Annotated in this window: 60 protein-coding genes and 1 pseudogene (2 of these 61 cut by a window edge); 36 read left to right on the forward strand and 25 right to left on the reverse strand. The window is 67.5% G+C overall.

From position 1 onward, the window contains the following. The 3 genes in view from KBY66_RS08555 to KBY66_RS08565 are tightly spaced (at most 20 nt apart) and all read right to left on the reverse strand, a layout consistent with a single transcriptional unit that may run on beyond the window. On the reverse strand, positions 1–744 hold the 5' portion of the coding sequence (locus KBY66_RS08555; protein ID WP_255088938.1) for an ABC transporter permease. Its footprint begins 45 nt before the window's first position; the window shows 744 of its 789 coding nt (coding positions 1–744); it begins with the start codon at positions 742–744; its stop codon lies off the left edge, out of view. A 20-nt stretch (positions 745–764) separates the two neighbouring features. Then, on the reverse strand, positions 765–1,583 hold the full coding sequence (locus KBY66_RS08560; RefSeq protein ID WP_255088881.1) for an ABC transporter permease: 819 nt from the start codon (positions 1,581–1,583) through the stop codon (positions 765–767). After that, complete coding sequence (locus tag KBY66_RS08565; protein ID WP_255088939.1) at positions 1,580–2,557, reverse strand: ATP-binding cassette domain-containing protein; 978 nt, start codon at positions 2,555–2,557, stop codon at positions 1,580–1,582. The genes KBY66_RS08560 and KBY66_RS08565 overlap by 4 nt, the downstream gene beginning before the upstream one ends. A gap of 98 nt (positions 2,558–2,655) precedes the next feature. Between KBY66_RS08565 and KBY66_RS08570 the strand changes: the two genes are divergently transcribed. Continuing rightward, positions 2,656–3,816 carry a glycoside hydrolase family 10 protein gene (locus KBY66_RS08570; RefSeq protein ID WP_255088882.1) on the forward strand — a complete coding sequence of 387 codons (1,161 nt, stop codon included), beginning with the start codon at positions 2,656–2,658 and terminating at the stop codon, positions 3,814–3,816. Positions 3,817–3,827: 11 nt separating this feature from the next. Here the strand turns inward: KBY66_RS08570 and KBY66_RS08575 are convergent, their stop codons facing one another. Both KBY66_RS08575 and KBY66_RS08580 read right to left on the reverse strand, forming a co-directional pair. Further along, positions 3,828–4,472, reverse strand: coding sequence for a PCC domain-containing protein (locus KBY66_RS08575; protein WP_255088883.1), 645 nt, complete (start codon positions 4,470–4,472; stop codon positions 3,828–3,830). A gap of 58 nt (positions 4,473–4,530) precedes the next feature. After that, positions 4,531–5,334 carry an ABC transporter ATP-binding protein gene (locus KBY66_RS08580; protein ID WP_255088884.1) on the reverse strand — a complete coding sequence of 268 codons (804 nt, stop codon included), beginning with the start codon at positions 5,332–5,334 and terminating at the stop codon, positions 4,531–4,533. A 75-nt stretch (positions 5,335–5,409) separates the two neighbouring features. Here KBY66_RS08580 and KBY66_RS08585 point away from each other — a divergent pair, with 75 nt between their 5' ends. From KBY66_RS08585 to KBY66_RS08605, 5 genes and pseudogenes are all read left to right on the forward strand, one after another. Then, positions 5,410–5,589 (forward strand): hypothetical protein, encoded by a 180-nt coding sequence (locus KBY66_RS08585; protein WP_255088885.1) that lies wholly within the window; start codon positions 5,410–5,412, stop codon positions 5,587–5,589. Between the two features lie 16 nt (positions 5,590–5,605). Next, positions 5,606–5,877 (forward strand): annotated as a pseudogene (locus tag KBY66_RS15875) (IS5/IS1182 family transposase); the annotation flags it as partial. A gap of 128 nt (positions 5,878–6,005) precedes the next feature. Beyond that, positions 6,006–6,377, forward strand: coding sequence for a VOC family protein (locus KBY66_RS08595; RefSeq protein WP_255088886.1), 372 nt, complete (start codon positions 6,006–6,008; stop codon positions 6,375–6,377). A gap of 8 nt (positions 6,378–6,385) precedes the next feature. After that, positions 6,386–6,901: a tryptophan-rich sensory protein gene (locus KBY66_RS08600; protein ID WP_255088887.1), complete on the forward strand. Its 516-nt coding sequence runs from the start codon at positions 6,386–6,388 to the stop codon at positions 6,899–6,901. 43 nt (positions 6,902–6,944) lie between these two features. Then, positions 6,945–7,661, forward strand: coding sequence for a class I SAM-dependent methyltransferase (locus KBY66_RS08605; RefSeq protein ID WP_255088888.1), 717 nt, complete (start codon positions 6,945–6,947; stop codon positions 7,659–7,661). A gap of 4 nt (positions 7,662–7,665) precedes the next feature. On the opposite strand, the gene KBY66_RS08610 is transcribed toward KBY66_RS08605, so the two are convergent. The 5 genes from KBY66_RS08610 to KBY66_RS08630 all read right to left on the reverse strand — a co-directional run bounded on the left by KBY66_RS08610 (position 7,666) and on the right by KBY66_RS08630 (position 12,925). Continuing rightward, positions 7,666–8,964 (reverse strand): SufS family cysteine desulfurase, encoded by a 1,299-nt coding sequence (locus KBY66_RS08610; protein WP_255088889.1) that lies wholly within the window; start codon positions 8,962–8,964, stop codon positions 7,666–7,668. 6 nt (positions 8,965–8,970) lie between these two features. Next, on the reverse strand, positions 8,971–10,245 hold the full coding sequence (gene sufD, locus KBY66_RS08615) for a Fe-S cluster assembly protein SufD (protein ID WP_255088890.1): 1,275 nt from the start codon (positions 10,243–10,245) through the stop codon (positions 8,971–8,973). Further along, complete coding sequence (gene sufC, locus KBY66_RS08620; RefSeq protein ID WP_255088891.1) at positions 10,245–11,033, reverse strand: Fe-S cluster assembly ATPase SufC; 789 nt, start codon at positions 11,031–11,033, stop codon at positions 10,245–10,247. The genes sufD and sufC overlap by 1 nt, the downstream gene beginning before the upstream one ends. Before the next feature lie 72 nt (positions 11,034–11,105). After that, the gene (gene sufB, locus KBY66_RS08625) at positions 11,106–12,548 is read right to left on the reverse strand and encodes a Fe-S cluster assembly protein SufB (RefSeq protein WP_255088892.1); all 1,443 of its coding nucleotides are present in this window, start codon (positions 12,546–12,548) and stop codon (positions 11,106–11,108) included. 5 nt (positions 12,549–12,553) lie between these two features. Beyond that, on the reverse strand, positions 12,554–12,925 hold the full coding sequence (locus KBY66_RS08630; RefSeq protein WP_255088893.1) for a ferredoxin-thioredoxin reductase catalytic domain-containing protein: 372 nt from the start codon (positions 12,923–12,925) through the stop codon (positions 12,554–12,556). A gap of 260 nt (positions 12,926–13,185) precedes the next feature. Between KBY66_RS08630 and sufR the strand changes: the two genes are divergently transcribed. Both sufR and KBY66_RS08640 read left to right on the forward strand, forming a co-directional pair. Beyond that, on the forward strand, positions 13,186–13,854 hold the full coding sequence (sufR, locus tag KBY66_RS08635) for an iron-sulfur cluster biosynthesis transcriptional regulator SufR (protein WP_255088894.1): 669 nt from the start codon (positions 13,186–13,188) through the stop codon (positions 13,852–13,854). Further along, positions 13,847–14,212 carry a hypothetical protein gene (locus KBY66_RS08640; protein WP_255088895.1) on the forward strand — a complete coding sequence of 122 codons (366 nt, stop codon included), beginning with the start codon at positions 13,847–13,849 and terminating at the stop codon, positions 14,210–14,212. Before sufR ends, KBY66_RS08640 begins: the two co-directional genes overlap by 8 nt. Here KBY66_RS08640 and KBY66_RS08645 read toward each other — a convergent pair. Continuing rightward, entirely contained in the window at positions 14,196–15,116 is a 921-nt protein-coding gene (locus KBY66_RS08645) for a DMT family transporter (protein ID WP_255088896.1), read from the reverse strand. The two genes, KBY66_RS08640 and KBY66_RS08645, sit on opposite strands and share 17 nt — an antisense overlap. A gap of 21 nt (positions 15,117–15,137) precedes the next feature. On the opposite strand from KBY66_RS08645, the gene KBY66_RS08650 reads away from it, so the two are divergent. The 7 genes from KBY66_RS08650 (at position 15,138) to KBY66_RS08680 (ending at position 21,366) form a co-directional block, all read left to right on the forward strand. Beyond that, complete coding sequence (locus tag KBY66_RS08650; protein WP_255088897.1) at positions 15,138–15,767, forward strand: phycobiliprotein lyase; 630 nt, start codon at positions 15,138–15,140, stop codon at positions 15,765–15,767. A gap of 112 nt (positions 15,768–15,879) precedes the next feature. Continuing rightward, positions 15,880–16,641: a phycobilisome rod-core linker polypeptide gene (locus tag KBY66_RS08655; protein WP_255088898.1), complete on the forward strand. Its 762-nt coding sequence runs from the start codon at positions 15,880–15,882 to the stop codon at positions 16,639–16,641. A 208-nt stretch (positions 16,642–16,849) separates the two neighbouring features. After that, a complete protein-coding gene (locus KBY66_RS08660) occupies positions 16,850–17,953 on the forward strand; it encodes a DUF4912 domain-containing protein (RefSeq protein WP_255088899.1) in 1,104 nt (367 codons plus the stop codon). 4 nt (positions 17,954–17,957) lie between these two features. Continuing rightward, complete coding sequence (locus tag KBY66_RS08665) at positions 17,958–18,131, forward strand: hypothetical protein (RefSeq protein WP_255088900.1); 174 nt, start codon at positions 17,958–17,960, stop codon at positions 18,129–18,131. Positions 18,132–18,246: 115 nt separating this feature from the next. Beyond that, complete coding sequence (locus tag KBY66_RS08670) at positions 18,247–19,668, forward strand: phospholipase D-like domain-containing protein (RefSeq protein ID WP_255088901.1); 1,422 nt, start codon at positions 18,247–18,249, stop codon at positions 19,666–19,668. 8 nt (positions 19,669–19,676) lie between these two features. Further along, entirely contained in the window at positions 19,677–20,879 is a 1,203-nt protein-coding gene (locus KBY66_RS08675) for an FAD-dependent monooxygenase (protein WP_255088902.1), read from the forward strand. Between the two features lie 37 nt (positions 20,880–20,916). Next, complete coding sequence (locus KBY66_RS08680) at positions 20,917–21,366, forward strand: hypothetical protein (RefSeq protein ID WP_255088903.1); 450 nt, start codon at positions 20,917–20,919, stop codon at positions 21,364–21,366. Between the two features lie 17 nt (positions 21,367–21,383). On the opposite strand, the gene KBY66_RS08685 is transcribed toward KBY66_RS08680, so the two are convergent. Then, the gene (locus KBY66_RS08685; RefSeq protein WP_255088904.1) at positions 21,384–21,740 is read right to left on the reverse strand and encodes a hypothetical protein; all 357 of its coding nucleotides are present in this window, start codon (positions 21,738–21,740) and stop codon (positions 21,384–21,386) included. A 138-nt stretch (positions 21,741–21,878) separates the two neighbouring features. Between KBY66_RS08685 and KBY66_RS08690 the strand changes: the two genes are divergently transcribed. Then, positions 21,879–23,546, forward strand: a complete 1,668-nt coding sequence (locus KBY66_RS08690; protein ID WP_255088905.1) for an alpha-D-glucose phosphate-specific phosphoglucomutase — start codon at positions 21,879–21,881, stop codon at positions 23,544–23,546. A gap of 17 nt (positions 23,547–23,563) precedes the next feature. Here the strand turns inward: KBY66_RS08690 and KBY66_RS08695 are convergent, their stop codons facing one another. The 6 genes from KBY66_RS08695 to KBY66_RS08720 form a co-directional block, all read right to left on the reverse strand. Beyond that, on the reverse strand, positions 23,564–23,854 hold the full coding sequence (locus KBY66_RS08695) for a hypothetical protein (RefSeq protein WP_255088906.1): 291 nt from the start codon (positions 23,852–23,854) through the stop codon (positions 23,564–23,566). Between the two features lies 1 nt (position 23,855). Continuing rightward, complete coding sequence (locus tag KBY66_RS08700; RefSeq protein WP_255088907.1) at positions 23,856–27,131, reverse strand: efflux RND transporter permease subunit; 3,276 nt, start codon at positions 27,129–27,131, stop codon at positions 23,856–23,858. After that, positions 27,128–28,234, reverse strand: a complete 1,107-nt coding sequence (locus tag KBY66_RS08705) for an efflux RND transporter periplasmic adaptor subunit (protein ID WP_255088908.1) — start codon at positions 28,232–28,234, stop codon at positions 27,128–27,130. The genes KBY66_RS08700 and KBY66_RS08705 overlap by 4 nt, the downstream gene beginning before the upstream one ends. A 92-nt stretch (positions 28,235–28,326) precedes the next feature. Further along, the gene (locus KBY66_RS08710) at positions 28,327–28,611 is read right to left on the reverse strand and encodes a hypothetical protein (RefSeq protein WP_255088909.1); all 285 of its coding nucleotides are present in this window, start codon (positions 28,609–28,611) and stop codon (positions 28,327–28,329) included. Further along, positions 28,611–31,919: an efflux RND transporter permease subunit gene (locus tag KBY66_RS08715; protein WP_255088910.1), complete on the reverse strand. Its 3,309-nt coding sequence runs from the start codon at positions 31,917–31,919 to the stop codon at positions 28,611–28,613. Before KBY66_RS08715 ends, KBY66_RS08710 begins: the two co-directional genes overlap by 1 nt. A 10-nt stretch (positions 31,920–31,929) precedes the next feature. Then, positions 31,930–33,036 carry an efflux RND transporter periplasmic adaptor subunit gene (locus KBY66_RS08720; RefSeq protein ID WP_315855494.1) on the reverse strand — a complete coding sequence of 369 codons (1,107 nt, stop codon included), beginning with the start codon at positions 33,034–33,036 and terminating at the stop codon, positions 31,930–31,932. Between the two features lie 310 nt (positions 33,037–33,346). Between KBY66_RS08720 and KBY66_RS08725 the strand changes: the two genes are divergently transcribed. Then, positions 33,347–33,940: an HdeD family acid-resistance protein gene (locus tag KBY66_RS08725; protein ID WP_255088911.1), complete on the forward strand. Its 594-nt coding sequence runs from the start codon at positions 33,347–33,349 to the stop codon at positions 33,938–33,940. Then, positions 33,933–36,212, forward strand: a complete 2,280-nt coding sequence (locus KBY66_RS08730; RefSeq protein WP_255088912.1) for an AAA family ATPase — start codon at positions 33,933–33,935, stop codon at positions 36,210–36,212. The genes KBY66_RS08725 and KBY66_RS08730 overlap by 8 nt, the downstream gene beginning before the upstream one ends. A gap of 38 nt (positions 36,213–36,250) precedes the next feature. Here the strand turns inward: KBY66_RS08730 and KBY66_RS08735 are convergent, their stop codons facing one another. Then, on the reverse strand, positions 36,251–36,928 hold the full coding sequence (locus KBY66_RS08735; RefSeq protein WP_255088913.1) for an alpha/beta hydrolase: 678 nt from the start codon (positions 36,926–36,928) through the stop codon (positions 36,251–36,253). Positions 36,929–37,056: 128 nt separating this feature from the next. After that, positions 37,057–37,578, reverse strand: coding sequence for a hypothetical protein (locus tag KBY66_RS08740; protein WP_255088914.1), 522 nt, complete (start codon positions 37,576–37,578; stop codon positions 37,057–37,059). Between the two features lie 63 nt (positions 37,579–37,641). Between KBY66_RS08740 and bcp the strand changes: the two genes are divergently transcribed. Next, on the forward strand, positions 37,642–38,109 hold the full coding sequence (gene bcp / locus KBY66_RS08745) for a thioredoxin-dependent thiol peroxidase (protein ID WP_255088915.1): 468 nt from the start codon (positions 37,642–37,644) through the stop codon (positions 38,107–38,109). Here bcp and KBY66_RS08750 read toward each other — a convergent pair. Both KBY66_RS08750 and KBY66_RS08755 read right to left on the reverse strand, forming a co-directional pair. Continuing rightward, the gene (locus KBY66_RS08750) at positions 38,096–38,821 is read right to left on the reverse strand and encodes a type III pantothenate kinase (RefSeq protein WP_255088916.1); all 726 of its coding nucleotides are present in this window, start codon (positions 38,819–38,821) and stop codon (positions 38,096–38,098) included. The genes bcp and KBY66_RS08750 overlap by 14 nt on opposite strands. Further along, entirely contained in the window at positions 38,822–39,577 is a 756-nt protein-coding gene (locus tag KBY66_RS08755; RefSeq protein ID WP_255120085.1) for a phosphoadenylyl-sulfate reductase, read from the reverse strand. Positions 39,578–39,710: 133 nt separating this feature from the next. Here KBY66_RS08755 and KBY66_RS08760 point away from each other — a divergent pair, with 133 nt between their 5' ends. The 6 genes from KBY66_RS08760 to KBY66_RS08785 all read left to right on the forward strand — a co-directional run bounded on the left by KBY66_RS08760 (position 39,711) and on the right by KBY66_RS08785 (position 45,868). Next, positions 39,711–40,928, forward strand: a complete 1,218-nt coding sequence (locus KBY66_RS08760; RefSeq protein WP_255088918.1) for an NAD(P)/FAD-dependent oxidoreductase — start codon at positions 39,711–39,713, stop codon at positions 40,926–40,928. Then, a complete protein-coding gene (locus tag KBY66_RS08765; protein ID WP_255088919.1) occupies positions 40,925–41,581 on the forward strand; it encodes an HAD-IA family hydrolase in 657 nt (218 codons plus the stop codon). Before KBY66_RS08760 ends, KBY66_RS08765 begins: the two co-directional genes overlap by 4 nt. Further along, positions 41,578–43,239 (forward strand): GTPase HflX, encoded by a 1,662-nt coding sequence (hflX, locus tag KBY66_RS08770; protein WP_255088920.1) that lies wholly within the window; start codon positions 41,578–41,580, stop codon positions 43,237–43,239. The genes KBY66_RS08765 and hflX overlap by 4 nt, the downstream gene beginning before the upstream one ends. Before the next feature lie 81 nt (positions 43,240–43,320). Next, entirely contained in the window at positions 43,321–43,956 is a 636-nt protein-coding gene (locus KBY66_RS08775) for a peroxiredoxin (protein ID WP_255088921.1), read from the forward strand. A 47-nt stretch (positions 43,957–44,003) separates the two neighbouring features. Then, a complete protein-coding gene (locus KBY66_RS08780; RefSeq protein WP_255088922.1) occupies positions 44,004–44,708 on the forward strand; it encodes a potassium channel family protein in 705 nt (234 codons plus the stop codon). Beyond that, positions 44,705–45,868, forward strand: coding sequence for an anhydro-N-acetylmuramic acid kinase (locus tag KBY66_RS08785; protein ID WP_255088923.1), 1,164 nt, complete (start codon positions 44,705–44,707; stop codon positions 45,866–45,868). The genes KBY66_RS08780 and KBY66_RS08785 overlap by 4 nt, the downstream gene beginning before the upstream one ends. Here the strand turns inward: KBY66_RS08785 and KBY66_RS08790 are convergent. Further along, positions 45,865–46,197 carry a ribbon-helix-helix domain-containing protein gene (locus KBY66_RS08790; protein ID WP_255088924.1) on the reverse strand — a complete coding sequence of 111 codons (333 nt, stop codon included), beginning with the start codon at positions 46,195–46,197 and terminating at the stop codon, positions 45,865–45,867. The two genes, KBY66_RS08785 and KBY66_RS08790, sit on opposite strands and share 4 nt — an antisense overlap. Before the next feature lie 91 nt (positions 46,198–46,288). Here KBY66_RS08790 and KBY66_RS08795 point away from each other — a divergent pair, with 91 nt between their 5' ends. Next, positions 46,289–46,675: a hypothetical protein gene (locus KBY66_RS08795; RefSeq protein WP_255088925.1), complete on the forward strand. Its 387-nt coding sequence runs from the start codon at positions 46,289–46,291 to the stop codon at positions 46,673–46,675. A 130-nt stretch (positions 46,676–46,805) separates the two neighbouring features. Beyond that, positions 46,806–47,036, forward strand: a complete 231-nt coding sequence (locus KBY66_RS08800; protein WP_255088926.1) for a hypothetical protein — start codon at positions 46,806–46,808, stop codon at positions 47,034–47,036. Here KBY66_RS08800 and KBY66_RS08805 read toward each other — a convergent pair. Then, positions 47,033–47,209, reverse strand: a complete 177-nt coding sequence (locus KBY66_RS08805; RefSeq protein WP_255088943.1) for a hypothetical protein — start codon at positions 47,207–47,209, stop codon at positions 47,033–47,035. The genes KBY66_RS08800 and KBY66_RS08805 overlap by 4 nt on opposite strands. 109 nt (positions 47,210–47,318) lie before the next feature. Between KBY66_RS08805 and KBY66_RS08810 the strand changes: the two genes are divergently transcribed. The 3 genes from KBY66_RS08810 (at position 47,319) to KBY66_RS08820 (ending at position 49,801) form a co-directional block, all read left to right on the forward strand. Continuing rightward, on the forward strand, positions 47,319–49,043 hold the full coding sequence (locus KBY66_RS08810) for an ABC-F family ATP-binding cassette domain-containing protein (protein ID WP_315855495.1): 1,725 nt from the start codon (positions 47,319–47,321) through the stop codon (positions 49,041–49,043). Between the two features lie 105 nt (positions 49,044–49,148). Then, the gene (locus KBY66_RS08815; protein WP_255088944.1) at positions 49,149–49,361 is read left to right on the forward strand and encodes a hypothetical protein; all 213 of its coding nucleotides are present in this window, start codon (positions 49,149–49,151) and stop codon (positions 49,359–49,361) included. A 158-nt stretch (positions 49,362–49,519) separates the two neighbouring features. After that, positions 49,520–49,801: a hypothetical protein gene (locus KBY66_RS08820; RefSeq protein ID WP_255088928.1), complete on the forward strand. Its 282-nt coding sequence runs from the start codon at positions 49,520–49,522 to the stop codon at positions 49,799–49,801. Between the two features lie 19 nt (positions 49,802–49,820). Here KBY66_RS08820 and KBY66_RS08825 read toward each other — a convergent pair whose 3' ends face one another. Continuing rightward, complete coding sequence (locus tag KBY66_RS08825) at positions 49,821–50,963, reverse strand: trypsin-like peptidase domain-containing protein (RefSeq protein WP_410001004.1); 1,143 nt, start codon at positions 50,961–50,963, stop codon at positions 49,821–49,823. Positions 50,964–51,297: 334 nt separating this feature from the next. On the opposite strand from KBY66_RS08825, the gene KBY66_RS08830 reads away from it, so the two are divergent. The 6 genes from KBY66_RS08830 to KBY66_RS08855 form a co-directional block, all read left to right on the forward strand. Further along, positions 51,298–51,603, forward strand: a complete 306-nt coding sequence (locus tag KBY66_RS08830; protein ID WP_255088929.1) for a DUF2973 domain-containing protein — start codon at positions 51,298–51,300, stop codon at positions 51,601–51,603. A gap of 110 nt (positions 51,604–51,713) precedes the next feature. Continuing rightward, on the forward strand, positions 51,714–52,097 hold the full coding sequence (locus KBY66_RS08835; RefSeq protein ID WP_255088930.1) for a hypothetical protein: 384 nt from the start codon (positions 51,714–51,716) through the stop codon (positions 52,095–52,097). A gap of 360 nt (positions 52,098–52,457) precedes the next feature. Further along, the gene (locus tag KBY66_RS08840) at positions 52,458–52,634 is read left to right on the forward strand and encodes a hypothetical protein (RefSeq protein WP_255088931.1); all 177 of its coding nucleotides are present in this window, start codon (positions 52,458–52,460) and stop codon (positions 52,632–52,634) included. Further along, complete coding sequence (gene xseA, locus KBY66_RS08845; protein ID WP_255088932.1) at positions 52,624–53,802, forward strand: exodeoxyribonuclease VII large subunit; 1,179 nt, start codon at positions 52,624–52,626, stop codon at positions 53,800–53,802. Before KBY66_RS08840 ends, xseA begins: the two co-directional genes overlap by 11 nt. A gap of 12 nt (positions 53,803–53,814) precedes the next feature. Beyond that, a complete protein-coding gene (gene xseB, locus KBY66_RS08850; RefSeq protein ID WP_255088933.1) occupies positions 53,815–54,105 on the forward strand; it encodes an exodeoxyribonuclease VII small subunit in 291 nt (96 codons plus the stop codon). Next, a protein-coding gene (locus tag KBY66_RS08855) for a DUF2834 domain-containing protein (RefSeq protein ID WP_255088934.1) crosses the window boundary here: on the forward strand, positions 54,102–54,433 show its 5' portion. 46 nt of this gene lie beyond the right edge of the window; the window shows 332 of its 378 coding nt (coding positions 1–332); its start codon is at positions 54,102–54,104; the stop codon falls past the right edge of the window. The genes xseB and KBY66_RS08855 overlap by 4 nt, the downstream gene beginning before the upstream one ends.

Below are 54,433 nucleotides of genomic sequence, written 5' to 3' on the forward strand. Positions count from 1 at the left end.
CCAGCGGCTGATCAGCAGCGCCACCGCCGCCACCAGCAGGCTGGAGACCACCCACAGCGGCGAGGCCCGCCCCAGGATCGCCTCGGCCGGCACGGTGGTGAGGAAGGCCACCGGCAACACCACGGTGAAGAACAGGCGCAGGCCGGCGGGGTAGGCGCTCACCGGGTACCGGCCGGCCACCAGGGCGGAGCGCAGCACTTCGGTGGCGTTCCAGACCTTCACGAACCAGATGCTGGTGGCCGCCAGCACGAACCAGAGGCTGTAGAGGATCAGGGCGCTGGCGACCAGGAGCAGGGCGGCGGCGACCAGGTGGAGGGCATCGGGGCGGGCGCCGGCTCGGACGGCGGCCACCACCACCAGGACCGCCCCGGCGGCGAGGCCCGGCAGACCCCAGGGGGAGAAGGTGCGAGCCGAGAGCCAGAACTGGCTGTCGATCGGCTTGAGCAGCACGAAATCCAGGGTGCCAGTGCGCACATGGGTGACGATCGTGCTCAGGTTGGGCTGCAGCAGGGTGGTGGTGAGGCCATCCAGCAGGGTGTAGAGGCCGAGCACCACCAGGGCCGCGTCCCAGCTCCAGCCGCCGAGATCGTGGCCGTGGCCGTAGAAGAGCGAGAGGGTGAAGAGGCTGCCGGCCAGGTTGGCGCTCACCGCCAGCAGTTCGAGCACAAAATTGGCCTGATACTCAAGCTCCGCCGCCAGGGAGGCAGCCCAGAAGCGCCGCAGGGTGCGCAGGTAGCGCAACAGCTCTGGGGCGGGGCGCGCCATCAGGCCCCCATCGCCGAGTATCGGCGCAGTCCGGCCCGCCAGAGCAGGACGGCGATCGGCAGGAACAGCAGCCCCCAGGCAGCCAGCACCCCAAAGCCCCGGGCGACGGGCACGGTGCCGCCGCTGAGCAGCTGGGCCGGGAACCAGACCATCCAGGGAAAGGGGGTGTTGAGGGCGAAGGAGCGCATCGGCTCGGGGAAGGCCTCCAGGGGGGCCACCAGGCCGGAGAGGAAGAGGTAGGGGATCAGCAGCAGGCGCTCAAGGGCGGCGGCCCGCTCGCTCCAGAAGCAGAGCATGGTGAGGGCGCTCTGGATCACGAAGCGCACCAGGAAGGCCAGGTGGGTGGCCAGCAGCGCCAGCAGGAGCCCGGCCGGCGTGGGCCACCAGAGGGCCGCCGGATGCACCAGGGCCACCAGCGCCACGATCGCCAGCACGAAGGGCAGCCGGGTGGCCTGCTCCGAGACGTGGGCCGCCAGGTAGCGCCAGAAGGGGTTGAGCGGCTGCAGCAGGGCCGGTGAGAGGCGGCCCTGGAGGGCGTCCTCCTCGAAGGCGTGGATCACCCAGACGATCGTGAACTGGCGCACCACGAAAGCGGCCAGGAAGTAATGCACCAGCCGCTGGGGCGTAAAGCCCGGAATCGAGGCCACCCCGGTGCCGCTCCAGAGGCCGAGCATGATCAGGGGCAGCACCCCGGAGAGAGCCCAGAGCACGATCTCGGCCCGGAACTCGAGCATCAGGGCGTACTGGGAGGAGAGCAACACCCGGGCCAGACGGACGGCGTGGCGGAGGGAGCGGTCAGGGCCATGGTGCCGGCTCATCCCACGACTCCCTGCTGGAACAGGCGCCCGATCAACTCCTCGATCGGCGGTTCGCTCACCTCCAGATCCAGTACCGCAAACATGGCCAGCAGCCGAGCGACGGCCCCGGTGAGCTGCTCCTGGGGAATCAGCAGCCGCACCCTTCGGCCCTCCAGGGATTCGAGCGCCCCGAAGGGGGCGAATGCGGCGGCCGGCTGGGGTTCGGCCAGCTCCAGCCGCACCTCGCGACAGGGGGTGAGCCTCTCGGTGAGGGCATCGAGGCGGCCGTCGAAGAACAGGTGCCCCTGGTGGATCAGCAGCACCCGGGGACAGAGGGCGGTGATGTCGCCCATGTAGTGGCTGGTGAGCAGCACGGTGGTGCCGGTGCGGCGGTTGATGTCGGCCAGGAACCGGCGGACCCTGGCCTGGGCGTTCACATCCAGCCCCAGGGTGGGTTCATCCAGGAACAGCACGGCGGGGCGATGGAGCAGGGCCGCCAGCAGCTCCGCCTTCATGCGCTCGCCGAGGGAGAGCTTCCGCACGGGCCGGGTGAGCTCATCGCCGAGCTCGAGCATGTCCGCCAGCTCCTGGATGCGCCGGTGGGCCTCGGCGTCCTCGATGCCGTAGACGGCGGCATTGACCCGCAGCGAATCGAGCGGCGGCAGATCCCAGATCAGCTGCTGCTTCTGGCCCATCACCAGGGAGATCTGGCGCAGGAAGCGGCCCTGGCGCCGGAAAGGAACGCAGCCCGCCACCTCCACCGTTCCGGCGCTGGGGTGGATCAGGCCGCTGAGCATCTTGAGGGTGGTGGTCTTGCCGGCGCCATTGGGCCCCAGGAAGCCGACGATCTCGCCGGGCTCGATCGCGAAGCTCACCTCGCTCACCGCCGGCACGTCGCGGCTGCGGCGGGCGACAAAATGACGCAGGGTGCCCAGCAGTCCGGGCTGCTTGTCGGCGACCCGGTAGGTCTTGGAGAGGCCCTCGGCGCGAATGATCGGCATGGTCGAAAAGCTAGGGCTGGGCGCGGCCGCCCTGGACCGATCAGCGCGGTTGGCGCCGCTAGCGTCCACCAGGGTGAGACAGAAACCGCCGGATGCCACGCAACCCCTGGCGGCTGCCGATCCTGGTGCTGCTGACAGCCATCCTGACCCTGCTGGTCGCCATGGCCCTGCCCGCCCCCAGCCGTACCCAGCCGCTGCGTCCTGAATTGCGCGGCGTCTGGATGACGGCCAATGACATGCCCACCCTGCGGGATCGCCAGCGCCTCGGGCTGGCCCTCGATCAGCTCAGCCGGTTGGGCTTCAACACCATCTATCCGGTGGTGTGGAACAGCGGCACCACCTACTACCCGAGTGCGGCGATGGGGCGGCGGGGCTTCCAGTCGTTCACCTTCAAGGGGCTGCAGGGGCAGGATCTGCTCGCCGAGGTGATCGCCCAGGGCCATGCCAGGGGCCTGCGGGTGATCCCCTGGTTCGAGTTCGGCTTCATGGTGCCGCCCAGTTCGGAGATCGCCGCCCTGCATCCGGATTGGTTGTCACAACGACGCGATGGGGGCACCACCTCGATCAGCGCGGCCGGGGAGGTGGCCTGGCTCAATCCCTTCCACCCGGAGGTGCAGGCGTTTTTGAGCGAGCTGGTGCTGGAGGTCGTTGCGGGGTACGACGCCGATGGCATTCAGTTCGACGATCACCTGAGCCTGCCCAACGCCTTCGGCTACGACCCGACCACGGTGGCTCAGTACCGCAGGGAAGCAAAGAGACCTCCGCCGACCAATGCCGCCGACCCGGCCTGGGTGCAGTGGCGTGCCGACAGAATCACCACCGTCGTGGCAGGGCTGCGCCAGACGATTCGCAGCCGGAAACCCATGGTCCTGGTGTCGATTTCACCCAATTACCACGACTTCGCCTTCAAGCTTCAACTGCAGAACTGGCTGGCCTGGGTACGGCGGGGCCTGGTGGATGAGGTGGTGGTGCAGCTCTACCGCCCGGACATCGAGAGCTTCTCCGCCCAGCTGAACCGCCCTGAGTTCGATGAGAGCCGCGCCAAGGTGACAACGGCGATCGGGATCATGGCTGGCCAGCGCCAGGATCCGGTACCGATGGAGCGGGTCATCGCCCAGGCACGGGCGGCCCGGCAACGGGGGCTCGGGGTGGTGTTCTTCTCCTTCGAAACCCTCTGGGAGCACACCGCCGAACCCGAGGAGACGCGGTTGCAGGGGTTACGGGACGTTCTGGCCGGCTCTGTTGGTCCCTGATCGGACCGGCTTCAGCGCAACCGCACCAGCTCTCCCCGCCCTTGGAGCTCGGCCAGATCGTCGTAGCCGCCGATGGCCTTCCCATCGATGAACACCTGGGGCAGGCTGCTGCGGCCGCTGCGCTGCTCCAGGTCCCGTCGTTCGCCGTCGCCAGTCACCCACTGCACCCGATGGGGAATGCCGAGGGTGCGCAGCAAGCGCAGGGCCCGGGCCGACCAGGGACATCCGCTCAACACGGCGATCTCGACGCGGGGGTGTGGCAACCGCTGCTGATCCAGCGGCGTCTGGTCAGCGCTGGTGGACGGCGACGCAGGAGCGGCAGGAAGCGGAGCCGCCAGAAAGCCCACCAGCAGGTCGGCCCCCTTGAGCACCAGCGTGCCGGGCTCGAGGTGGCCGCCCCACACCTGGCAGTCGCGATCAGAGAGGCTCAGGTGCAGGTGCACCCCCTGGGGCGAGACGGTGCCCTGCAGGGTGATGATCTCCAGATCCCCTGACAGCACTGTGGGCTCGGCACGCCCAGGGCACTGGAAGGTGGCGCGGGAGAGGTTGCCCACCACACCGAGCACGAACCCAGAGGCGTTCTGTTCGGTGGCCAGCTGCTCGAGGCTGAGGCGCAGGTCGCTGCCGGGACCGAGCTTGAGCGGCAGGGGGCGCATGGGTGGTCCTGCGGAGTTCGGCATGGAGGCTAAGTGGCGAACCGATCGGGCCAGGAACTCAACCCGCCGGCAGCACCTGCCGGTAGCCGTTCGCCACCAACACCTGCAGGGGTGTGCCGAACAGCGTGCTGAGAGGGGCGTCCCGCAACAGCGCGCTGACGGGCCCATCGCCCACCACCTCTCCTTGCCGCAACAGCACGGCGCGGCTGATCTCGGGGATGATCGCCTCGATCTGATGGGTCACCAGCAGCAGGGTGGTGCCGGAGCGGGCCAGATCCCCGAGGATTTGAAGCAACTGGTGTTTTGCCTGCAGGTCGAGGCCGTTGGTGGGTTCATCCAGCACCAGCACCTCAGGGTGGTGCACCAGGGCACGGGCCAGCAGCGCTCGGCGGCGCTGGCCATCGGAAAGCTGGCCGTAGGGACGCTCCTCCAACTCGGCGAGCCCCAACTGCTCGATCAGCTCTGCCACCCGGACGCGCATGGCTGCGGTGGGCTGTTGGCTGCGGCCGATGCCGACGGAGCCGAAGAAGCCGGAGAGCACCACGTCGGCGGCACTGACGCGACCCCCGTAGCCGGACTGCAGATCGGGGGACACCATCCCGATGCGGCGGCGCAACTCCCAGAGGTTCACCGTGGTGCTGCCGAAGATCCGCAGCCGCGAGCCGGGCTTGACCACGGGGTAGAGCTCGCGGCTGAGCAGCTTGATCAACGAACTCTTGCCGGAGCCGTTTGGACCCAGCACCACCGTGTGCTCGCCTCTGTGAAACTGCAGGGAGAGGTTCTCGAACACCTTGCGGGGGCCCAGCCAGGTCTCGACCGCCTGGAGTTCGAGGTAGGGGGTGGTTGGGGTGGGGGCAGCCATGGCGGAACCGTAGGCAGGTCTAGGAGCAGCGAAAGCGGAACACATCGGCCAGGATTCTGGCCAGACTGGGCCGTGATGGATCACTCCACCACCCACGGCCTCGCCCTGCTGCTCTGGTGCGGGGTCCTGGCTTTCAAACTGGTGGGCCTGGCTCAGTGGTGGCTGAGCCAGGGCGCCCTGGAACCGAGCCGGGCCTTCCGCCTGGAACTGCGGCGGCGGGGGCTGGTGAGATCTGAGGCCCCGCTGGAGCCATGAGGCGCCGATCTGGAACACAGGCATCGATGCCACCTTGATCGCGGCTCCCAGCTCCACCAAGAACGGGAAGGGGGAGAGGGATCCGGAGATGCACCAGACCAAGAAGGGCAACCAGTGGTACCGCCACTTCGCGGAAGGCTTCGCCTACGGAGTGAAGGTTCTCAACCGCCACGCGGAAGCCAAGGGCTACGGCGTGGAAAAGGACACAGGCCTGATCCACTCAGTGGAAACACGGCCGCCAATGGGCATGACCTCACTCCAGCAGCTGATCTCCTGCACGGTGAGGAGACAAGACCATGCCGCCCTTCCCCCAGCAAAGCATTGGAGCGCTCTGGAAGGTTAGGCCAAGTAACCAGAGCGAAAGATCATCATCAATCACACCTAATGTCGCATTGGTCTCGAGAATCCCCAAGCCCATGGCCAGCAATCCCGTCACCTGGTTCGAACTGAACGTGCTCGACATGGAGCGCGCCAAGGCCTTCTACGGCGCCGTGTTCCAGGTGGAATTCCAAGACATGTCCAGTCCGGAGATGGCCTACTGGTGCTTCCCGATGGACAACGACCGGGTGGGCGCCGGCGGGGCGCTGATGCAGATGGCGGGCTGCGAGCCGGGCAAGGGGGGCACGCTGGTGTACTTCAGTTGTGAGGATTGCGCGATAGAGGAAAGCCGTGTGGTGCCGGCCGGCGGCACGGTCTGCCGGCAGAAGATGGCGATCGGAGAGTTTGGCTTCATCTCGGTGGTGACCGACACGGAGGGGAATCCAATCGGCCTGCACTCGCTGAAGTGAGCGGCGACGTGAGCGTCACAGCGCCACAGCGCCGCTTCCGTTGGTGGCAGGCGTTGGCCATCCTGTTGGTGGCCAACGCCATCAGCGTCCTGCCGGCCGGCCTTCTGGGCGACGCCATCTTCTACAACGGCTTCCTCCTGCCCCCGTTCGCCCCACCCGACTGGGTGTTCGCGCCGGTGTGGTTTGTTCTGAACGTCACCTCGCTGGTGGCCCTGGCGCTCGTGGCCAACGCCCCTGTGCTCACCCGGCGACATCGGCTTGTCCTGATCTCCGAGGCCGCGGGTTGGCTGCTGTTCACCAGCTTCACCACCCTTTACTTCGGCCTGAACAGCCCGGTGCTCGGCGCGATCGATACGGTGGCGGGACTGGCGGTGGCCGTGGTCAGCTTCATCGGCGCGATCGGGCTGAACCGGATCGCTGCTGGTCTGATCCTCCCGCGCCTGCTCTGGCTGCTGCTCGCCAGCCTGGTTTCGGTGCAGGTGGCGCTCACGAACGTTGATCCTTTCCTGGCGGGGGTTCCCTGACAAGGAGCTGATGGAGAGAAGACCGCAGGATTAAATCCACCCCATGGACCTGTTCAACCGACAGGGGACCACCTACCGGCAGGTGGTGGATCAAGACCTGATGGAGCACCGGGCCCTCTCGACTGCGGTGGCCAAGGCGATCGACACCTGGATGGAATCGGTGGGGTCCGACCGGGGCAAGCGGGAGCCGCCCCGGCTGGTAGACCTGGGCTGCGGTGACCTGGGCCTGCTGGCCCCGCTGCTGCGCCGCCTGCCGCTGGGGTCCTACCTGGGGATCGATCTCTCGGCCCAGGTGCTGCCCCTGGCGGCAGCCGCCCTCGGGCCTGTTGCCTATCCCTGCCGCTGGCGGGAGCTGGATCTGCTCAGCTGGGCCGCAGCGGACAACCCGGCCCAGCCCGTCGACATCCTCCATTCCGCCTTCGCCATCCACCACCTCAGCGACGGCGAGAAAGCGCGCTTCCTGGACCTCTGCCGCCGCCGCATCGCCCCCGGCGGCCTGTTTCTTTGGGCCGATGTCTTCCGTCAGCCGGGCGAATCCCGCGACGCCTACGGGGCCCGTTACGTGGAGCGCATTCGCAACACCTGGACGGAACTGTCCCAGGAGGAACGGGAGCGGGTGGTCACCCACCTGCTCAGCTTCGATCACCCCGCCGATCCGGTGGTCATCCAGGCGGCAGCCGCGGCAGCCGGCTGGCGCTGGAAGTGGCTCTGGCGAGGGACCCACCAGGCCGAAGCCCTGGCGCTGCTGACACCGGCCTGACCGCTCAGCCGTGCTCCCGCAGGAAGGCCACGCTGCTCTGGAGCTCTTCGGCGAAGCGGTCGATCTCCTCGAAGGTGGTGGTGAAGCTGAGGCTGGCGCGGGCCGAGGCGGCAAGGCCGTAATGGCGGTGCAGGGGCTGGGTGCAGTGGTGGCCGCTGCGGATGCAGATGCCGCCGGCATCCAGCAGCGCCGCGAGGTCGTTGGCGTGGAGGCCGTCGACGGTGAAAGCGGCCAGGGCGCCACGGTCGGGCTGTTGCTCGGGGCTGGGGCCCAGCAGCCGCAGCCCCTCCATGACCCGCAGCCGCTCGAACAGGCGAGCGGTGAGCTGCTGCTCCCAGCTGTGGATGCGTTCCAGGCCGATTGCGCTGAGGTAATCGAGCGCCGCCCCCATGCCCACCGCTTCCCCGATCGCCGGGGTGCCCGCCTCGAACTTGTGGGGCAATTCGGCCCAGCTGCTGTGATCCAGGTAAACGTCCTGGATCATTTCGCCGCCGCCCAGGAAGGGAGGCATTGCCTCCAGCAGGGCCTCCCTGGCCCAGAGGAATCCCATGCCGGTGGGGCCGCAGAGCTTGTGGGATGAACCCACCAGAAAATCGGCGCCCAGCTCCGCCACGTTCACCGGCAGGTGGGCCAGGCTCTGGCAGGCGTCCACCAGCACCAGGGCGCCGGCCCCGTGGGCCAGCTTGGCCACCGCGGCGATCGGGTTGAGGCAACCCAGGGTGTTGCTGATCTGCACCAGGCTCACCAGCCGGGTGCGCGGAGTGAGCTTGGCCTTCAGGTCCACCAAGTCGAGCTCGCCGGATTCGGTGAGGCCGACATGGCGCAGCACCGCACCGGTGCGGGCGGCCAGCAACTGCCAGGGCACCAGATTGCTGTGGTGCTCCATCACCGAGAGCAGAATCTCATCGCCGGGGCCGATGGTGGTGTCCCCCCAGCTGCGGGCCACCAGATTGATCGCCTCGCTGGCGTTGCGGGTGAAGACGATCTCCCGCGGCGTGGCCGCACCGATGAACCCGGCGACCTTGGCGCGGGCCCCCTCGAAGGCGTCGGTGGCGCGGGCACTGAGCTGGTGGGCGCCACGGTGCACGTTGGCGTTGTCGCGGCTGTAGTAGGTGTGCAGGGCTTCGAGCACCTGGCGTGGCTTCTGGCTGGTGGCGGCATGATCCAGGTAGATCAGCGGCTGGCCGAGGCAGGCCTGCTGGGCCAGCAGGGGGAAGTCCGGGCGGGTCTGGGCTGCCAGCGTGATCGGCGATGGCGTGGTGATCCTCGCGGCATCAAGCTGAACGGGGAGTGAGGCGGTCATCGACGATCAGGCCTCCGCCAGCAGGCGTTGCAGGGGCTGCCAGACGGCAGCAGCGGCGGGAAGCTTCCCCAGCACCTCCTGGCAGAAGCCCCGCTTGAGCAGGCGGGCGGCGGTGGCGGCGTCGATGCCCCGACTCTGCAGGTAGAAGAGCTGATCAGCCTGCAGGCGGCTCACGGTGGCGCCATGGGTGCAGCGCACCTCATCGGCCACGATTTCCAGCTGCGGCTTGGTGTCGATGCGGGCCTGATCCGAGAGCAGCAGGTTGCGGCTGATCTGGTTGGCGTTGGTGCGCTGGGCCAGCCTCGGAACGCTCACCGCGCCATCGAACACACTGCGGCCACGGCCATCGGCGATGGCCTTGTGGACCTGCTCCAGGGCCCCGTCGGGCCCGAGGAAGCGGACCTGGCTGTGGGTGTCGGCCACCTGCGGCCCCTCCACCAGTTGCAACCCCAGAAGCTCCGTCTGGGCCGCCCCGTCCACCTGGCTGATCCGTGGCTCGAACCGGAAGAGGGCCCAGCCGCGGCTGGCCGCCACGGACCGGAATCGGCTGCCGCTGGCCTGCTCCACCGCCAGGTGCCCCAGGAAACAGGCACCGCCCTCGCCAAGGGCCAACAGGCCATGGAGCAGCTCGGCCCCTTGGCCAAGCTGCGCTTCCACCACCAGGCTGCTCAGACTCGAGCCCGAGCCAAGCTGCACCTGAAGCACCTTCAGGTTGGCGTTCTCCTCCAGCACCAGCAGCACCCGCACCGGCAGCAGCGTGTGCTGCTGGTCGGCCACGGCAACCAGCTCAAGGGTTTCGGCCACGCAGCCGCTCACCCTCAGGGCCAGGCAATGGCGGGCCGTGGCCTGGTTGAACTCCACGGGCCAGTGCTGCTCACTTCCGCAGCACGCCAGGGAGTGGCCCAGGTCCTGATCAAGTTGCTCGGGTGTGAGCCGGCTCAGGCCCGCTGGCAGAAACTGGCCAGCCAGGGGGTCGCTGAGGCCATCAAGCCAAAGGCGAACGGTACCGGCTGCCGGCGCGGGGCAGTCGGCGAGCTGGGCCAGGCCCTGACCGTCGGCGACCAGGGCGAGGGCGGCCGGATCGAGGGCCGTGAGGGGGGCCAGGTCGGTGAAGCGCCAGTCTTCCTGGCGGCGATTCGGCAGGGATTGGCGGGCCAGGGCCTCCCGGCCGCGCCCCTGAACCGCCGCAAGCGCACCGGCAGGGCTCGGCAGCCGCTCCAGCAGCCGGTCGGCCCAGGGGCTGGCTTCCGCCAGGGGGGATCGGGTCGAAGACACCACCATCAGACGGCCTCCAGCACGGCCAGCTCCTGGTCCACCCAGTCGTAGCCGCGTTCTTCAAGCTCCAGGGCCAGCTCCTTGCCGCCCGTGCGCAGGATCCGGCCCGCCGCCATCACGTGGACGAAATCCGGTGTGATCACATCCAGCAGCCGCTGGTAATGGGTGATCAACAGGGTGGCATTCTCGGCGGTGGCGAGCTGGTTGACGCCGCCAGCCACGATCCGCAGGGCGTCGATGTCAAGGCCGGAGTCGGTTTCATCCAGGATCGCCACCACCGGCTCCAGCAGGGCCATCTGCAGAATCTCGTTGCGCTTTTTCTCGCCACCCGAGAAGCCCTCGTTGACGCTGCGCTCCAGGAAGGCGGGATCCATCTGCACCACCGTCAGCCGTTCGCGCACCACGTCCTCGAAGGCGAAGGTGTCGAGTTCCTCCCTGCCCAGCTCGCCGCGACGGGCGTTGGTGGCCACCCGCAGGAATTCAAGGTTGCTCACGCCCGGAATCTCCACCGGGTACTGAAAACCGAGAAACAGACCGATGCGGGCCCGTTGTTCCGGATCGAGGTCGAGCAGATCGGCACCACGAAAGCGGACAGACCCCCCGGTGACGGTGTAGGCGGGGTGGCCAGCAAGCACCTTGGAGAGGGTGCTCTTGCCGCTGCCGTTGCGGCCCATCACCGCATGGATCTCGCCGGCGCGGATGCGCAGGTTCACCCCTTTGAGAATGGGCTGATCCTCGACGCGGGCGTGGAGGTCAACGATCTCAAGCAGCAGGTCGGCGTCGGGGCTGATCACAGGGAAACGGGGAAGGGAACGAATTCGAATGAACGGGAAAGGGCTCGTGGGAGCGCCTTGAATGCCTGGGGATCAGCCCACGGATCCTTCGAGCTTGAGGGCCAGCAGCTTGTCGGCTTCAGATGCGAACTCCATGGGCAGTTGGCTGAAGACATCGCGGCAGAACCCACTCACCATCATCGACACCGCCTGCTCAAAACCGATGCCCCGGCTCTGCAGGTAGAAGAGCTGGTCGGCGGAGATGCGGCAGGTGCTGGCCTCATGCTCCACCGTGGCATCGGGCTGCTGGGAGCGGAGGTAGGGGTAGGTGTTGGCGGCAGCCTGATCACCGATCAGCATCGAGTCGCACTGGCTGTAGTTCTTCGCCCCCACCGCCTTGGGGCCGATCTGGACCAGGCCCCGGTAACTGTTGGAGGAATGGCCAGCGCTGATCCCCTTGCTCACGATGGTGGAGCGGGTGCGGGGGCCAACATGGATCATCTTTGTGCCGGTGTCGGCCTGCTGGCGGTTGTTGGTGAGGGCCACGGAGTAAAACTCACCGACGGAATCGGCCCCCTGCAGCACGCAGCTGGGGTATTTCCAGGTGATGGCCGAGCCGGTTTCCACCTGGGTCCAGCTGATCCTGCTGCGGTCACCCCGGCAGTGGCCGCGCTTGGTCACGAAGTTGTAGATGCCCCCTTTGCCGTTCTCATCGCCGGCGTACCAGTTCTGAACGGTGGAGTACTTGATTGAGGCATCGTCGAGCGCCACCAGCTCCACCACGGCGGCGTGGAGTTGGTTGGTGTCGAACATCGGAGCTGTGCAGCCCTCCAGGTAGCTGACCGAGGCCCCTTCCTCGGCGATGATCAAGGTGCGCTCGAACTGGCCCGTGTCACCGGAGTTGATCCGGAAATAGGTGGACAGTTCCATCGGGCACTCCACCCCCTTCGGAATGAACACGAAGGAGCCGTCACTGAACACGGCAGAATTGAGCGCCGTGAAGTAGTTGTCGTTGGCGGGAACCACCGAGCCGAGGTAGCGCTCGATCAGGTCGGCGTGATCCTTGACCGCTTCGCTGATCGAGCAGAACACCACACCGTGTTCGGCCAGCTTCTCCCGGTAGGTGGTGGCGATCGACACGCTGTCGAACACAGCGTCCACGGCCACATTGCTGAGCCGCTTCTGTTCGCTCAGGGGGATACCAAGTTTCTCGAAGGTTTCGAGCAGCTTGGGATCCACCTCATCAAGGCTGGCCTTCTTTTCTTGCTGCTTCGGGGCTGCGTAATAGATGATGTTCTGGTAATCGATCACCGGATGGCTCACCGAAGCCCAGTCGGGCTCTTCCATCGTCAGCCATTGCCGGAAAGCCCGCAGGCGAAACTCCAGAAGGAAGGTTGGCTCGTTCTTCTTGGCGGAGATCAGGCGCACCACGTCCTCACTGAGCCCCTTGTCGATCTTCTCGGTTTCGATCTCGGTAACGAAGCCGTACTTGTAGGGCTGGCTGACCAGATCACTGACGGTGGCTGCGGTGCTCATGGGCCTCAGGGGGTGGAACCATTGGTGTGGGAGCGGATCTCGCTCAGGGTGATGCTTTGAGTGTCGCCCCGGAAGGGGTTGTCTTCGGTGAGAAAGAGCATGCAATGACACTCCTTGCGCTCACGCATCGGCACACAGGGGCAGTTCCAGAAGGCCTGGGACACCTCGGCTTCCTTGTCCTCGTAGTGGCGGCAGGGGCAGAGCGCTCCGCCGAGCTGCTCCTTGTGGCGGGCCAGCCCCTCCAGGACCACGGCCGTCACCCCGGAATCGCTGCAGAAAAAGGTGCCGGTGCGCTGGGCATAGGTTTCGGCGAACTTCCGGATCACCTCCAGGCTTTCGGTGGATGGAGCCGCCGCAGCGGATGGAGCATCGGACATGGGATGGGCGGCAGGAGGGAAACCGAAGGCTTTCTGGCGATGGGGGAGCCGTTCAAAAGGCACCAGCAGAGCGGCGAAAGGCCGGGCCGGAAAGAAAGAATTCAGGCCGGGAATTACGAAACTCTTCTGTTTCGTTAGTGGACAGCCTAAGCCACCCGTGCCTGTGATGGAGGCCTGACCCGGCAGGCTCACAACCGTCTCCCAGCCGTGGCAGGGTATGGCCAGGGATCGCGTCTTGCCAGACCGGCCTCACCTGACTGATGCCTTTCTCCACCCAGACCCCCACCCGTGAGGCTGCGCTCACGCTGTTGCTGCGCCAGGGCGAGGCAACGGCCACCGAGCTGTCCGATCTGCTGGCGGTTTCCGTTCAGGTGATGCGCCGTCACCTGCGGGGCCTCGAAGACGACGGTCTGGTGGAAGCCAGTCCGAGTGCCGAGGGGCCGGGGCGGCCGAGCAACCATTGGCGCCTCACATCCGCCGGCCGCAACCAGTTTCCCGATGGTGGCGAACAGTTCGCCCTCGGGCTGCTGCAATCGATGGCCGCCAGCCTGCCCCCTGACATGGTCAAAAAGCTCCTGCGGCAACAGGCGGTGGCCAAGGGCGCCTGCGATCGGGTCCTGATCGGCGAGGGCAGCTTGGTGGAGCGGCTGGAGCGGCTGGTGGAACTGCGCCGCCAGGAGGGCTATGTCTCCGAGTGCCGCCGGGATGGGGATGGCCGTTCCTGGTGCATGAGCGAGTTCCGTTGTTCCGTCGCCCGTCTCGCCGATCAGTTCCCCCAGATCTGCGACCAGGAGCTGCAACAGATTCGTCACACCTTCCCTGATTGCAGTGTCGAGCGGGTGCACTGGCGACTGGAGGGGGGCCATTCCTGTGGGTTCCGCCTCACCCCCCGTTCCGCCAGGCTTGCCGGCTCCAACGGCCATGGCTGAGGCGGGGCCCCTCAGCAGCGAAGACCTCCAGCTGCTGGAATCCAGCCCGCTTCCTTCCCTGGAGCGCCACCACCTCCGGCTCCTGGCCCATGCGCTGCGCTGCCTGCAACAGATCGCCGGTCGCCGCGCCGGAGCACTTCCAGCCCGGCAGCAACTCCAAGCCTGGCTAGCTGACCAGCCCCAGCTCACGGCGGAACCGGCCTTCCAGAAGGCCTTTGGGCAACAGATGGAGAAGGCAGCGAAGCAACTGGAGCAGATCGCCGCCACCCTGGCGCGGGACCCCCTGGGGCTCGAACTCTCCGACCTGTGCCACTGGGCCGACACCCAGGCCCGCAGCAGGCTCAGACCACCAGGCTGACGCCGGCCAGGGCGAGCAGGGCCGCCGTCAGGCCGGGCCAGCCGGGCCTGTCTCCCTCCAGCCTGGCCAGGGGCAAGGCCATCACGGGGGCGGTGGCGAGCAGGGCCACCGCCAGCCCCGCAGGCAGGTGTTGCAACGCCGTTTGCTGCAGCACGATCCCGGCGGTGGTCCCGAGCAGGGTGGCGAGCAGCACCAGGGGCCAGCGGCGCCAGGCCAGGCGGGGCCGCACCCCCGGCGGGGGCGAGTGCCGCAGCAACGGCAGCATCACCGCAGCTGCCGCCGCCAGCCGCACCGTGGCCGACTGCAGGGGGCTGAGGTCGGAGGCCAGCAGCGCGGCCCTGGAGAGCAGGGCGCCGCCGCTGCCGCAGAGCAGGGCCGCCAGGGCCAGCAGCAGACCCAAACGCTGGGTCCCTGGTCGCTGGGCTGCCGGCGGCGATGGGCGCGGAAGGCCAGGCGGTTGCTGCCGCGCCACCACCAGCACCGCCAGGACGATCAGCCCCACGCCGAACCACTGTTGAGGCGCGGGGATCTCCCTGAGGAAAACGGCACCACCCAGGGCCGTCACGACAGGGCCACCGGCCTCGAGCGTGAGGGTGCGGCGGGTGCCGAGCCGGCGCAGGGCGGCGAAGTAAAAGCTGTCACCCAGGGCGATGCCCACCACGCCGCTGGCGAGCAGCAGGGCCAGGGCCCCGGGCTGAACGCGCCAGGTCCCCAGCAGCACCAGCGGCAGTTGAACGGCCAGGGCCAGCAGATTCTTGAGCAGGTTCAGCTGGGACGACGACAGGGAGGTCGGCAGGCGCCGCCACAGGCTGCTGGCCAGGGTCCAGCAGAGCGCCGCCGCCAGGGCCGCCAGCACTCCCGTTTCAGCCACCGGTAACGGGAGGGGTGGGGGGCTTGCGATCATCGCTACAGCCGTGCACCAGCCGTGAGCGTTCCGATCGCCGATGCCCTCAGCTTCTTCAGACTCAGCTGCGGCCGCTGGCGCTCCCAGCGCACCAGCCACCACCTGCTGCACCGCCGCGCCGAGGCCGGCGGCTCCCTGATCGAGGTGGTGGAGGTGGCCGCCGAGGATCCACGTCTGGTTGCGATCGCCGTCCTGCACGGCCAGGAACCGGCCGGGCTGGTGGGCGGCTGCCAGGTGCGCTGGAACGGTTCGATGGCCTGGGACAAGGCCGGTGAAGACCACCAGGGCGAGTCGGTGTTCGGCCTGATCCCCACCGATGCCCTGGGACGCCAGGGGCTGCTGCTGCGGGATCGGGGCTACGCCGAAACGGCGCCGGTGGCCGGACACTTCCAGATGGACGAGCGCGATGGGCTGTTGCTCAGCACCAGCTACGAAACGATGGGATCCCTGGAGCGCTTCTGGTTCCCCTCTCCGAACCTGCGCCTGCGCACCAGCACCGTCGAAGGGCTGTCGAACACGGCCTCCTTCTGTGTCGAGAGCCGCTGCCTCGCTGGGACCGGGCCCGGCAGCCACGCCAGCGATGGCCAACCCAGCGGGGGCCTGCCTGGCGAAGCGGTGACCGCCGGGCCACTGTCGGCCTTCGGCTGGTGAGCGCCTGGTTCAAAGGTGCGCAAACGTTACGGACTGTGAGCCCTGGGCTGGGGCGCCGGGGTAGGCCAGAGGCCCACTTCTACGATCCACAGCGACGGTTGACGATGCACGTGTGGCTATCCCGCTTCTGAACTACGCGCCGACAACCCAGAACTCCCGCGTGAAACCGTTCCGCGTCGGTTCCGACGAGGATCCGAAAACGGTCTCGATCGACAAGGCCATCGATCGGGAAGCCCAGAACTTCGTGATCGAAACGGCCTACCGCCAGATCTTCTTCCACGCCTTCAAGGTCGACCGCGACACGATCCTGGAATCGCAGCTGCGCGATGGCCAGATCACGGTGCGGGATTTCATCCGCGCCCTCTGCCTTTCCGACACCTTCACCCGCAGCTTCTACAACCTCAACAGCAACTACCGGGTGGTTCGCCATCTGGTCGAGAAGCTGCTCGGCCGCCCCGTTTACGGCAAGGCTGAGGAGATCGCCTGGTCCGCCGTGATCATGACCAAGGGGGTCGTCGGCGCCGTCGACCAGATTCTCAACAGCGACGAGTATCTGGAGAACTTCGGCTACGACACGGTTCCTTACCACCGCAACCGGGTGGTGGGCTCCCGTGAGGTGGGCGAAACCCCCTTCAACATCACCTCCCCGCGCTACGAGGCTTACCACCGGGGCGTGCTGGGCTTCCCGCAGATCATCTTCACCGGAACCAAGCGCTCGCTGCCGGCACGGGCAAGCCAGCGGCGCGGGGGGTTTCCGGAGGATTACCTGCCCTGGGTTCGGGAGCTTCCCGCCCTGCGCAGCGGAGCTGCATCCTCTGGCAATGCCGGCATGGATTACCTCTCCAAGGTTCCCTACCGCAGCATCGGCCGCTGACCCGGCTGGGGTCGCTGAGATCCCTTCCAGATCCTTGCGAACGGCGGCTTCCAACCGCCGTTTTCTTGTGTTCTGCCGCACCCGCCGAGGCGTCAGTGGTTGCTGACCCCGTCACCGTCTTGCCGGTCCCGCCTGGCATTCTCCTCCAGACTGAACTTTCACATAGGTAGGTACGCGAGTGACTCAGGCATTTTCATCTCTGGCGAGAATGACCCTGAGACAGCTCCGCCAGGTCGCTAGTGGGCTCGGGGTCAGCCTGTACAGCCGCAAGTCCAAGCAGGAGCTGTCCGAGGCCATCGGCAGATATCAGCCCGACCAGGCCGGCGCTGCTCAATCCTCTCCAGCACCTGGAGCCAGCCTGGCCGAGATTGAGGCCGGCCTGACGCCCGCACCCCGGCCGGATGCCCAGACCAAGGTGGTGTTTCTTCCCAGAGATCCACAGTGGGCCTACGTGTTCTGGGAGATCGCCGACAGCGATCGTCGTCAGGCCCTGGCCTCGGGCGCCAGCCAGCTCTGCCTCCGGGTCGCTGACGTGACCGGCCTCAGCGGCGGCGCCAGCCATGCCCAAGCCCTCCAGGAGGTGCCGGTCGACAGCCATGCCACCGAGTGGTATTTGCCGGTGCCGATGAGCGACCGGGATTACCGGGTGGAACTGGGCTATCGCAAGGTGGGAGGCGGCTGGATTTCACTCGGTTTTTCCGCCTCCGCCCGCGTGCCGGCCCTGCATCCCAGCGAGCAGATCCTGGATCAGTTCGTTCCGTTCTCCCTCGAGGTGGCCCCCAGCCCCGGCTCTCTGCCCAGCCCCATGGATGCGCCGTACAGCGACCTGCATGAGCGCTTGTACAAGAAAGCCACCCTCCAGAGCGGCACCCGAGGCGGCGTCAGCCCCGGCATGCGCTTCGGGCGGGGTTCCGAAGCCTTCCACGAACTCGATGAGCGCACCGACAAGCCCCAGCGCCATGGACTGACCGACTCCGGCATTGGGGTCTGGGCCAGTGGACGCCATGAATCAGGCCTCGGCGGGGTGCCTGCCCGACAGCGTTCCTTCTGGCTGGTGGCTGACGCCGAACTGATTGTCTACGGCTCGACGGATCCCTCCGCCACACTCTTGATTGGCAACGAGATGGTTCCCCTCTCTGCCGAAGGCACGTTCCGCGTGCAAGTGCCATTCCGTGACGGCCAGCAGCTCTATCCGATCGAGGCGATCGCCGCCGACGGAGAGCAGAAGCGCAACATCACCCTCCAGTTCGATCGCTCCACGCCCGACGACAACACCAACCCGGCCAATCAGGCCATCGCCGAGTGGTTCTGAACTGATGCGCGCCCTGGTCGCCTTCACCCCCCTGGCCGGAAGCCTGCTTCTGCCCATCCTGGTGCCGATCCTGATGGTGCGGTTCAGCGTCGCTGCCGGGGTGGCGACGGCGGTGGTCGCCAGTTGCCTCTGGTTTGCGCTGATGCTTCGCAGCGCCGAAATGCCGGGCCATTCTTAATCAGGGCAACGCCCAGGCCCCCGATTCCGCCCAAGCCGGGATCGGCGGGGAACCCTGAGGGCAGCCTTGCTTTGAGCTTGACTTGGAACACCTCCTTCCGCCCAGGCCAGCTGGGTTGAGGGCCGCCCGTGCTCTGGGCCTCGTCGGTCTGGCCGTGGCCCTGGCCGGCTGCAGCGCCACGGCGCGGATCATCGGCCAGGCCCCTGCCAATCTCCCCTTGCCGCCAGGGGTGGAGGTGGCCTTCAATCACCGCAGCGACCATCAGTACCGCAGCCCGATCGATGGCCGCCGGCGCAGCGGCGACGACCTGGAGGCCCTGGTGCTGGACACGATCCAGCGGGCCGAAACCAGGATCCAGCTGGCAGTGCAGGAACTCGCTTTGCCCAGGGTGGCCGAGGCCCTGGTTCGCAAGCACCAGGGCGGGGTCAAGGTCGAGGTGGTGCTGGAGAACACCTACAGCACCACCTGGAGCGCCCAGCACCCCAGTGATCTGAACCCCCATCAGCGGCTTCGGCACACCCAGCTCTCGGCCCTGGCCGATCGCAACCACGACGGCCAGCTCAGCGGCGAGGAACGGCGAGCGGGGGATGCGGTGGCCATCCTGCAGCGGGGCGGGGTACCCCTGATCGATGACACGGCCGACGGCAGCGCCGGCAGCGGCCTGATGCACCACAAGTTTCTGGTCGTCGATGGTCGCTGGCTGGTCACCGGATCCGCCAACTTCACCCCGTCCTGCATCCACGGCGATGCCGGTGATCCCCAGACGCTGGGCAACGTGAATCACCTGCTGCGGATCGAGAGCCGGCCCCTCGCCGCCCTGTTCAGCGCCGAATTCAACCGGATGTGGGGGGATGGTCCCGGCGGGAGTACCGACAGCCGCTTCGGCATCGGCAAGGAGTCCGGCGAGGTTCAGACGGTGATGGTCGGCCCCACCCCGGTGGAGGTGCTGTTCGCGCCCCATCGGCGCCGCGATGCCCACAACGGACTGGCCCTGCTCGAGGAGCGCCTGGCCCAGGCCCAGACCAGCCTGGACATGGGGCTGTTCGTGTTCTCCGCCCAGGGCATCGCCGACCGGCTGGTCCAGCTGCAGCAGCGGGGGGTGCGGATCCGCCTGCTGGCCGATCCGGGGTTTGCCAGCCGTTCCTTCTCCGAGGTCCTCGACCTGCTTGGCGTGGCGATGCCGGATCGGCTCTGCAAGCTGGAAGCCGGCAACGCCCCCTGGAAGCGGCCGATTGAGGGGGTGGGAACCCCGCAACTGGCCAGGGGCGACAAGCTGCACCACAAGATCGCCGTGATCGACGCCAAGGATGTGATCACCGGCTCCTTCAATTGGAGTCCATCGGCGGCCCATGCCAACGACGAGACCCTGCTGATCCTTCACTCCCCGGCCCTGGCCGCCCACTTCTCGCGGGAGATGGACCGGATGTGGCAGGGTGCCGAGCTTGGCATCACGGCGCGGATGCAACGCAAACTGGAGCGGATCCGCCGGAGTTGTGGCAGCGGCACCCAGCGGCAACCCACCGTGCAACACAGCTGAGGCCACCCATGCAGCAGCCGGTGGTGATCGTCGGTGCGGGCCCGGCCGGCACCTGCCTGGCGCTGCTGCTGGCCGAGCGGGATCTGCCCGTGATCCTGGTGGAGGCCGCCAGGGATCTGGGCCGCCGCTTCCGCGGCGAGGCTCTGATGCCCTCGGGGCTCGACGCCCTCGACCAGATCGGCCTGACGCCGCTGTTGCAAACCCTTCCAGGCCGAACGCTGAGTGGCTGGGCCTTCCGGGTCAACGGCCGGGAGCTGTTCCGCGTCGACGAACCGATGGGCTCCGATCGACCCTGCACCCTGGTTTCTCAACCGGCACTGTTGAAGGCCATGATCGCCAGGGCGGGCCGGTGCGGCGGTTTCCGCTGGCTGCCGGGCCAGCGCGCCCTGGCCCTGGTGATCGAGGACGACCGGGTGGCCGGAGTGCGGCTGGCCGACGGGCGGATCCTCGCCGCCGCCCTGGTGATCGCCGCCGATGGGCGCTCCTCGCTGCTGCGGGGCAAGGCGGGGCTGGCGCTGGAGCAGAGCAGCAGCCCGATCGATCTGCTCTGGTTCCGGCTGCCGGCCCACCCGCTCTTCGAGGCCGACAACCTGTTCCTGGTTCAGCTCGGCGCGGGAGGCGGCTTCAGCGTGTTCCACGGCGCCACCCCCGGGGAGCTGCAGCTCGGCTGGCTGCTGGCACCCGGCGCGCGGATCGAGCGGAGCGCTTCCGCCTGGGCCGAAGCCTTCGCCCAGCTCTCCCCGGACTGGCTGGCCGAGCACTTCCAGGCCCAGGCCGGGGCGATCACCCCGCCGCAAAGGCTTTCGGTGCAGGTGGGCATCGCGCCCCGCTGGCACCGGCCGGGCCTGCTGCTGCTCGGGGATGCCGCCCATCCGATGAGTCCGGTTCGGGCCCAGGGGCTCAACATGGCCCTGCGTGATGCGCTGGTGGCCGCCAACCATCTGGTGCCCGTGCTGTGCGTTCAGGCCGGTCCCGCAGCCATCGACCGGGCCCTCGCCGCCATCCAGGCGGAGCGGGAACCGGAGATCCACCAGGCCCAGGCCCTCCAGGGCGATGAAGCCCGGCAGGGGGAGCTGCTGGCTCGAAACCCCTTGGTGCGCGATGGAGTCGCTCGGTTGAGCCCCTGGATCGGCCCTGCGCTGAAGCGCGCCTGGATGGCGCGGCAGGGTCCCCTGCGGGAGGGGTTCAGCCCCGTCCGCCTCCGGGTCTGAGCCGCGGCGATGATGGAACCCTTGCCATCGGATCTCCATGGGTCGCCTTCGCCTCGTCGCCCCGTTGCTGATCACCCCCTGGCTGAGCCTCGGGTGCCTGGCCTGGTCGGCCACCGCCCTGGGCCGGGAGCTGCCCGACTATCCCAGCGCCAGCGTGTTGCGGGAGGTGCAACTGGCCACCTTCGCCTGCTCCCGCACCAACACCGAAGCGGACTGCAGCCGGGCTCGGACCCTGGCCAATCCCCTGATGGACAACCCCCTGCTGCCGACGTTCTGCAAAGACGGCGTCTGGGACATCCTCCAGAAGGCGCAACCCGCCGCGGCCAACTCCTTCCAGCGCCGCGATGTCCTCGACCAGGCCGGCGAGCGGCTGATCAGCCGCTGCCAGGCCCGTGCCAAGCCCAAGCCAGCACCAGCACCGGGCGGGGCGGGGCCCACCGGCCTGGGGGGAGGATCGGGATTCGGCATCGGACCCGCGAAGAACTGAAGCCCTGCTCCTCCCGTTCAGGGTCGAGGACCGCTGCCCGTAGTGCCACCGCTGAGGCTGGAAAGATCGGAAGCGGCAAGTTGGAGCAGCTGGCGGGCGGTGGTCTCCATGAACCCCACGGTCCAGCCGGTGGTGACGATGACCCGGTCAGCGAAGGCGCAGAGCTCGGAGCGCTGGCCCTGGGCCTCGCAGCTGCTCGACAACCCCAGCAGGGCATTGGTGAGCTTGCCCCGCAGGCAATGCTCCGTGCCGGACTGGGCCAGGACCGCCTCGGCCGCCGTGCGGCTGGAATTCACCGCCTCAGCGAACGGCTTGGCCTCGGCGGCGGGGGTCGTTGCGGCGAGGCCAGCTGTGGCGGTGAAGGTCAAAACCAAGGCGGGAAGCAGGGATCCCCATGGCACTAGATACCCCATCCGGCGCATCGATATCAAAGCGAAATCATCAATCCACGGTAGCCAACCCGACAGGGACGGAGAGCAGGGTTAGCCTTCGATCTCCTGCTCTTCGGTCGTATGGCCAGCAGCGCACCCGACAGCACCGCCGCCCCAGCGATCGAAGAGGTGGCCCTCAACGCCCCCTTCACCGACCAGAAGCCCGGCACCTCGGGGCTGCGCAAGAGCAGCCGCCAATTTGAGCAACCCCACTACCTGGAGAGCTTCATCGAGGCGGTGTTCCAGGTGCTGCCGGGGGTGGAAGGCGGCACCATGGTGCTCGGCGGCGACGGCCGCTACGGCAACCGCCATGCCATCGACGTGATCTGCCGCATGGCCGCCGCCCATGGCATGGCCCGGGTGATCACCACCACCGGCGGCATCCTCTCCACGCCGGCGGCCTCGAACCTGATCCGCCGCCACCAGGCGATCGGCGGCATCATCCTCTCGGCCAGCCACAACCCCGGTGGCCCCGAGGGCGATTTCGGCGTCAAGGTGAATGGCGCCAACGGTGGGCCCGCCCCGGAATCGATCACCGAGGCGATCCATGCCACCACCACCAGGCTCGCCGGCTATCGGATCGCCAAAGCGGCGCCGGTGGCTCTGGAGGCACCTGGCTTGCACAGGATCGGCACCCTCAACATCGAGGTGATCGATGGGGTGGGCGACTACGTGGACCTGTTGCAGGGCCTCTTCGACTTCGATCAGATCGCCGATCTGTTGCGCGGCGATTTCCCGATCGCGTTCGATGCCATGCACGCGGTGACCGGGCCCTACGCCAAGCGGCTGCTGGAAGGCCTGCTCGGCGCGCCGGCGGGCACGGTGCGCAACGGCATCCCCCTGGAGGATTTCGGCGGCGGCCACCCCGATCCCAACCTCACCTATGCCCACGAGCTGGCCGACCTGCTGATGGGCGGGGACGCCTACCGCTTCGGCGCCGCCTGCGACGGCGACGGCGACCGCAACATGATCCTGGGGTCCCGCTGCTTCGTGAACCCCAGCGACAGCCTGGCCGTGCTCACCGCCAACGCGGCCCTTGCGCCCGGCTATGGGAACGGTCTGGCCGGGGTGGCCCGCTCGATGCCCACCAGCGCCGCGGTGGATGTGGTTGCCCGCGAGCTGGGCCTGGCCTGCTACGAAACGCCCACGGGCTGGAAGTTCTTCGGCAACCTGCTCGACGCCGGCCGGATCACCCTCTGCGGCGAGGAAAGCTTCGGCACCGGCAGCAACCACATCCGCGAAAAGGACGGCCTCTGGGCGGTGCTCTTCTGGCTCCAGATCCTGGCGGTGCGGCGCTGCTCCGTGGCTCGGGTGATGGCGGAGCACTGGAGCCGGTTCGGCCGCCATTACTACTCCCGCCATGACTACGAAGCGATCGCCAGCGACCGGGCCCATGGCCTCTACGACCGGCTGAAGGGGATGCAGCCCGCCCTGGTGGGGGAGGGCTTCGCCGGTCGCCGCATCGCCACCGCCGACGACTTCAGCTATCGCGATCCGGTGGATGGCTCCCTCACCAGCGGCCAGGGGCTGCGGCTGCTGCTCGACGACGGCAGCCGGGTGGTGTTCCGCCTCTCCGGCACCGGCACCCAGGGGGCCACCCTGCGGGTCTATCTCGAGAGTTTCATGCCCACCAGCGGCAACCTGGCCCAGGATCCCCAGCGGGCCCTGGCGGATCTGATCAGCGCCGCCGATGGCCTGGCCGAGATCCACAGCCGCACCGGCATGGAGCGGCCCACGGTGATCACCTGAGCTTGTGCCCCCCAGCCTCAGTCGCTCCGTCCATCGAGGGGGGCGCCGGGCTGGCCGCGGCGGGTGAGGCTGATCTGGCGCAGGCTCTCGCCCCAGACGCCGCAGAATGCCGCCATCCCCGCCACCACCACCCAGAAGCGGGGATGAAGCGGTGGCAGCAATTCGCCAGGTGTTCGCGACACCCGGTGGGCCAGGGTCAGCAGCACCAATGCAGCAGCCAGGTTGATCAGGCCCGCCAGCAGGATGCGGCGGCGATCGACCCGCAACTGGCGGCGGGGGCAATAGCCGGCAGGCCGGGGAAGGGGCATTTCAGGTGGCCGGTCCTGCCGGCAGCACCGGTTCGGTGGCCTGGCTGGCCGGGAACCAGGTCGCTTCCAGTTGCTTCATTAGCACATAGAAGGAAGGCACCACGAACAGGCTGAGCCCGGTGGCCACCAGGAGCCCACCGAAGATCACTGCCCCGAGCGACTGCTGGCTGAGCGCCCCGGCCCCTGAGGCCACCAGCAGGGGAAAGAAGCCGGCCAGGGCCGCCATCGCCGTCATCAGGATCGGGCGCAGCCGGGAGCAGGCGGCCGCCATCGCCGCTTCTGTGGCGGTCATCCCCTGCTCCATGCGCTGGTTGGCCAAATCCACGATCAGGATGCCGTTCTTGGCCGCCAGGCCAATCAGCGTCACTAGGCCCACCTGGGCATAGACGTTGTTCACCTGGCCGCGCAACACCAGGAACATCAGCGCCCCGAGCATGGCCAGGGGCACCGTCATCAGAATGACCAGCGGATCGATGTAACTGCCGTACTGGGCCGAGAGCACCAGGTACACCACCACGATTCCCAGGGCAAACACCAGAATCGCCAGGGCGCCCGCCTGCACCTCCGAGCGGCTCAGGGCCGACCAGGCCGAGCCGATGTTGGAGAAATTGAAGCGGCGGAACACAGCGGCGATCGTATCGATCGCCTGGCCGCTGCTCTTGCCGACAGCCTCCACCCCCTGGATCAGCACCGTGCGGTAGAGATCGAAGTGGCTGATGATCGGCGGGGCGCTGTCGAGGCGGGCCTTCACCACATTGGAGAGCGGCACCAGCTCGCCGGCGCGGTTGCTGATGTTGAGGTTCTTCAGGTCCTGGATCATGCCGCGATGGCTGGCATCCGCCTGTACGTACACCTGCCGGTACTGCTGCTGCTCGTAGGTCTGATTCACGAAGCTGCCGCCGGTGAGGGTGCCCAGGGCCTCCATGGCGGCGCTGTAGTCGATGTCGAGCGAGGCCATGCGGTCGCGGTCCACATCCAGCCGCCAGACCGGGGCATCACTGACGAACTGGGTGTAGAGGTTGCCGAAGCTGCCGGTGGAGCGGGCCTTGGCGATCAGCTCCCGCGCCAGGCCGGCCAGTTCGGTGGGGCTGTAGCCACCATTGCTGAGGTCGTTGAACTGGAAGGAGAGCCCCCCCTGGGCACCGAAGCCCGGCACGGCGGCTGGCGCCTGGGCCAGCACGATTGCCCCGGGGATCCTGGAAAAAGCCTTGTTCAGCCGCTCGATGATCGCGTTGGCCGATTGCTCGGGGCTGGTGCGTTCCTCGATCGGCTTGAGGCCGAAGAAGAAGATGCCCTGGTTGAGTGAACCGCCGTTGAAGCCGGCCCCTCCCACCAGCTCACCAGACACCACATCGGCCTCCTTGGCGATGATTTTGCGGGCCTGATCCGCCACCAGCATGGTGGCCTCGATCGACGATTGGGCGGGCAGCTGAATGATGCCCAGGCCATAGCCCTGGTCCTCGGTGGGAACGAAGCCGGTGGGAATGAGCACGAAGGCGGCACCGGTGACCAGAACACCGCCCAGCAACGCCACCGCCACAAACCTCCTCAGGCGGATCACCTGCTGGAGCAGGGCGGCATAGCCGCGGGCAACCTGCTCGAAGGCCTTGTTGAAGGCGGTGAAGATGGGCATCAGGAAGGTGCCCACCACCGCACCCACCACGCCGAGCACCAGGGCCAGCAACCAGCCGCCCGCCAGGGTGCCGTAGAGCGCACCGAAAGCCCCGCCGATCGCCGTCCAGCGCCAGCCTCGGGGCTCGGTCTTGCCGCCCCCCAGCAGCAACGCCGACTGCAGCGGCTTGCCGGTGATGGCATTGAAGGTGGACACGATGATCGAAAACACGATCGTGAGCGCGAACTGGCGGTAGATCACCCCGGTGGCTCCAGGGAAGAAGGCCACGGGAACGAACACAGCCAGCAGCACCAGGGCCGTGGCCAGAATCGCGCCGGTGAGTTCCTTCATCGCATTCGAGGCGGCCACGAAGGGTGGATCGCCCGCTTCGATGCGCGCCGAAACGGCCTCCACCACCACGATCGCGTCATCCACCACCAGGCCGGTGGCGAGGATGATGCCCAGAAGCGTGAGTTCGTTGATCGAGAAGCCGAAGGCCTTCACGAACACCATCGCGCCCAGCAGGGCGATCGGCAGAGCGAGGGCCGGCACGGCGGTGGCCTTCCAGTCTTGGAGGAACAGGAAGATGATCAGCAGCACCAGCACCACCGCATCGCGCAGGGCATCGAGGGCCCCTTCGATCGAGGCGTTGATGAAGTCGGTCTGGTCGAACACCTTCTCCAGCAGTACACCGGGCGGCAAGGAATTGCGGAACTGGGTCAGCACCGCATCGACGGCATTGGCCGTGGTGATCGCATTGCTGCCTGGCAACTGGATGACGCCAAAACCAACAGAGGGATAGCCGGTGATGGCGTTGACGGCCGACTGGTTGAAGTTCTGGAAGGCATACTCAGCTCGGCCCACATCACCCAGACGAATCAGCCCGCCATCGGGCCCTTTCGAAAGAATGAGCTTTTCAAACTCAGCAACCGTTTCCAGGTTTCCATTCACCAGAATCGGGAAGGTGGAACGGTTGCTTGGCAGCGATGGCGGTCCACCGATGCTGCCAGCAATCACGACCACGTTCTGCGCTTTCAGCGCATTCACCACATCGGCGACAGAAAGATTGAACCGGGAGAGCCGCAGCGGATCCACCCACAGACGGAAAGCCGGATCACTGGCGCCGAAGATGTTGACCTGACCCACCCCATCGGCGCGGGTAAGCGGATAAAGCAGATTGAGCTGCACCAGCCCATTGAGGTAATTCCGGTCGAACTGTCCTTCGCTTGACGTGATGTTGTAAACCAGAAGGTAGCTGCCCGAGGTCTGTTGAACCGTCACCCCCTGGGCATTCACCTGGGGAGGCAGCTGCGGAGTGGCGGTCTGCACCCGATTGAGCACATTCACCTGATCGATATCAGGATTGGTGCCCGGCTTGAAATAGACGTTGATCTGGCTGCTGCCCTCGCCGGTGCTGGTGGACGTGATGTAGTCCATGCCGGGGGCGCCGTTGATCTGCTCCTCGAGAGGGCCGGTCACGGCACTCTCCACCGTGAGCGCATCCGCCCCGGGGAGGCTGGCGTTCACCTGGATCGTGGGCGGGGCGATGTTCGGCAGATTCTCGATCGGCAGCAGCGGAAGGCTGATCACCCCCGCCAGCAGGATCAGCACGCTGCACACCGTGCTGAGCACGGGGCGGCGAATGAAGGTATCCGAAAGGCTCATGGGCGGCTAGGGGCCTGGCGCACGGCCAGACCACTGCGCAGTTGGGCGAGGTTGGCCAGGATGACCGAATCGGTGGATTGCAGGCCGGACTTGAGGGGGTAGACCCCGTTCTGAAGGGTGCCGAGGCTGACAGACACCTGCACCGCCACCAAGGAGCCCGGCGGCGGTGGCGGCTCAATCTCCCTGCCCAACCGCTGCCGGGCATCCTGGGGGCTCACGGCCAGAAAAACAAAGGTTTTGCCGGCCTGCAGCAGCACCGCCTGCTGAGGGATGGCGAGCAGGCGGCCCTGGGCGAATACGAGGGTAGCGTTGACGCGCTGGTTGTTGCGCAGGGCTCCATCGGCATTGCTGAACGTCGCCTTCACCAGCAGGGTCTGGCGTTGCTTGTCGAGGGAGGGGGCCACGAAACTCACCACCCCCCGGGCCACCAGCTCAGAGCGATCGGGGGCCCGCAGCAACACCGGCAGCCCCCGTTTCACCCGGTAGGCATCCTCGCCAGCCACATCGAGGCGCACCCAGAGGCGTGAGTTGTCCACCACGCTGGTGACGGGGGTGCCGGCATTGACCACATCGCCGAGCTTGACGTTGATGGTGCCGATGAAGCCGGCGATCGGAGCGTTGACGTCCTTGTAGCCCAGGGTGGCCTTCGAGGCCTTGAAGGTGTCGCGGCTCTGGATCGCCTGGGTGATGTAGAAATCGCGCTCCTTGGTGGACACAGCTCCCTGATCGTTCAGAAAGACGTAGCGCTCGGCATTGATGATGTCCTTGCGGGCTTCAGCCGCAGCGGAGTCGGTGGCCGCCTGCTGCTGCACCTGATCCAGGGTGAACAGCAGCTGGCCCGGCCTGACGGCCTGGCCCTCGGTCATCGGCATCGCCACGATGCGGCCACTGATCTCGGCCGCCAGCTTCACCTCCCGGATCGCCTCCAGGGTGCTCTGGTAGTCGGCCGAATCCACAAACGGCAGAGTCCGGGGATTGACCAGCCGGACGGCGACAGGCGGCTGCACAGGAGGCGGCGCCGGAGCACAAGCCGGCAGGGAGACCAGCGCCAGCAGGGAGGAGGCCGCCAGAACGGGTATGGGGTGCCGCAACGGGCTGGTCACGAGTGCGATCCAGGTTGACGCACGACAGCTGCTGTGTCCACGTCTGCCGGCGCAGCGCAGCACTGGGAAGAAGTCGTTGCGACGAGGCGATCTCAGGGGCGCCCCCGGCTTCGTCCGCCTCGGGAGAACTTCTGGTGGTAGGCAGGATCGGAGTTGGAGGCCTGCAGCTGGCGCACCGTCTCCAGGGTGAGGCCGGCAAAGGCCCCGAAGCCGCAGAAGATCCCGAAGAACAGGGCAAAGGTGCGCGGACTGACCTCCACCGGCGTGTTGGTCACCACCGCATGCAACATCAGGGCCACGGCAGCCCCCAGGCCACTGCCGATCACCCCGGCCAGCAGGATCCGGCTCCCCCGCAGTGGTGGGGCCTGGGGGGCCATCAGGGGGTAGCCCCCTCGATCAGGGCTCCCTCCCCATCCCCCGGCAGTGGAGGCGTGGGAGGCGGCACCAGCTGTTTCACCACCACATAGAACACCGGCACCACCAGCAGCGACAGCACCGTGGCCACCAGCAGGCCACCGAACACCACCGTGCCCAGGGAGGACTGGCCCCGGGCACCGGCTCCACTCGCAAACACCAGCGGCAGGAAGCCGAACAACGACGAGACGGCGGTCATGATGATCGGCCGCAGGCGGGAGCGGGCCGCCTCCCGGGCCGCCTCCAGGGCGCTGGCGCCAGAGGCCATGCGCTGGTTGGCCAGGTCCACGATCAGGATCCCGTTCTTCGCCGCCAGGCCGATCAGCATCACCAGCCCCACCTGGGCGTAGATGTTGAGCTCGTAGCCGCGGGCCCCCAGGAACACCAGGGCCCCGAGCATGGCGGTGGGCACCGTCATCAGGATGATCAGCGGATCGCTGTAGCTCTCGTACTGGGCCGCCAGCACCAGATACACCACCAGGATGCCGAGGGCGAAGATCACCACCGCCAGGGCCCCGGCACTCACCTCCTCCCGGGCGATGCCGGTCCAGTCGTAGCCGATGCCGGGCACATCCAGCCCCTTGAACAGCCCAAGGATCCCCTTGATCGCCTGGCCCGAACTGCGACCCGGCGCCGCCGAGCCCTCCACCCGGATGGAGCGGAAGAGGTTGAAGCGGGGAATGATCGATGGGCCGGTGATCGGCTCCACCGTGATCACCTCGGCCAGCGGCACCGGCTCTCCTTTGGCATTCGTCACGAAGATGGCCTGGAGCCGCTGGGGCGTGGCACGGAAGGGGCCGTCTGCCTGCACATAGACCCGCCGCACCCGGCCCTCCTGAAAGGTGTCGTTGACGTAGGCGCCACCGAAGTAGAAGCTGAAGACCCGCATCGCCTGGCCGTAGTCGAGGCCGAGGGCGGCGAGCCTGTCCCGGTCCACCGTGATCGCCAGCTGGGGGGACTCGGCGCTGAACTGGGTGAACACACGGCTGAACAGGGGCCGGCCGTCCGGCCGCGCCTGGTTGGCCTTGCCGATCAGCTCAGCTGCCACCCCGGCGAACTGGGGCAGGTTGAGGGCCCCACCACTCTGGTCCAGAAGCTGGAACTCGAAACCGCCGGAGGCGCCATAGCCGGGGATCGAGGGGGGCTCCACCACGAACACCCGGCCGCCGTTGATCACCGAGAGCTTGCGGTTCAGCCGCTCCACGATCGCGTTCACCGACTGGTCCGCATCACCGCGGTCGTCCCAGTTCTTGGTGCCGAAGAAGAACAGCCCCCGGTTAGGGGCATTGCCATCGAGGCTGGCGCCGCTGAAGATCGCCGCCGCTGTGATGTCCTTTTCAGTCCGCAGGATTTCAGCAACCTGGGCATTGACGCGGCTGGTTTTCTGCACCGAAGTGCCGTCGGGAGCTTGCACGAAGCCGATGGCGTAGCCCTGATCCTCCACCGGCACGAAGCCGGAAGGGATGGCGTTGAAGGCCACACCGGTCAGCACCACACCCCCCACCAACACCGACATCACCAACTTGCGGTGGCTCAGCACCCAGCCAAGGGCGCCGTCGTAGCGCCGCTCGAAGCCGGCATAGAAGCGGTTGAACCCCCTGAAGATCGGCGGGGTGAACCAGCCCAGGGCCAGGCCCAGCAGGCCGAACAGCGCGATTGGGAGGGGGTTGGCAAAGCCACCGCTTAGCAGCAACCCGTAGATGGCGCCGATCACCGCACCGGCGATGGCATAGGTGCGTCGGCCGGGGGGGGGGCTCTCCCGGGCCAGCAGCAGGGCGGAGAGCATCGGCGAAAACGTGAGCGCGTTGAAGGTGGAGATCGTTACCGCGAAGAGGATCGTGGCGGCGAACTGCTTGTAGATCGTGCCGGTGGCGCCGGGGAAGAACAGCACCGGAAGGAACACCGCAAACAGCACCAGGGAGGTGGCGATCACGGCGCCGAACAGCTCGTTCATCGTGGCCATGGCGGCCGCCACGGCCGAGAGCCCCTCCTTCTTTTTGGTTGAGGTGTCCTCGATCACGGTGATGGCGTCATCCACCACCAGGCCGGCAGCCAGCACCAACCCGAACAGGGTGAGCTGGTTGAGCGAGAAGCCGAAGGCCTTCACGAAGGCGAAGGTGCCCACCAGGGCCACCGGAATGGCGATCCCCGGCACCATGGTGGCTTTCCAGTCCTGCAGGAACAGGAACAGGATCAGCACCACCAGCAGCACCGCATCCCGCAGGGCGCCGGTCACCCCCTGGATCGAGGCGTTGATGAAGTCGGTGTTGTCGTAGATGATCTCCTTTCGAATCCCCGGCGGCAGGGTGGCTTCGAAGGTGGCGATCACCTCCTTCACCCCATTGGACACCTCCAGGGCGTTGCTGCCGCTGAGCTGATACACCGCCAGGCCCACGGACGGCACGCCGCGCAGGTCGGTGGCCCCCACGTCGAAGCTTTCACCGCCCAGCTCGACGCGGCCCACGTCGCTCAGGCGGATCAGGCCCCCATCCGGGGTGGTGCGCAGAATCATGCGCTCGAATTCCTCGTTGGTGCGCAGCCGCCCCTGCAACTGCACGGTGAAGGTGAATTTCTGGCCATCGGGCGCCGGCGCACCGCCCACCCGGCCGGCCGGCACCAGGCGGTTCTGGGAACTGAGCGCCGCCACCACGTCGGCGGAGGTGAGCTTGTTGGCGGCCAGCCGATCGGGGTCGAGCCAGAGGCGGATCGCCAGCTGGCGGTTGCCGAAGTAGGCGATGCTACCCACTCCCCTCACCCGCCGCAGGGCATCGGTGAGCCCTTGATCAAGCAGGCCGCTGATCGTCTCGATGCTGAAGGGGTTGGCCGGGTCTTCGCTGACGAAGTTGGCCACCAGCAGGATCGAATTGGAGGCCTGGTTGACCACCACCCCCGACTGGCGCACCTCCTCGGGGAGCTGGGGCTGGGCCAGGGCCACCCGGTTCTGCACGTTGACCTGGTTGATGTCGCCGTCGGTGCCGCTGGCGAAGGACACCGTGATGGCGCTGGTGCCGTCGGCAGAACTGGTGGAGCTGATGAACTCCATGTTCTGGACGCCGTTGATCTGCTGCTCCAGCACTGCGGTGACGCCCTGCTCGACGCTGAGGGCATCGGCTCCGTTGTACCGGGAGGTGACCTGCACGGTGGGCGGCGCGATGTCGGGCAGGTTCTCGATCGGCAGCAGGGGGATGGCGATCAGCCCGGCAAAGACGATCAGCAGGCTGCACACCACGGTGAGCACCGGCCGGACAATGAAATTGTTGGAAGCGGACATCGGCGGACCCTTACTTCACCGTCACGGGCGTGCCGTGACGGAGGGTGAGCAGGTTGGTGGTGATGACCGGATTGTTGAGGCCCACCCCCTTCAGCACGGGGTATCGATTGTTCTGCAGGGGTCCGAGCTGCACCGGCACCTGCAGGGCGAAGGCGGCTCCGGGGGGCAGCTTGCGCAGCTCATCGAGTTTCGCCTTGCCCGGATTGCGCTCAAGGTCCTGGAAGCTTCCCGCCACGAACACGAAGCTCTGCCCCGCCGACTGGGTGACCGCGGCGAAGGGCACCGAGGGCAGCTCCCCGGTGGCCAGCTTCACCCGGGTCCGCAGCCGCAGGCCCGTGCGCAGGGCACCCGAAGGATTGGGGAATTCCGCCTTGAGCAGCAGCGACTGGGTGCCGGCGTTGACGGCGGGATCCACCGAATTCACGACTCCGGTGGCCAACAACCGGTTGCCCAGGGGTTCCTGCAACAGCACCGGCAGGCCAGGGCGCACCCGGTCGGTGAAGGCACCGGGCACATCGATGCGGGCCATCAGGCGATCGTTGCGCACCACCTTGGTGAACGGCGCGCCGGCGGCGATCACATCGCCCTGCTTCACCTGCAGGTCGCTGATCACGCCGCTGATCGGAGCTGTGAGGTTGCTGAAGGAGAGATCGGCCTGGCGGGCCACCACGGCTTCCCGCGACTGGATGTACTGCGCCTGAAATTCATCACGCTGCAAGGAGCTGGCAGCGCCCTGGCGCACGAGGAACTCGAAGCGTTGGTAATTGAGCCTGTCCTTGTCACGCTTGGCGATCAGGCTGGCCAAATCAGCGCGCACCTGGGCCTGGTCGAGCACCAGCAGCAGCTGGCCCTGACGCACCCGATCCCCCTGGCGGATCAGCAGGCGCTCGATCCGCCCGGCCGCCTGGGCGGCCAGCTGCACCTCCTCAATCGCCTCCAGGGTGCTGATCGTGTCGACGTCGTTGCTGAAACGGCCCAGGGCCACCGGTTCGGTGGACACCTGCACCCTCCTCACCGGCTCGGGCTTGGGACCACCGCCACAGCCGGTGGCCACCAGGAGCACCGCCGCCAAAACGGCACCCGTTCCGAAGGACACGGAGCGGAGGGCAAGAATCACGCGGGCAGTGCTGGTTGAACGGATTCTGCTGGACGTTCCCACCAATCAGGTCCGGCGCGGTCGAGTCCCAGGATTGTCCCCCATGGGGCCGGATCTCCCGCGTTCCCCACGCACCCAAGCGGATGAGCGATCGGTTCGAGTTCCAGGCCCAACGCCTGCCTCAGGCAATCACCCCCCTGGCCGCCTGCGGCGCAACCCTGAGGATCCACAAGTCCGCAGATTCATAGAGCTGAGCAGGGCAAGCGCTCCGGTTCGCAGGCAACTCCGGTTCGTTTTCGCCTTCTAGAATGGGTTTTGCAGCCTTGCTTCGATGACAGCCGAACCGGGCCAGCTGGAGAGACGGGCCAGGCAAGCAGGGCGCCTGCGGGGCTTCACCCGGGCCGAAGGCATCCTGATGCTCGTGCTGGGGGTGCTGGCCCTGGTGTTCCCGGTGGTGGCCTCGGCCTGGGTCACAGTGATGGTGGCTCTCGCCTTTCTGGTGGGTGGAATCGTGGGCTGGGTCAACAACCTCGCCCGGGCCCGCAGCCTCAGCCGCTGGCACTGTTTCTGGCGGCTGGTCGTCTCCACCCTGTTCCTGGTGGCGGGCCTGTGGATGCTGCTTCAGTTCAAGGCCGGCCTGATTCCCGCCGCTCTTCAGGTCAAGGCCCTGGCCACGGCGGTGGGCATCGTGTTTCTGGCCGAAGGGGCGGTGATGGCGATCGTGTCGCTCTCGAACCGCTCCACCGCCGGCTGGGCCTGGGGCCTGGTCAACGGCCTCGTGACCCTGGTGCTGGGTCTGCTGATTCTCTCGATGGGTCCCGCTGGCCTGCTGCAGGTGGTCGGGCTGCTGGTGGGCATCAGCTTCCTCTTCAGCGGCTTCGATCTACTGCGGTTCAGTGCCCGCTTCCACCACGAGGGTGAGTGATCTCTTCACCCATCAACGGGAGAGGGTCCTCAGCCGAATCGCCCCCCTCGCCGATCGGCTGCGGCCCCGCACGCTCGAGGAGTTCGTCGGTCAGGAGGCGATCCTGGGCCCCGGCCGCCTGCTGCGCCGCGCCATCCGCGCCGATCGGGTCGGCAACCTGATCCTGCACGGCCCGCCCGGGGTGGGTAAAACCACCCTGGCCCGCATCATCGCCGGCACCACGCGGGCCCACTTCAGCAGCCTCAACGCCGTGCTCGCCGGGGTCAAGGACCTGCGCAGCGAAGTGGAGGCGGCCCAGCGGCGCCTCGGTGAGCACGGCCTGCGCAGCCTGCTGTTCATCGATGAGGTGCACCGCTTCAACAGCGCCCAGCAGGACGCCCTGCTGCCCTGGGTGGAGAACGGCACCGTCACCCTGATCGGCGCCACCACCGAGAATCCGTTCTTCGAGGTGAACAAGGCGCTGGTGAGCCGCTCGCGGTTGTTCCGGCTGCAGCCGCTCGAAACCGAGGATCTTCGCCAGCTTCTGGAGCGGGCCCTGGCCGACGGCGAGCGAGGCTATGGCACCCGTTCGGTGGTGCTGAGCAGCGAGGCCGCCGCCCACCTGCTGGATGTGGCCGGTGGCGATGCCCGCAGCCTGCTCAATGCCCTGGAGCTGGCGGTGGAGACGACGGAGCCCGATGGGAACGGCGCCATCAGGATCGACCTGGCCATCGCTGAGGAGTCGATCCAGCAACGGGCCGTGCTCTACGACAAGCAGGGGGACGCCCACTTCGACACGATCAGCGCCTTCATCAAATCGCTGCGGGGCTCCGACGCCGATGCGGCCCTGTTCTGGCTGGCCCGGATGGTGGAGGCGGGCGAAAACCCGCGTTTCATCTTTCGCCGCATGCTGATCGCCGCCGGAGAAGACGTGGGCCTGGCCGATCCCCAGGCGATCGTGGTGGTGGAGGCCTGCGCGGCGGCCTTTGAGCGGGTGGGGCTGCCGGAAGGGCTCTACCCCCTCGCCCAGGCCGCCCTCTATCTGGCCGGGGCCGAGAAGAGCAACAGCGTGCTGGGTTTCTTCGATGCCCTCAAGAGTGTGCGAACCGCCGCCAAGCAAACCGTGCCTTCGCCTCTGCGGGATGCCAGCCGCGATGGCCAGGCCTTCGGCGATGGGGTGGGCTACCGCTACCCCCATGCCTACGCCGAGCACTGGGTCGCCCAGACCTACCTGCCCGCCGTCCTGCAGGGGCAGGTGTTCTGGCAACCCGGTGGCCTGGGCTGGGAAGGCGCCCTGAAGGGACGCCTGCAGCAACGGCGGGCCGCCCAGCTCGCCGCTACCGCGGAAACCATGGCCGAAACCGGCACCATGGCGCTGGAGCCGCTGAGCAGCAGCCCGGACGATCCCCAGCTGGAGCGCTGGCTGCAACGGCAGGCAGCCGCCGAAGGGGAGAGGCTGGACCTCCTGCGCCAACGGTTCTGGCAGGGGGCCCGCTGGCAGCGCCACGACCGGGTGCTGGTGCTGGAGGCCCGCTCCCTGCTCTGGGCGCTCGATCCCCTCGAAGCCACGCCCGAAGGGGGCCTGGTGATCACCGTGGCGCACCCCTCAGAGAAGGAGCGCCTCCAGGCACACCTGCAACTCCTCGATGCCCTCCGCCAGCCGCAACTGTGCGTGGTGCCACCGGAGCATCCGGAAGCGCTGGCCGCCCAGCTGGGTGCGACCGAGCGCTTCGAATGGGTGGCGGCGCGCCAGCCCTTCCAGGGTCTTGGGGCAACCGGGCTGCGCCGCTGGGCGGAAACACTGACGGCTCTGGCCAGCGACAACGCCCAGCTGCGGCTGCTGTTCAGCGTTCCGTTGATCGGCCCGGCGGAAAGCCTGCTGGCCGTCCTGGGCGCCCCTGGCCGGCCTGGCGCCGAACCCACCGACACCCACCAGCGGCTGGAGGCCTGCCTGCCGCTGGAGCGGCAATGGCTGCAAGACGCTTCGGCCTCCGCCCAGGCGGTGATGCTGGGCCAGCTGGAGGCGCTGGGCTGGCAGGTGGCCGAGGAGGGTTGGCAAGAGCCGCTTCAACTCGCCTTGACCCCCGCCTTGGTGGAGCGTTGGTTTGGCGCCGAAGCCAGCTACCGGAGGGTCCTGGGCCAGGCGTTCGGGGTCTCCGAGATTGCCGCTCTGCAGGAATGCTTCGAGGCCAACCGCAACGCAAGCCTGCCCCAACGGCTCGACCACGGCCTGTTGATCGCCAGGTGGCCCGGGGAGGCCGCCATCAAAAAAGCCCCGACGAAGCGGGGCTGAAAGGCGGTGGGCGGCCGGCCGAAACCGGCCGGGGCTGGTCACCAGAGGCCGCGGATCGGCTCAGGGGCGGGGGCGAAGGTCCGGGGAGCGGGAGCGGTGCGCACCTGGGCGACGGGGCCGGTCAACTGGTTGGCCTGGATGCAGGCGGGCAGGAAGACATACCAGGAGAGCAGGGAGGTGCACTGGGCCGTTCCTGCCTGGCACTTGCCTTCAGCGCAGATGTTCTGCTTGCCGTCGTAGGTGTTGCAGGTGTCCGCCAGGCGGAAGTCGGTGGGAAGGGCCGCCATGATCCCGGCTGAGGAGATCGAGCCATCACGGGCATCGGCGATGATGGCGCTGCGCAGCGCAGGCACCGCGTAGGTGGTCATGCTCCAGTAAGGGAAGTAGCTGCGGGTCTGATCCTTGAGGAACTTCACCCCGGCATCGGAGTAGAGGAAACGGGACACCCCGACCAGATCGACGGTGTAGGTCTTGGAGAGCCCGGCGCGGATTTCATCGGAGGTCCAGCCGGAACGGGAGATCCCGTCGCCCAAGCCCCGATCGGTCACGGCACCGGACTCAATGAACGTGCCGAATTTGTCGTAGCCGGTCGACCAGACGGCGCCACCGGTGTTCCAGCGCACGGGCAGGTCGTTGTCAACGGCAGCGGAAGCGGGCAGGGCGGATGCCGACAGGGCGGCTCCCACAAGAAGACTGGCGGCAAGACGCTTGAGCACGGCTGAATCAAAAGAACTCCAATTTCAACTTACATGCAGGAGTTGCATTTGCCCACAACTTGCCCACAACTTGCACTCAGCGCCCGGACACCGACGGCAAAGAAAGTGTGGACTTCCTAAAGAAACAGTCAGAAACCCGAGCGCTCGGCAGCCGGCAGCTGGGCTTTGACATTCGGCAGGGGCCGCCAGCCCGGCGGGCACTCCAGGCGGGAGCCGCGGAAGGGGAATGGCGCCGGGGTTCCCTTCCCTCGGCACACCACGCCGCGCGGCACGCCGTCGATCGCCTCCACCCGGGCCACATAGGTTTCGGAGCCGCCAGGGGTGCTGAGCCGCAGCTGGACGGATTGATCGTCGAGGCTCACCTTGGCGGCCATGCCGTCGGGTTCCTCGATCCCCAGCACATCCAGATAGCCGCTGAAACCACCCCAGAAGTAGCGGGTGATCTCAGCGCCGACAAAGCGGTTGAGCTGCACCGAGGCCTCCTGCCGCTGGGCCAGCAGGGCTTCCTGGCTGTCGAGCGCAACCAGGAGCCCGGCCGTGGCCGAAGCCGTTCGGCTGAGCATCGGGGGCCGGATTGGCAGTTGCACCAGGCCGGCCAGACCGATCAAGCTGAGAACACCGACCAGAGCCAGACGAGCGCCGACAAGCATGGGTGGCCCGAGTGAGCCGCGACCCTAAGCCCCCTAGGCTCGCTCCACTCCAGCCAAACCCCCATGTCCCTGAGCCTCGGCGATCCAGCTCCGGAGTTCACCCTCCCGGACCAGACCGGCACACCGGTGAGCCTTGCCTCCCTTCGCGGCCAGAGGGTGGTAATATACTTCTATCCGAAGGATGACACCCCCGGCTGCACCAAGGAGGCCTGCGGCTTTCGCGACCAGTGGTCCCGTTACGCCGAGCTCGGCATCAAGGTGCTTGGCATCAGCAAGGACGGCGCCGCCAGCCACGGCAAATTCATCGCCAAGTACAACCTGCCCTTCACCCTGCTCAGCGATCCTGACCCCTGTCCCGTGGCGGCGGCCTATGGCAGCTACGGGCTGAAAACGTTCATGGGTCGGGAGTCGATGGGGATGATGCGCCACACCTTCGTGGTGGATGCCGCAGGAAAGCTGGAGCTCTTCTACCTGAAGGTCAAGGCCGAGCAGATGGCCGAGCAGATCCTCTCGGATCTCAAGCTGGGCTGAGCGCCGCCAGCGCCTCCAGGCAGAGGCCCGGCGCCAGCTCGCAGCTCTGGCCCAGCTTCCCCAGCAGGGGGGCCAGCAGCGGGGCGTCCCCACCGGTGAGCCAGAGCCGGGTCGGCCCCTCCGTCTGGAGCGCCGCCGAGGCCTGAGCGATCGCCGCCGCCAGCCCCCAGAGGCAGCCGGCGGACATCGCCACTTCGGTGGCCGCCGGCCAGGGGTCCCGGTTATCGAAGGGCAAGGCGCCTTCCGCGTCGCCATCCACGCTCGGCAGCAGGGCCGTGGCTGCCGCCAGCGCCGAGAGCTGAAGGCGCACCCCGGCCATCAGCCGACCACCGGCAAAGGCACCCTGGTCGTTGACCCGGGTCAGGCTCAGCGCCGTGCCGGCATCCGCCACCAGAACGGCGCCGCCGGCTCCGCTCCGTTGTTGCCGGCGCCAGGCCTCCCAGCCGGCCAGGGCCCGGTCCAGCCCCAGCCAGGCGGGCATCGATCGCAACGGCACCGCCTCCAGGCTCAGCCTTCGCTCCGGGGGAAGCTGGAGAGCGGGCGGTAGGTGGCCGACACAGGCCCAGGAGCGCAATCGGCCCAGCTCAGCGGCGGAGATGGCAGCCGGCGCTGGTGTATGCCAGCAGCGCAGGCCCCCCTGGGCCTGCTGCTGAAGGGTCTCGGCCCAGTGCCAGCGGCTGTTGCCGATCAACAGCCACTGGCCAGCCGCCATCTAGATCCCCTCGCCCATCACCCCGGGGAGATGGATGCCGCACTCCTGTTTGAGGCCGCCGAAGCGGCTGGCGCGGGTGCCAGCCTCGTTGTCGCCACCGCCGAGGTCGGGACCGCTGGAATGCCAGTCGCCAACCGAGGAGTAGCCCTGTGCAAAGAGCGGATGCTGGGGAAGGAAATTCTCCTGCATGTAATAGAAGACGTCGCGGGCAGTCCAGGCCAGCAGGGGCCGCAACGACCATCGTCCCCTGACCGCGTCGAGGACGTTCATCGAGCTGCGGTGGTCCGTCTGGTTACCCCGCACCCCACTCGCCCAGCAGCGAATCTGCAGCCGTTCGAAGGCCTGATCGAGCGGTTGCACCTTGCGAAGCTGGAGATAGCGCTCCATGTCGTCGGGTTGCCCCGTTTCCCAGAGACGGCCATGCAGAGCCTCCATCCGGGCCGGGCTCATCTCCGCCTGGGCCACCTCCAGCCTGATGGGCAAAAGCTCGCCAAGCTCCTGGGCATAGCGATAGGTTTCGGCCGTGAGATAGCCGGTATCCACCCAGATCACCGGGATGGACGTGCTGAGGCGGCTGGCCATGTGCAGCAGCACGGCCGACTGAATGCCGAAGCTGGTGGTCAGGGCAAAGGACTCCCCGAAGGTGTCCAGCCCCCAACGCAGCTGATCGATCGAATCGAGCGGTTCGAGCGCCGCATTGGCGGCGGCCGCATCCAGCTTCCAACCTTCACGGTTGGTTGACACGCTGGGGGCCATCAGACTGTTCATGCCATTCATCTTCCCGTGCCAACCGGCAGGGATGGGTTGATCAACGGGGCTGGGTAGTGTTCAAGGGCACGTTCACCTCCCAACCCCCCAACCTCACCAGCATGACTGAAACCTGTTCATCATGACGGAGACCGGTCCAGACCAACGCCCGGGATCTGGCAGGCCCGTCGTGATTGCCGGCGGGGGTTTTGGCGGGCTCTACACCGCCCTGGCCCTGGCCGGGCGGCGCAACCCACCGGCGATCCTGCTGATCGAGCCCAGGGAACGATTCGTTTTCCAACCACTCCTCTACGAACTGCTCTCGGAGGAATTGCGTTGCTGGGAGGTGGCCCCGCGCTACGACCGTCTGCTGGCTGGCCGCGGTGTGGCCTGGCTGCGCGACCGAGTGAAGAGCGTCGATGCCCAGGCCCATGCGCTTGTCACCGAGCAGGGCCGCGTGCTCGGCTATTCCCGACTTGTTCTGGCCACCGGCAGCATACCCACCAGTTTCGGCGTTCCCGGCGTGGAGGAGCAGGCCATCGGCTTTCACACCCTGGCCGATGTCGAGCGCCTCCACAACCTGGTGCGTCAACTTCGCCGGAAGCAGCGGCCCCTGCAGCGCCTCGCCCTGGTGGGCGCAGGCCCCAGCGGCGTGGAACTGGCCTGCAAGCTGGCCGATCTGCTGCAGGGAGCGGCCGTTCTCGAGCTGATCGAGCAGGGGCCTGAGCTGCTGCCCCTGGCGCGATCGTTCAATCGGGAGCAAGCCCGCTCCGCCCTCTTGCGCCGCGACGTGCGCCTGCGGACCCACACCCGGGTGCTGGCGGTGAAGCCCGGCCGCCTCCAGCTGGGCCTCCCGCCAGCGGCAGGGGGAGAGCCTGGCCGGGAAGAGCTGGCCGTCGACGGGGTGATCTGGACCGCCGGCGTCCGCGTCAACAGCCCCCCCGTGGCTCCCCCTGCGGCGGTGGATGGCCGCGGCCGGCTGCTCTGCACCCCAGAGCTGCAGATGCGGCAGCACCCCGATCTGTTCGCGATCGGGGATGTCGCCCACGTCGAAGACGCCGATGGGGAGCCCCTGCCCGCCACCGCCCAGGTGGCGATCCAGCAGGCCGAGCATCTGGCCGCCAACCTTCAGCGTTCCCTGGCCGGTGAACCGCTGGAGCCCTTCCTCTGGCATGACCTGGGCGAGATGATCAGCCTCGGCGTCGGCGAGGCCAGCCTGACTGGCCTCGGTCTCACCCTGGCCGGCCAGGTCGCCTATCGGATTCGCCAGGTCACTTACCTGTCGCGCCTGCCGGGCCGCTCCCACCAGCTTCGGGTGGCGGCGGGCTGGCTCAGCGACCTGGGGCGCCCCAGACCTTGAGCCCGGCCACCGCTCCGCCCCTGCCCACCCCCCGGGGCCTGCTGATCGACGCCATGGGCACCTTGATCGACCTGCGCCGCTCGGTGGGCAGCACCTATGCGGAGCTGGCCGCCCGCCACGGCGTTCAGGTGGAAGCCGCCACGATCGACCAGGCCTTCGGGGCGATCTACCGCCAGGCTCCCCCCCTGGCCTTCCCGGGCCTGACCGGCGAGGAGCTGGGCAGGGCCGAGCGCCGCTGGTGGGGGGAGCGGATCACGGCGGTGTTCGCCGCTGCGGACGCCCCCCTCGCCACGCCAGCGCTGGGCGAGGAGCTGTTCGATAGCTTCGCGAACCCCGATCTGTGGCAGGTATATCCGGATGTGGTCGAACCCTTGCGCCGCTGGCATGGGGCGGGGATCAAGCTGGCCGTGGTGAGCAACTTCGATCAGCGCTTGATCGGACTCCTGGCGGGTCTGGGGCTGGAGGATGTGTTTCAGGCGGTGATTGTGTCGAGTGCGGCCGGGGCGGCCAAGCCCAGCCCCATTCCGTTCCAGCTGGCCCTCGAGGCCCTGGGCCTGGGCGCCGATCAGGTCTGGCATGTCGGCGACAGCCCGGAGGATGTGGCCGGAGCCGCTGCCGCCGGGATCGCCTGCCTGCGGATTCGGCGCCCTTGAAACAAGCCGTTCTGCTAGGCCGGGTCAACGGCCTGCGCCCCGCCCAGAAGCGAAGGCTGGAGCGCCTGTCCCAGCGCCGCCATCCGGAAGCGGGCGGAGCGGAGCTGCTCTGCCTGCAACGGCTGGCCGCTGAGGCCCGGGAACTGGAGCTTCCCCTCAGCCTGCTGGTGGATGGCCGCGGGCTCTGCCGCCTGCTCTGGGTGGGTCCCCTGGAGCAATCGGGGCGGTTGATCGAGCGGCTGCCGGGCTCCCAGCGGCGCCAGGGCCAGGGCTGGCGCCTGATCAGCTGCGTTGGCCACGGACCAGGCCTGGAACCCCAGGGGAGCGAGGCGCTGGTGGGCCTGGATCTGGGACCGGCGCTCTGGTTGCGCTTCCCCCACCAGGCCGCCGCCGGCGGCCAGTGGCCCGCCGCCCTTTATGCCCCCGGCCAGGAGGAAGCCCATCCCTGGCGGTGCCAACGGGACGGGGAGCTGGGCGCCTTGTGCGACCCCCTGGCCATGCCGATCAGCTCCCCTCCAGAGGAAGCGGAGCCAGCAGCCACCGCAGGCCCGGAGCGGGTGCTCCTGCTGGCCCTGGTCCTGGGCGACGCCACCGCCAGCCAGCGCGACATTGGTGAACTGGAGGCCCTGGTGCGCAGCGCCGGTTCCCTGCCCGTGGGGCTGGTCCAACAAAAGCGGCAGGCCGGGGCCCACCCGGTGCTCTGGGGGGATGGGAAGCTGCGGGAGGCCGCGCTCGAAGCCCGGCGGCTGGGGGCCACCCTGGTGGTGACCGACCGGGAGCTCAGCCCCTTCCAGGCCCGCCACCTGGAGCGCCTGCTCGACCTGCCGGTGAGTGATCGGAGTGAGCTGATCCTCGACATCTTTGCCCAGCGGGCCGCCAGCAGCGCCGGCCGGCTGCAGGTGGAACTGGCCCAGTTGCGCTATCGACTGCCCCGGCTGAGCGGCCGGGGTCAGAGCCTGTCGCGGCAGGGGGGCGGCATCGGCACCCGGGGGCCCGGAGAAACCCAGCTGGAGAAGGATCGCCGCGTCATTGCCCGCCGCGTCGACCGGCTGCAGAAGGAGGTGCATCAGCTCGGTGAACACCGCGCCCGCCTGCGCCAGGGGCGCCAGGGGGTGCGGCGCCTGGCCCTGGTGGGCTACACCAACGCCGGCAAGAGCTCCCTGCTCAATGCCCTCACCAAACCGCTGGCCGGTGAGGAGGTGCTGGCGGAAAACAAGCTGTTCGCCACCCTCGATCCCACCACCCGGCGGCTGGAATCACGCCTCCCGGATGGCTCGGTGTCCAGGCTCCTGCTCACCGACACGGTGGGCTTCATCCGGGAGCTCCCCCCACCCCTGCTGGAAGCCTTCCGCTCCACCCTGGAGGAAACCCTGGAAGCGGATGGCCTGCTGATCGTGGTGGACCTCTCCGATCCGGCCTGGCCCGAGCAGCTCCGCACGGTTCACGCCATCCTCGATTCCCTGGGCAGCCAGGCCCCCCGCCAGTTGATCGGCAACCAGATCGACCGCTGCTTGGCCGGGGAACGGGAGCGGGCCCAGTCCCTGATGCCTGGAGCGCTGTTCGTTTCCGCCACGGAGGGGCTGGGGCTCCAGGGATTGCGGCGCTGGATGTTCCAGCAGCCGAGCGGATCAAGCCTTGACAACAATGATGTTGTGTAGCGGGGGTTACGGCGGCCCTACTGCCTTCCACCTCAGGACGGGGTGCTGTGGCACGATCGAGCGGTTGGCCCATCCACTCCCATGGCACTTCAACTCGGTGACACCGTTCCCGATTTCACCCAGGACTCCCAGCTGGGCCCGATCAACCTCTACGACTTCGCCGGTGACAGCTGGGTCGTGTTGTTCTCCCACCCGGCCGACTACACGCCGGTCTGCACCACAGAGCTCGGCGAGGTGTCAAGGCTGCGCCCCGAATGGGAAAAGCGCAACGTCAAAACGCTTGCCCTGAGCGTGGATTCCGCCGAGAGCCACAAGGGCTGGATTGGCGACATCAACGAAACCCAGCACACCAGCGTCGACTATCCGATCCTGGCCGATGCCGACAAGAGCGTCAGCGATCTCTACGGGATGATCCACCCCAACGCCCTCAACAACCTGACGGTGCGCTCGGTGTTCATCATCGACCCCAACAAGAAGCTGCGTCTGCAGATCACCTACCCCGCCAGCACCGGCCGCAACTTCGACGAGATTCTGCGGGTGATCGATTCGCTCCAGCTCACCGACCACCACTCCGTGGCCACCCCGGTGAACTGGAAGGACGGGGATGACTGCGTCGTGGTGCCTTCGATCTCCACCGAGGACGCCCGCGCCAAATTCAGCAAGGGGGTCACCGAGATCAAGCCCTACCTGCGCTTCACCCCCCAGCCGAATCGCTGATTTGTTGCGGCTGGTCGCAGAATGGCGCCTGCAGCAACCGACCCTGGATGACCAACTGGTGGCAGTGGCAAGGGGCCTCCTCTGGCCAGCCGAACAGCTTCGCGGTGATCGGGGCCGGCCGATTCGGCACGGCCGTGAGCAAGGAGCTGGTGCGCTGCGGCGCCGACGTGCTGGTGGTGGACAGGAGCCAGCGGGCCATCGATGAGCTCCGCCAGATCGACCCCGCCATCGAGGGGCGGGTGCTGGATTGCACCGAGGAGGAGGCCCTGCGGGCCGCCGGAGTGCTTGACCTCGACACCGTGGTGGTGGGAATCAGTGAACCGATCGAGGCCAGCATCACCGCCACCTTGATCGTCAAGGACAGTGAGGGCAGCCGGGTGAAGCAGGTGATCGCCCGGGCCACCTCCGATCTTCACGAGAAGATGCTGCGCAGGGTGGGAGCCGACACGGTGGTGTTTCCATCCCGCATGCAGGGGGAGGAACTGGGTCGGCAGCTGATGCGGCCCAATCTGCTGGATCGGCTGCGGCTCGACGACCGCAACAGCATCGAGGAGATCAAGGTGCCCCGCTCCTTCATCGGCCGTTCGCTGCGCGACCTGAATCTGCGCAAGAACTACGAGGTCAGCATCCTGGCGGCCGGTCCCGTCAACAGCCTGTCGGTGAATCCACCGGCCTCCCACGTGCTCACCGAAGGAGACCTGCTGGTGGTGATGGGCTCGGTGCAATCGCTGGAGGGTCTGCCCCAGCTGTGAGGGGCACCGCGGTCCTGGGGCTGATGAGCGGCACCAGCGCCGATGGGGTCGACGCCGTCCTGGCCAGGTTCGAGGGCCCGCCGGCCAGGCCCCGCTGGCGCCTGCTCGCCAGCCGCTCCCTGGATTACCCGGCAGCGCTGCACCGGCAGTTGATCGCGATCGGCCAGGGGCAACCAGCCACGGCGGAGGCGATCCTGAACCTGGCCGAAGCGGTGACGGAGGTGCAGGCGACCTGTGCCCGCCAGTGCGACCCGACGGGCCAGGCAACCCTGGTGGGCTGCCATGGCCAGACCCTCTGGCATCGTCCGCCCCAAGGCGGCCAGCGGGGTTGCAGTTGGCAGTTGCTCCAGGGGCCTCTGCTGGCCCAACTGCTGCAACGGCCGGTGGTGTTCGATCTGCGGGCCCACGATTTGGCCCTGGGGGGCCATGGAGCGCCCCTGGTGCCCGCCGCCGATGCCGCCCTGATGCCGGCGATCGGGGGATGGCGGGCCCTGCTGAACCTCGGCGGTATCGCCAACCTCACCCTGCTGCCGCCGGCGACGGGACCCGAGCGGCAGGCCCCGGTGCGGGGCTGGGACTGCGGCCCGGCCAACACCCTGATCGACCTGGCGGTCAGCCGCTTCAGCCAGGGGACCCAACGGTTCGATGCCGATGGCCAGTGGGCACGGAGGGGAACCGTCAACGAGGCGCTGATCCGTCGCTGGCTGCAGGAGCCCTACTTCCAGGGCCTGCCGCCGAAGTCGACCGGACGGGAGCAGTTCGGCCAGGCCGATCTCGAGCGACGGCTGCAGGACCTGGAGGGGGCGGATGGGGCCTTGGGGCCTGGCCAGCCCCAAGCCGATGCCCTGGCCACCCTCACGGCCTTCAGCGCCGCCGTTGTGGCGGCCGACCTGGGCAAAGGCCCCCGACCCCTGGAGTTGGTGGTGGCCGGCGGCGGGGCCAGAAATGGAGTTCTGATAGAGCAGCTGCGGCGGCGCTGCCGGGGCCTGTGGGTGCGCCCCCTGGCTGACCTCGGCATCGGGGAAACGGATCGGGAAGCCCTGGCCTTTGCCTTGCTGGCCTGGTGGCATCAACGGCGCCATCCCGGCTCCTTGCCCTCGGTGACGGGAGCGAGCTGGCCGGCTGTTCTCGGGGTGCGGGCCGACCCGACGGCGCCCTAAGCGCTGGGGCGCTGCAGCCTCAGGCGCCGGGGAAGCCCCCGCAGGCGACGGGGCTCCTGCCGCTCCAGGGCCTTGCGGAACCGGTCGCCGGAGAGTGCGGCTTCAGGGACCGCCGGCCGGCCCAATGCCCCCTGCCCGCCGAGTGCCGATTCCTGGGCCCGCTCAAGCCGGTCCAGCCCCTGTTGAATCAACACCTTGGCCATGTTGCTGACCGTGCGCGATTCGGTCTCGGCTGCGGCGCTGAGACGATCACAGAGATCTTCCGGCAGCACGACCTGAACGCGGGGGGACTTGGGCCGGCCGCTCGTGGAGGTCTGACGGGTGGCCACGGCCCCAGGATCATGCGCGATACCCAGGAGTGTACAGAGATCCACTTGGATACTATCCAGCAGTATGCTCAGGCAGCTCCGCACACCAGCCATGGGCCAGGCCATCAGCAAGGACCTCAGCCAAGACGTCAGCAAGCCAGGCAGAAGAACCAAGGCATCAACTGGGCTTTCTACGGCCGTCAGGCCCGCTGCCGTCGCTGCCACGGCCCAGGAGCAGCGGACCGCATCCCGGCCGGGCTCCAGTCGGCGGAGCGCCGAGCAGAGTGATGTGCTGGTGTCGGCGGTGATCAGCACCTACCTGCTCACCCACCTGCACCATGTGCTGCAACGGGCCGAGTACGCCGCCGTCCAGGAAGGACGCCAGCCCCTCGCCGCCAACTACGCCCAGCTGCGCAAGGTGCTCTGCCTCGATGCCCGCACGATGGAAGATGCCTCTGCATCCGGGCATCTCGAGGTCGAGCCCCCCTGCGCCGCTTGAGCCGGCGGGGCCCGGATCGGCCGGTGCCGCGTTGCCAATATCCAACAACCGGCCACCGGGGGCGTTGGCAGCTGCCTGGCGCCCATAGGGTCAGCACGCTGTCCTCTCCTGCCTGGCCCAGGGCCTGCCCATGGCTGACACCAATGCCGCCCGCCTCTATGAACGAATCCGGGCCGATGAAGCCCTCACCCAGTCCCTCTTTCGTCAGGCGCTGCAGGACCCGAAGGGAACGGTGAGCCGGATCCTCGCCCTCGGCGCCGAGTGGGAACTACCCGTCACCGAAGCTGCCGTGAAGGAGCACCTGGCCTCGCTCGATGACGAAAGCAAGCAATGGTTGATCAAGGCCCGAGGGGGACTCTAGGGGCTCGTCGGCACCGAAGGCCGGGCCGGTGCCAGCCGCGCCGGAGCCTGGCTGGGTGCCGGCCGGGGCAACCGTTCTCCCTGGGACCAGCTGAAGAACAGCCAGTGGCTCACCAGCGCCAGGCCAGCGGCCACCACCAGCGCCGCCACCTGCTCCAGACGTTTAACGATCACGGGCGGCCGCGCGGGGTTGGAATCAGTCTGGCGAAGCGCCCAGCCCAGACTCCCTGCGGCCCTCCAGCCAGGGATGATGGTTTGACCAACCGGCCCTACCCCACTTCCCGTGCTTCGTCTTGAACGCGTTTCAAAGATTTACCCCACGGGCGAGGTGCTTCGCGACGTCACCTGGGAGGTGAAGGCGGGGGATCGCATCGGGCTGGTGGGGGTGAACGGCGCCGGCAAATCCACCCAGATGCGCATCATCGCTGGGCTGGAAGAGCCCACCAGCGGCCAAGTGGTGAAGCAGGGGGATCCGCGCATCGCCTACCTGCAGCAGGAGTTCGACGTGGATCCGGAGCGCACGGTGCGCGAAGAGCTGTTCCAGGCCTTCGGCGAGGCGGCCGAGGTGCTGATCCACCAGCACCGCGTCGAACACGAGATGGCCAGCGAGAAGGCCGCCACTGACCCCGATCACCTCGACGAGCTGATCCACGAGTTGGGCCGCCTCCACAGCCGCTTCGAGTCCCTGCACGGCTACGAGCTGGATGCCCGCATCGACAAGCTGCTGCCGTCGATCGGCTTCACCCCGGAGGGGGTCGAAGAGGCCGTCGGCTCCTACTCCGGTGGCTGGCAGATGCGCATCGCCCTGGGCAAGATCCTGCTGCAGGACCCTGATCTGCTGCTGCTGGACGAACCCACCAACCACCTGGACGTGGAGACGATCCAGTGGCTGGAGGACTACCTGATCGCCCAGACGGTGCCCCTGGTGGTGATCAGCCATGACCGGGCGTTCCTCGATCGGGTCTGCAACCAGATCGTCGAAACCGAGCGAGGGATCTCCCGCAGCTACCTGGGCAACTACAGCCAGCACCTGGAGCAGAAGGCTCTCGAACGCGAGGCCACCCAGGCCGCCTTCGATCGCCAGCAGAAGGATCTGGCTAGCCAACAGGCCTACATCGACCGCTTCCGGGCCAGCGCCACCCGCAGCACCCAGGCCAAGAGCCGCGAGAAGCTGCTGGAGAAGGTGGAGCGGATCGAGGCCCCGATCGAGAGCGTGGGCGGTCCCCGCTTCCAGTTCCCGCCCGCTCCCCGCAGCGGCCGGCAGATCGCCCTGATCGACGACCTCACCCACAGCTACGGCGACAAGATCCTCTTTCTGGGGGCCCACCTGGAGGTGGAACGGGGGGATCGCATCGCTTTCGTGGGGCCCAACGGCGCCGGAAAATCCACCCTGCTGCGCCTGGTGATGGGCAGCGAGACCCCCGACGGAGGCATCGCCCGGCTGGGGGAGCACAACGTGGTGGCGGGATACTTCGAGCAGAACCAGGCCGAGGCCCTCGACCTGACCCGAACCGTGATCGACACCCTGTTCGAGGCGGTGCCCGACTGGACCCAGACCCAGGTGCGCTCCCTACTGGGCAGCTTCGGCTTCAGCAACGACACGGTGTTCAAGGACGTGGGCCAACTCAGCGGCGGCGAGAAGGCGCGGCTGGCCCTGGCCCTGATGCTGCTGAGCCCCTGCAACCTGCTGGTGCTGGATGAGCCCACCAATCACCTGGACATCCCCGCCAAGCAGATGCTGGAGGGCGCACTGCAGGCCTACGAGGGAGCGGCCCTGCTGGTGTCCCACGATCGCTATTTCATTGCGCGGGTGGCCAACCGGATCGTCGAGATCCGCGACGGCGAGCTTGTGCTCTACCGGGGTGACTACGCCTACTACCAGGCCAAAAAGCAGGAGGAAGCCGATCAGGATCTCGAAGCCGAGGCCACCCGCGAGCGCGAGGCCAGGAAAAGCGCCAACCAGGAGAAGCAGAAAGCCCGTGCCGCCAAGCTCAAAGCGAAGGCGTGAGACGCTGCACAAACAACTTCACACATCCGTAGGCAGGAAGACTCATTTCGCTGGCCACCCGCGGAGCATGTTCATATCCTGACGGTATCCCCTGAGGCCAGGACCATGACCCGCTCGACCCCCCCCGTATCCCCCTCCCTCGATCAGTCGCCCACTGGGACAGAGTTGTCCAGCGAACTCGACGCCCCCACGGGCGGCGGCGCCCAAGAGCAGGCGTGGGACTCGGTGGAAACCTATTTCGAATGCATCACCACCTGCTCCCTCGACGACGGTGAGTGCGTCACCAACTGCGTGGAGGAACTGCGCGAGCACCACTGACCAGCACCACTGACCAGCAGGCAGGCGATCCCTGCAGCCGGACACCCCGATGGGGACTTCCTGACAGCCAGCCCCTAACTGTGTACCGATTGCTACGCAAGCACTCGAAACACTTCGTAGCATTCGGATGGCTTCAAAGCCCCTTCGCGATGCCTGGAATGTCCGAACCGCTCGCCCTCACCCTCGGTCAAAAGTTTGAACTGGAGCGCATGACCCGCGTCATCGACTCCACCGGCGATGCCCAGTCGCTGCGGGGCCTGGCCAAGCAGTTGCTGCACGCCTGGCAAACCCAACGGGCCGCCACCGACTGGGTGATGCGCCAACAGCTCGCCATGCCATCCGGCTTTGGCGCTGGAGCCCCAGCCCAGGCTGCCGCCAACCCCCATGCCGCGGAGGGTGTAGCCAACCCCTTCCCCTTTCCTCCCAACGACGTGCTCTGAGCACCAGATCCGGCCAGGCTCAGCGGCCCTGGGCCGATCGAGCGATCGCCGTGGGGACCACCTGCACCTGCAGGGTGGTGCCGGCCCGCAGCACCTGAAGATCCATCGGTTTGCCGACACCATTGGCCTCCACGGCCGAAATCATCTGGGCGGGCCCCGCCACCGGGCGCCCCGCCGCCGTCACGATCACGTCACCGGGACGCAGCCCTGACTGGGAGGCCGGGCTGCCAGGCATCACACTCCTCACCAGGGCCCCCTGCCGGACCGTGCGGCCCAGCTCATCGGGCAGCTCATCCAGCCCGACCCCGATCATGGGATGGCTGACCGTTCCTGTGGCCAGCAACTGCTTGGCGATGCTGCGGGCACGGTTGATTGGAATGGCGAAGCCCAGCCCGGCGCCGGGGCCCGAGCGCACCAGGGTGTTGATGCCCACCACTTCGCCATCGGCGTTGAGCAAGGGGCCGCCGGAATTACCGGGGTTGATCGCCGCATCGGTCTGAATCAGGTCGAGGCGCTTATCGGTGATCCCCAGCTTGCTGACATTGCGGTTCAAGTTGCTGATGATTCCCATCGTCACCGTGTTGTCCAGGCCGAAGGGGTTGCCGACGGCGATGGCCCAGTCACCCACCTGAAGAGCATCGGAGTTGCCCAGGGTGGCCACCGGCCAGGGGCCAGCGCCGAGCAGTCGGAGCAGGGCCAGATCGGTCAGGGAGTCGAGGCCCACCACCTTCGCTTCCACCCGGCGGCCATCCTTTAGACCGACGAACACGCGGTCACTCTTTTCGACGACATGGGCATTGGTGAGGACCAGGCCATCGGATTGAAAGATCACGCCGCTGCCCAGCCCCCGTTCCTTGCGCTGGGCTGGAAGCTGTCCCTGGGGAAACCCGAAGAACTGGCGGAACAAGGGATCGGCCATCAGCCTGGAGGGGAGGCCCGAGCCTCCTGAGCTGGCCACGGTGCGTTCCGTGTCGATCGTGACGACGGCCGGACCGGCACGATTGACGGCCTCAGCGACAAACGACTGGCGAGACAGGCCGGAGCGAGGTGCCTGCTGGGACTGGGCTGTCGCGACCCGCTCGATCAGGGCCGGGGACGCGAGCACCAGGGCCAGGGGCAGGGCAGGCAAAAGAACAGTGCGTGGAAAGCTGCGAAAATCCAAAACCAGGTTCAGCAAAGCTGATTTGACCGTAATGGCGGATTGGCGGCTGTCGGTTGCCGCAGCACTCGCAAGATGTGACGAAGTGCGGAGCTCGCCAGCCCAATCGAACCGCCATGAGTGGGTCGTGCAGCCTCCGGCGCCCGATCCTTGGCCCTAAGGTTTGCAAACTTATGTGAATCCCCATGGACACCAGCTCGCTTCTCCTCCTTTTTCTTGCCTTCGGAGCAGCGTTGAGCAGCCTCTGGGCCTGGAAGCTCGCTCATGCCGCCACATCCAGGCAATGATGAAGGGATAGGCCTCCACCCGCCGGTCCTGTTCATCCGAAAGCGCCCCCATGGCCCAGCTTGTCCCCTTGTTGTACGGAGCCAGTTTCGTCTTGCTGTTGGTCCAGGCTTTTCGGGTCATGGCACGGGGCTTCAAAGCAGTTCCCCGCCTGGGAGATCCCACCGGGATCACCCTCGCCTCCAGCGGTGACTCAGCAGGGTTCCCTGGTGGATCAGGAGGGGCAGATCGCACTGGACGCCTGACCGTTCACCCGGAACTGTTGGATTCGCACGGGCAGCTCATCCGGGACGACCTGATGACGGTTCGATTCAGCGGTGAGAACGAGGAGTCCACCGTTCCACCCGAGGCCACCTGAACCGGCCTGGCTCCCCTTGGGGGATACGGTCCCGTCACTGCATAGCCTGAGCTGGTTTCGCCAACTGGTAAAACCATGGCGATGAGCAGATTCCCGGCGGAGGCCGAACGTTGGACCAGAGAACCCGAATCGTGGCCGCCGTGCTGCGCACCCTGAAGCTGCCCCCCCGCTTCCGTCTGCACCTGATCAAGGAGGACCCCGTGCGCCTCGAGCTCAGCATCACCCCTGCCTACGGCAAGGATCCGATCCTGGTGGGACTGGTGGAATCCCAGGACCTGGTGGCCAGGCGCGACCGTGAGGGCCGCATCCCCAGGGATCTGCAAGGCACCTGGGACTGGACAGTCCGCCATGGCAAGGTGACCACTGGCGGCTGGAACCCGTACCTCAAGGAAGCCCTCCAGACGATGTTCGAAACCGGTCTGCCCGCCATCGTTTACGAGGAAACCACTGGCGAGGCTTACCATCCTGTCGACGGGGCACGCCACGTGCGCTAACCCTCTCGATCCGTAGCAAACCGTGGCCAAGGCCACATTCGGCCCTTGCCGAGGCCGCTAAAACGGGGGCATCAATGTCTTCCGTTTTTCTTCATGTCTTCTTTGGGCCTGTCGATGGGGCCACTGGTGCGACTGCTGGCATCCCTCGGGTTACTCAGTACCGCGCTGTTAGCTCTGCTGCTCAACCTGATCGGCTAACCACGATCACGCCCTCCCCCACCGGGGGACCAGGAGGGCTGATCCATGGCGAGCCCTTGCTTCTGGAGCCGATCACGGTCGTTGTCGACCATGGGCCAGGCAACCGCTCCAGGGCCCTGGCATCAGCAAGACTGCAAGGACAATCGTGCACCTTCAGATCGCGTGGCCCCCTTCTATGCCAAGAACCGAAGGGACGGCTCCCGCCTGCTGAGCACGGCTTTGGTGATCTGTGCCGTGGGGCTGATCCGCTCCGATCACCGCCTCGGCCAGTGGACGGCAATTGTCGCCGGAGGCCTGAGCTGCTACTGGGGCCTTTGCTACGGGCGCCTTGAACGCTGAGGCCGCCAGCCCTGCAGCCTTCAGTGTCGCCAAGGGCCTGCCCCTGTACAGCGTGGCCGAGCTGACCACGGCCATCGGCAAGCTGCTGGAGCGTGGCTTCGCTCCACGCTTCCTGCTGGCAGCCACGGTGTCCCGGCCCCAGCTGAAGAAAGGTCATCTCTGGATGACCCTGACCGATGGGGACGCGTCGATTTCCGCCGTGGCCTGGGCCACCCAGCTGCCAAAACTCAGCTTCAGGCCCAGCGAGGGGGATGGGGTCACGGTGGTGGGCAAACTGAACTTCTGGCCGAGCCGCGCGTCCCTCTGCGTTCAGGTGCTGGACATCCGCCCGAGCTTGAGCAGCGTGCTCCGCCGCTTTGAGCGCGTGAGACAACTGCTGGAGCCCACTGGGCTCTTCGCGCCGGGGCGCAAACGCCGCCTGCCTGAGCAACCCGCCACCATCGCCCTGCTCACCAGCGTCCCCAGTTCCGCCCTGGCCGACATGCTTCGCACCGCGGCTGAACGCTGGCCTGCCACCCGGATCATCCTTCTGCCCATTCCGGTCCAGGGCCCGGTCGAGGCTGAGATCTGCCGTGCCATTAGGGCCATCGGGGCCAGGGCGGAAGCGCTCGGAGTCGAGGCCCTGGTGCTCGCCCGGGGAGGGGGCAGCCGGGAAGATCTCTCGGTGTTCGATGGCGAGGATCTGGCCCTGGCCCTGGCCGATTGCCCCATCCCGGTGGTGACCGGCCTGGGCCATGAAGACGACACCACAGTCGCCGATCTGGTGGCCGATTATCGGGCCGCCACGCCCACCGCAGCCCTGGTGGCTCTGCTGCCGGATCGGCACAGCACCCGCCAGGAACTCCAGGCAATCCGCCAACAGCTCAGCCGCCAACTCTCCTGGCGTCTTCGCCTTGAGCAGGAGCGGGCCGATGCCCATCGGCAACGGCTCCGCCAGTGCCAACCAGGCCTGCTGCTGCAAAGGCAACAACGCCACCTCCGCCAGATGCGCCAGGCGCTCGAAGCCCTCTCTCCGCAGCACTTGCTGAAACGGGGCTTCTGTCTGGTGCGTGGGGATTGCGGCCAGGTGGTCCGCTCGGTGCACCAGATCGAGGCCGGCAGCCTGGTGGAGCTGCACTGGGCCGATGGCAAGGCCAAGGCCCGCATCACAGGCCTTCAGGACGACTAGCGTTTGCAGACGATGACCACCGACAAGAAGCGAGAAGCGAAGACCCGTGCCAAACCGGCCAGCGAGGAGGCCACGCCGAGGGACGACTGGGCCAGCGAACTCCGTGAACTGACCTACAACCAGGCCCGCACCGCGCTGGAAGTGGCCCTCGGGCAGCTCCAGTCCGAAGACATCGAGGTGGAGGCCATGGCTGATCTGTACCGTCGGGCCCTGGCCTATGCCCAGCGGTGCGAGCAGGTGCTGCAGCAGGTCGAGCAGGAGATCATTCAGTACCAAACCGCCGAATTGGAGGGGGAGCCATGACACAGACGATGAAGCAATCGGGCCCGTGGATCCAGTGGCTGTATCTGGGATTGGCGGTGGCCGGGGCCATCCTTCCCTGGATGGCGAACATCGCGTTCATCCGCTCCAGCGGCAACGCCTTCGATCTGGCCCAGTTCGTCTCCTTGGCAAATGCCAATCCGGCGGCCCAGTCGCTGTCGCGGGATCTGCTGATCGGTGCCACGGCCATCACGATCTGGATGGTGGTGGAAGCCCGCAGGCTGAAGGTTCGGGGGCTCTGGCTGGCGCTTCTGTGCTGCGTGACGCTGGCGTTCGCCTGTGGGGCCCCCCTGTTCCTCTGGATGCGGGA

The organism is Synechococcus sp. Tobar12-5m-g, from assembly GCF_024345415.1.
In the GTDB taxonomy this organism is placed as follows: Bacteria; Cyanobacteriota; Cyanobacteriia; order PCC-6307; family Cyanobiaceae; genus Regnicoccus.

Excerpts from the sequence above, each read along its gene's own strand:
- KBY66_RS08585 (WP_255088885.1), top strand. The coding sequence starts at position 5,410 with ATGGATCACTCCACCACCCACGGCCTCGCCCTGCTGCTCTGGTGCGGG.
- sufB (WP_255088892.1), bottom strand. The coding sequence starts at position 12,548 with ATGAGCACCGCAGCCACCGTCAGTGATCTGGTCAGCCAGCCCTACAAG.
- KBY66_RS08580 (WP_255088884.1), bottom strand. The coding sequence starts at position 5,334 with ATGGCTGCCCCCACCCCAACCACCCCCTACCTCGAACTCCAGGCGGTC.
- KBY66_RS08830 (WP_255088929.1), top strand. The coding sequence starts at position 51,298 with ATGGCCCAGCTTGTCCCCTTGTTGTACGGAGCCAGTTTCGTCTTGCTG.
- KBY66_RS08610 (WP_255088889.1), bottom strand. The coding sequence starts at position 8,964 with ATGACCGCCTCACTCCCCGTTCAGCTTGATGCCGCGAGGATCACCACG.
- KBY66_RS08660 (WP_255088899.1), top strand. The coding sequence starts at position 16,850 with ATGACCCTGAGACAGCTCCGCCAGGTCGCTAGTGGGCTCGGGGTCAGC.
- KBY66_RS08795 (WP_255088925.1), top strand. The coding sequence starts at position 46,289 with ATGGGCCAGGCCATCAGCAAGGACCTCAGCCAAGACGTCAGCAAGCCA.
- KBY66_RS08715 (WP_255088910.1), bottom strand. The coding sequence starts at position 31,919 with ATGTCCGCTTCCAACAATTTCATTGTCCGGCCGGTGCTCACCGTGGTG.
- KBY66_RS08755 (WP_255120085.1), bottom strand. The coding sequence starts at position 39,577 with ATGGCCCCCAGCGTGTCAACCAACCGTGAAGGTTGGAAGCTGGATGCG.
- KBY66_RS08675 (WP_255088902.1), top strand. The coding sequence starts at position 19,677 with ATGCAGCAGCCGGTGGTGATCGTCGGTGCGGGCCCGGCCGGCACCTGC.
- KBY66_RS08725 (WP_255088911.1), top strand. The coding sequence starts at position 33,347 with ATGACAGCCGAACCGGGCCAGCTGGAGAGACGGGCCAGGCAAGCAGGG.
- sufR (WP_255088894.1), top strand. The coding sequence starts at position 13,186 with ATGCCTTTCTCCACCCAGACCCCCACCCGTGAGGCTGCGCTCACGCTG.
- KBY66_RS08695 (WP_255088906.1), bottom strand. The coding sequence starts at position 23,854 with ATGCCCCTTCCCCGGCCTGCCGGCTATTGCCCCCGCCGCCAGTTGCGG.
- KBY66_RS08780 (WP_255088922.1), top strand. The coding sequence starts at position 44,004 with ATGACCAACTGGTGGCAGTGGCAAGGGGCCTCCTCTGGCCAGCCGAAC.
- KBY66_RS08710 (WP_255088909.1), bottom strand. The coding sequence starts at position 28,611 with ATGGCCCCCCAGGCCCCACCACTGCGGGGGAGCCGGATCCTGCTGGCC.
- KBY66_RS08560 (WP_255088881.1), bottom strand. The coding sequence starts at position 1,583 with ATGAGCCGGCACCATGGCCCTGACCGCTCCCTCCGCCACGCCGTCCGT.
- KBY66_RS08750 (WP_255088916.1), bottom strand. The coding sequence starts at position 38,821 with ATGGCGGCTGGCCAGTGGCTGTTGATCGGCAACAGCCGCTGGCACTGG.
- KBY66_RS08760 (WP_255088918.1), top strand. The coding sequence starts at position 39,711 with ATGACGGAGACCGGTCCAGACCAACGCCCGGGATCTGGCAGGCCCGTC.
- KBY66_RS08800 (WP_255088926.1), top strand. The coding sequence starts at position 46,806 with ATGGCTGACACCAATGCCGCCCGCCTCTATGAACGAATCCGGGCCGAT.
- KBY66_RS08700 (WP_255088907.1), bottom strand. The coding sequence starts at position 27,131 with ATGAGCCTTTCGGATACCTTCATTCGCCGCCCCGTGCTCAGCACGGTG.
- KBY66_RS08595 (WP_255088886.1), top strand. The coding sequence starts at position 6,006 with ATGGCCAGCAATCCCGTCACCTGGTTCGAACTGAACGTGCTCGACATG.
- KBY66_RS08645 (WP_255088896.1), bottom strand. The coding sequence starts at position 15,116 with ATGATCGCAAGCCCCCCACCCCTCCCGTTACCGGTGGCTGAAACGGGA.
- KBY66_RS08605 (WP_255088888.1), top strand. The coding sequence starts at position 6,945 with ATGGACCTGTTCAACCGACAGGGGACCACCTACCGGCAGGTGGTGGAT.
- KBY66_RS08570 (WP_255088882.1), top strand. The coding sequence starts at position 2,656 with ATGCCACGCAACCCCTGGCGGCTGCCGATCCTGGTGCTGCTGACAGCC.
- KBY66_RS08630 (WP_255088893.1), bottom strand. The coding sequence starts at position 12,925 with ATGTCCGATGCTCCATCCGCTGCGGCGGCTCCATCCACCGAAAGCCTG.
- sufD (WP_255088890.1), bottom strand. The coding sequence starts at position 10,245 with ATGGTGGTGTCTTCGACCCGATCCCCCCTGGCGGAAGCCAGCCCCTGG.
- KBY66_RS08665 (WP_255088900.1), top strand. The coding sequence starts at position 17,958 with ATGCGCGCCCTGGTCGCCTTCACCCCCCTGGCCGGAAGCCTGCTTCTG.
- KBY66_RS08775 (WP_255088921.1), top strand. The coding sequence starts at position 43,321 with ATGGCACTTCAACTCGGTGACACCGTTCCCGATTTCACCCAGGACTCC.
- xseB (WP_255088933.1), top strand. The coding sequence starts at position 53,815 with ATGACCACCGACAAGAAGCGAGAAGCGAAGACCCGTGCCAAACCGGCC.
- bcp (WP_255088915.1), top strand. The coding sequence starts at position 37,642 with ATGTCCCTGAGCCTCGGCGATCCAGCTCCGGAGTTCACCCTCCCGGAC.
- KBY66_RS08820 (WP_255088928.1), top strand. The coding sequence starts at position 49,520 with ATGTCCGAACCGCTCGCCCTCACCCTCGGTCAAAAGTTTGAACTGGAG.
- KBY66_RS08680 (WP_255088903.1), top strand. The coding sequence starts at position 20,917 with ATGGGTCGCCTTCGCCTCGTCGCCCCGTTGCTGATCACCCCCTGGCTG.
- KBY66_RS08740 (WP_255088914.1), bottom strand. The coding sequence starts at position 37,578 with ATGCTTGTCGGCGCTCGTCTGGCTCTGGTCGGTGTTCTCAGCTTGATC.
- KBY66_RS08815 (WP_255088944.1), top strand. The coding sequence starts at position 49,149 with ATGACCCGCTCGACCCCCCCCGTATCCCCCTCCCTCGATCAGTCGCCC.
- KBY66_RS08575 (WP_255088883.1), bottom strand. The coding sequence starts at position 4,472 with ATGCGCCCCCTGCCGCTCAAGCTCGGTCCCGGCAGCGACCTGCGCCTC.
- KBY66_RS08640 (WP_255088895.1), top strand. The coding sequence starts at position 13,847 with ATGGCTGAGGCGGGGCCCCTCAGCAGCGAAGACCTCCAGCTGCTGGAA.
- KBY66_RS08690 (WP_255088905.1), top strand. The coding sequence starts at position 21,879 with ATGGCCAGCAGCGCACCCGACAGCACCGCCGCCCCAGCGATCGAAGAG.